This window comes from Luteitalea sp., assembly GCA_009377605.1.
Taxonomy (GTDB): domain Bacteria; phylum Acidobacteriota; class Vicinamibacteria; order Vicinamibacterales; family Vicinamibacteraceae; genus WHTT01.
Genome location: WHTT01000053.1, coordinates 1 through 44,651 on the forward strand (window position 1 = coordinate 1; position 44,651 = coordinate 44,651).

General features: G+C 64.3%; 32 protein-coding genes. 18 read left to right on the forward strand and 14 right to left on the reverse strand.

Annotated elements, in window-relative coordinates; all coding sequences use genetic code 11:
• Positions 1-519: 519 nt before the first annotated feature.
• The gene (locus GEV06_17450; GenBank protein MPZ19684.1) at positions 520-1,521 is read left to right on the forward strand and encodes a family 43 glycosylhydrolase; all 1,002 of its coding nucleotides are present in this window, start codon (positions 520-522) and stop codon (positions 1,519-1,521) included.
• 26 nt (positions 1,522-1,547) lie between these two features.
• Positions 1,548-2,867, forward strand: coding sequence for a PQQ-binding-like beta-propeller repeat protein (locus GEV06_17455; protein ID MPZ19685.1), 1,320 nt, complete (start codon positions 1,548-1,550; stop codon positions 2,865-2,867).
• 81 nt (positions 2,868-2,948) lie between these two features.
• Here GEV06_17455 and GEV06_17460 read toward each other — a convergent pair whose 3' ends face one another.
• Genes GEV06_17460 through GEV06_17480 form a run of 5 tightly spaced genes read right to left on the reverse strand, consistent with a single transcriptional unit; the run spans position 2,949 to position 9,508 of the window.
• Positions 2,949-3,398 (reverse strand): acyl-CoA thioesterase, encoded by a 450-nt coding sequence (locus GEV06_17460; GenBank protein ID MPZ19686.1) that lies wholly within the window; start codon positions 3,396-3,398, stop codon positions 2,949-2,951.
• The gene (locus tag GEV06_17465; GenBank protein MPZ19687.1) at positions 3,367-5,058 is read right to left on the reverse strand and encodes a M28 family peptidase; all 1,692 of its coding nucleotides are present in this window, start codon (positions 5,056-5,058) and stop codon (positions 3,367-3,369) included. Before GEV06_17465 ends, GEV06_17460 begins: the two co-directional genes overlap by 32 nt.
• On the reverse strand, positions 5,058-6,689 hold the full coding sequence (locus GEV06_17470; protein MPZ19688.1) for an FAD-dependent oxidoreductase: 1,632 nt from the start codon (positions 6,687-6,689) through the stop codon (positions 5,058-5,060). The genes GEV06_17465 and GEV06_17470 overlap by 1 nt, the downstream gene beginning before the upstream one ends.
• Entirely contained in the window at positions 6,673-8,319 is a 1,647-nt protein-coding gene (locus GEV06_17475) for an NAD(P)-binding protein (GenBank protein MPZ19689.1), read from the reverse strand. Before GEV06_17475 ends, GEV06_17470 begins: the two co-directional genes overlap by 17 nt.
• A 1-nt stretch (position 8,320) precedes the next feature.
• Positions 8,321-9,508, reverse strand: a complete 1,188-nt coding sequence (locus GEV06_17480) for an aminomethyl transferase family protein (protein ID MPZ19690.1) — start codon at positions 9,506-9,508, stop codon at positions 8,321-8,323.
• Positions 9,509-9,617: 109 nt separating this feature from the next.
• On the opposite strand from GEV06_17480, the gene GEV06_17485 reads away from it, so the two are divergent.
• Complete coding sequence (locus tag GEV06_17485; protein ID MPZ19691.1) at positions 9,618-9,857, forward strand: type II toxin-antitoxin system prevent-host-death family antitoxin; 240 nt, start codon at positions 9,618-9,620, stop codon at positions 9,855-9,857.
• Positions 9,857-10,243: a PIN domain-containing protein gene (locus tag GEV06_17490; protein ID MPZ19692.1), complete on the forward strand. Its 387-nt coding sequence runs from the start codon at positions 9,857-9,859 to the stop codon at positions 10,241-10,243. Before GEV06_17485 ends, GEV06_17490 begins: the two co-directional genes overlap by 1 nt.
• 13 nt (positions 10,244-10,256) lie before the next feature.
• Here GEV06_17490 and GEV06_17495 read toward each other — a convergent pair whose 3' ends face one another.
• Entirely contained in the window at positions 10,257-12,710 is a 2,454-nt protein-coding gene (locus tag GEV06_17495) for an FtsX-like permease family protein (protein MPZ19693.1), read from the reverse strand.
• Positions 12,711-12,816: 106 nt separating this feature from the next.
• Between GEV06_17495 and GEV06_17500 the strand changes: the two genes are divergently transcribed.
• The 10 genes from GEV06_17500 (at position 12,817) to GEV06_17545 (ending at position 27,649) form a co-directional block, all read left to right on the forward strand.
• Positions 12,817-13,059 carry a hypothetical protein gene (locus GEV06_17500; GenBank protein MPZ19694.1) on the forward strand — a complete coding sequence of 81 codons (243 nt, stop codon included), beginning with the start codon at positions 12,817-12,819 and terminating at the stop codon, positions 13,057-13,059.
• A complete protein-coding gene (locus GEV06_17505; protein ID MPZ19695.1) occupies positions 13,056-13,481 on the forward strand; it encodes an HNH endonuclease in 426 nt (141 codons plus the stop codon). Before GEV06_17500 ends, GEV06_17505 begins: the two co-directional genes overlap by 4 nt.
• Before the next feature lie 139 nt (positions 13,482-13,620).
• Positions 13,621-15,033, forward strand: coding sequence for an N-acylglucosamine 2-epimerase (locus tag GEV06_17510; protein ID MPZ19696.1), 1,413 nt, complete (start codon positions 13,621-13,623; stop codon positions 15,031-15,033).
• A 317-nt stretch (positions 15,034-15,350) separates the two neighbouring features.
• On the forward strand, positions 15,351-18,812 hold the full coding sequence (locus GEV06_17515) for a TonB-dependent receptor plug domain-containing protein (protein ID MPZ19697.1): 3,462 nt from the start codon (positions 15,351-15,353) through the stop codon (positions 18,810-18,812).
• A 200-nt stretch (positions 18,813-19,012) separates the two neighbouring features.
• A complete protein-coding gene (locus tag GEV06_17520) occupies positions 19,013-20,800 on the forward strand; it encodes a CRTAC1 family protein (GenBank protein ID MPZ19698.1) in 1,788 nt (595 codons plus the stop codon).
• Positions 20,707-21,930 (forward strand): tetratricopeptide repeat protein, encoded by a 1,224-nt coding sequence (locus tag GEV06_17525; protein ID MPZ19699.1) that lies wholly within the window; start codon positions 20,707-20,709, stop codon positions 21,928-21,930. Before GEV06_17520 ends, GEV06_17525 begins: the two co-directional genes overlap by 94 nt.
• 221 nt (positions 21,931-22,151) lie before the next feature.
• Complete coding sequence (locus GEV06_17530; GenBank protein ID MPZ19700.1) at positions 22,152-23,492, forward strand: glucose sorbosone dehydrogenase; 1,341 nt, start codon at positions 22,152-22,154, stop codon at positions 23,490-23,492.
• A gap of 111 nt (positions 23,493-23,603) precedes the next feature.
• Entirely contained in the window at positions 23,604-24,971 is a 1,368-nt protein-coding gene (locus GEV06_17535) for a mandelate racemase/muconate lactonizing enzyme family protein (protein ID MPZ19701.1), read from the forward strand.
• A 577-nt stretch (positions 24,972-25,548) separates the two neighbouring features.
• Entirely contained in the window at positions 25,549-26,742 is a 1,194-nt protein-coding gene (locus GEV06_17540; protein ID MPZ19702.1) for a hypothetical protein, read from the forward strand.
• 166 nt (positions 26,743-26,908) lie between these two features.
• The gene (locus GEV06_17545; protein ID MPZ19703.1) at positions 26,909-27,649 is read left to right on the forward strand and encodes a hypothetical protein; all 741 of its coding nucleotides are present in this window, start codon (positions 26,909-26,911) and stop codon (positions 27,647-27,649) included.
• On the opposite strand, the gene GEV06_17550 is transcribed toward GEV06_17545, so the two are convergent.
• The 4 genes from GEV06_17550 to GEV06_17565 all read right to left on the reverse strand — a co-directional run bounded on the left by GEV06_17550 (position 27,481) and on the right by GEV06_17565 (position 32,186).
• Positions 27,481-28,155, reverse strand: a complete 675-nt coding sequence (locus GEV06_17550) for a molybdopterin-dependent oxidoreductase (GenBank protein ID MPZ19704.1) — start codon at positions 28,153-28,155, stop codon at positions 27,481-27,483. The genes GEV06_17545 and GEV06_17550 overlap by 169 nt on opposite strands.
• Before the next feature lie 483 nt (positions 28,156-28,638).
• Positions 28,639-29,463: a 3-ketoacyl-ACP reductase gene (locus tag GEV06_17555; GenBank protein MPZ19705.1), complete on the reverse strand. Its 825-nt coding sequence runs from the start codon at positions 29,461-29,463 to the stop codon at positions 28,639-28,641.
• 9 nt (positions 29,464-29,472) lie between these two features.
• Positions 29,473-30,861 (reverse strand): glycosyl hydrolase, encoded by a 1,389-nt coding sequence (locus GEV06_17560; GenBank protein ID MPZ19706.1) that lies wholly within the window; start codon positions 30,859-30,861, stop codon positions 29,473-29,475.
• Positions 30,862-31,055: 194 nt separating this feature from the next.
• A complete protein-coding gene (locus GEV06_17565) occupies positions 31,056-32,186 on the reverse strand; it encodes a hypothetical protein (GenBank protein MPZ19707.1) in 1,131 nt (376 codons plus the stop codon).
• Between the two features lie 151 nt (positions 32,187-32,337).
• On the opposite strand from GEV06_17565, the gene GEV06_17570 reads away from it, so the two are divergent.
• Both GEV06_17570 and GEV06_17575 read left to right on the forward strand, forming a co-directional pair.
• Positions 32,338-35,769 carry a carboxypeptidase regulatory-like domain-containing protein gene (locus GEV06_17570; GenBank protein MPZ19708.1) on the forward strand — a complete coding sequence of 1,144 codons (3,432 nt, stop codon included), beginning with the start codon at positions 32,338-32,340 and terminating at the stop codon, positions 35,767-35,769.
• A gap of 177 nt (positions 35,770-35,946) precedes the next feature.
• Positions 35,947-37,059: a tetratricopeptide repeat protein gene (locus GEV06_17575; GenBank protein MPZ19709.1), complete on the forward strand. Its 1,113-nt coding sequence runs from the start codon at positions 35,947-35,949 to the stop codon at positions 37,057-37,059.
• Between the two features lie 42 nt (positions 37,060-37,101).
• Here GEV06_17575 and GEV06_17580 read toward each other — a convergent pair whose 3' ends face one another.
• A complete protein-coding gene (locus tag GEV06_17580; GenBank protein MPZ19710.1) occupies positions 37,102-38,097 on the reverse strand; it encodes a bile acid:sodium symporter family protein in 996 nt (331 codons plus the stop codon).
• Positions 38,098-38,222: 125 nt separating this feature from the next.
• Here GEV06_17580 and GEV06_17585 point away from each other — a divergent pair, with 125 nt between their 5' ends.
• The gene (locus GEV06_17585; GenBank protein MPZ19711.1) at positions 38,223-40,193 is read left to right on the forward strand and encodes a PQQ-dependent dehydrogenase, methanol/ethanol family; all 1,971 of its coding nucleotides are present in this window, start codon (positions 38,223-38,225) and stop codon (positions 40,191-40,193) included.
• A 114-nt stretch (positions 40,194-40,307) separates the two neighbouring features.
• On the opposite strand, the gene GEV06_17590 is transcribed toward GEV06_17585, so the two are convergent.
• Genes GEV06_17590 through GEV06_17600 form a run of 3 tightly spaced genes read right to left on the reverse strand, consistent with a single transcriptional unit; the run spans position 40,308 to position 43,721 of the window.
• A complete protein-coding gene (locus GEV06_17590) occupies positions 40,308-40,805 on the reverse strand; it encodes a twin-arginine translocation signal domain-containing protein (protein ID MPZ19712.1) in 498 nt (165 codons plus the stop codon).
• Positions 40,780-42,135 (reverse strand): amidohydrolase/deacetylase family metallohydrolase, encoded by a 1,356-nt coding sequence (locus GEV06_17595; protein MPZ19713.1) that lies wholly within the window; start codon positions 42,133-42,135, stop codon positions 40,780-40,782. Before GEV06_17595 ends, GEV06_17590 begins: the two co-directional genes overlap by 26 nt.
• Positions 42,132-43,721: a hypothetical protein gene (locus tag GEV06_17600; GenBank protein MPZ19714.1), complete on the reverse strand. Its 1,590-nt coding sequence runs from the start codon at positions 43,719-43,721 to the stop codon at positions 42,132-42,134. The genes GEV06_17595 and GEV06_17600 overlap by 4 nt, the downstream gene beginning before the upstream one ends.
• A 228-nt stretch (positions 43,722-43,949) precedes the next feature.
• Between GEV06_17600 and GEV06_17605 the strand changes: the two genes are divergently transcribed.
• On the forward strand, positions 43,950-44,600 hold the full coding sequence (locus GEV06_17605) for a methyltransferase domain-containing protein (GenBank protein ID MPZ19715.1): 651 nt from the start codon (positions 43,950-43,952) through the stop codon (positions 44,598-44,600).
• Positions 44,601-44,651 lie beyond the last annotated feature (51 nt).

Genomic DNA, 44,651 nt, shown 5'->3' on the forward strand with positions numbered 1-44,651 from the left:
CGCCGACGCGATCCTCGACAAGGTCAAGCGATTTTGCGAACGAACCTTTGAGACAGGACACTAGCCCATCTGTGCATATTCTCCGGCATCGAGGCAAAGTCGTACGCTTCGCGGTGATTGCGATTCACGGTCACGCTGATTGTGCGTGACTGGTACGGTCCAGCCATTTGGAATCCTCTCTGGCGCCCCAGGCCACCGGCCTGGGCTGCCGTTGCGGCGAGCCCCACGCCGAGAAATTCGCGCCTACTGATCATGCTGCCTCCAGACCGTAGGATGCGCCGATACTATTTCACGGTCTTGAACAAATCGGACGCGAGGCAGGAGACTGCGGATCTGGGAGCCGCTAACGCGGGGCTCGCCTGCGAGAGCACGACCGCGCAGACCAGGCGCCATGCGTAATCGTCGACAAAGGATTGACATCGCGCTCCTGCTCGTCCGTACGCTTGCGGCGCGGTATAACATCTACGCGAGGAGCCGGCCATGCGTCACCTCGGAACGCGCACGATCGCCAGCGCGGCGATGCTCATTGCGGTTGTCGTGGGACTCGACGACCGAGACACGGCAGCGGCGCCGTCCCCAGAGCTCCTGACACTCCAAGGGGATGTCGCCGGCGTGCACGATCCGGCGGTCATCAAGGCGCAAGACAGGTACTACGTCTTCAGCACGGGCGGCCGCGCGAGCCAAGGGGTGATCCCCATCCGGACGTCGGATGACCTGAGGTCCTGGAAGCTCGCTGGTCACGTGCTCGAATCGCTGCCGTCGTGGGCGACCGATGCGATCCCCCGCGCGAGGAACGCGTGGGCACCCGACATCGCGCTCTTCAACAGCAGGTATCATCTCTATTACTCCATCTCGTCGTTCGGCAGTCGCGACTCGGCGATTGGCTTGCTCACGACGCCCACCCTCGACGCGACCAACCCCAGCCACGGATGGAAAGACGAGGGCATGGTCTTGCGCTCATACGAGGCAAGGGACGACTGGAACGCGATTGACCCGAACTTGATCATCGAAGACGAGAGGAGCGCGTGGCTCGCGTGGGGAAGCTTCTGGGACGGGATAAAGATGAGACGGGTCGATCCCGCGACCGGAAAGCTCTCGACCAGCGACACGACGATGCACTCGTTGAGTAGCCGGCCACGCCAGCAGCCAACCAATGGGGCCGTGGAGGCGCCGTTCATCGTGCACCGGGGTGATTACTGGTATCTCTTCGTCTCGTTCGATCGGTGCTGCCGCGGTCCCAAAAGCACGTACCGCGTGGTGGTTGGGCGTTCGCGTCTCGTGACTGGGCCCTACGTCGACAAGACCGGCCGCAGCATGACCGAAGGTGGCGGCTCACTGGTCATCGAGGCGACAACCGACACGTGGCGTGGACCTGGACATCAGGCGGTCTTGCAGGATGACGGGCAGGACTATCTCTTCTTCCACGCGTATTACGGCGCCGGCCGCGGGCGCGGATCGGCGTTGCAGATCTCGACGATGGTGTGGGAGGATGGCTGGCCTCGCGTCGGTGCGCTACGGTGAGGTGCGTGTGGTGAGGAGTCGACGATATGCGGAAAGATCGGACTGGATCGCGCACGCACGTGATTGCGGCCGCCGGCTGCATCCTCACTGCTGCCTTGACTCTTGTCGCGGCCGGACAACGCGAAGCGGCCACGGATGGATGGCTCCAGTGGGGCGGCCCGCAGCGAAACTTTGTCGTACAGTCGCCGTCGCTCGCCAGTAGTTGGCCCGCCGAAGGTCCGCAGCGCGTGTGGAGCCGGCCGCTCGGAGACGGCCATTCGGCCATTCTCGTAGACGAGGGGCGGCTGTACACGATGTATCGTCCGGCGCCTTCGCAGCCCGGCCAGGAGTGGGCAGACGAGGAAATCGTCGTCGCCTTGGAGGAGGCGACGGGTAAGACAATCTGGGAGCACCGCTACCCTTCGCGTCCGTTGGACTTCAAGTTCGGCGCAGGACCGTACGCGACCCCCCTCATCATCGGCCGGCGCCTCTTCACAGTAGGCACCAACAATCAGCTCTACGCCTTTGACAAGGTGACCGGGAAGGTGGAATGGTCGCACGATCTGGTCGAGGACTTTGGTGCGCAGGAGCGCCTCATCAGGCCAGCGATCAAGGCCGGCATCTCGTCGAGTCCCCTCGCTTACGACGACACCATCCTTGTCATGGCGGGAGGCAAGGGGCAGGCGGTCATGGCGTTCGACCAAGCCACGGGAGAGGTCGTCTGGAAGAGCGGCGACTTCAACATCTCGCAGGCATCGCCCATCCTGATCGATGTGGATGGAGAGACGCAGCTCGTCGCCTTCGGCGGGATGGATGTCAACGGTCTCGACCCCGCGACCGGGAGGCTGCTCTGGAGCCACCCGCACGACACCAGCGGCGACATGAACATCAGCACGCCGCTCTGGGGCCCCGGCGACCTGCTGTTCGTGACCTCTGCTTACAACGGTGGCTCCCGGATGCTCCAACTGGGAGGCAACGGGACGAGCACACGCGTCGACGAACGGTGGTTCACCAACCGCCTGCGCGTCCACATCGGCACGGTGATCAGGCTCGACGACTTCATCGTTGGGTCGAGCGGGGACTTCGGCCCGACGCCGCTGACCGCGATCGACGTCAAGACCGGCGAGGTGCTCTGGCAGGATCGCAGCTTCAGCCGTGCGAATCTCCTGAACGCCGGCGGCAGGCTCGTCATCCTCGACGAGGACGGGGTCTTGGGGCTGGCCGAAGCGACGCGAGCGGGTCTCGCAGTGCTCGCGCGGGCGGAGGTGCTGACCAACCGGGCGTGGACGGCGCCGTCGCTCGTCGGTGCATCTCTCTATGCACGCGACCGACAGCAAATCCTGAAGCTCGACCTCCCAACATCGTGATCCGTCCTCGTCCGGCTACCCAGAGCCAGTCGATCGCCGGAAGAGCGTCCAACAGAACGACTGCATCGCGCCTCCTTTTTCTCACGCTGTTCCTCCCGCCGGTTGTGAGACCCGGAGGCGCGCGGTGATCTCCGATGGAATATCGATGGCTTCGATTGCCTCGCCGGGACGCATTCGCACACAGATGACCGTCATCGATCCCTCTGCGATCTTCGTATCGCCTCGAGTGACCTCACACACATACTTGATCGTCTTGCGGGTGACCGCTGCCACACGAATCCAGACCTCGAACTCTTCTTCGAATCGGAGCGGCCGCTGGAAGTCACAGGTCGCCGAGACGCGCGCCCAGCCAATCTCGGAGCCGCGTGGCGCAACACTGAGACCCGCCGTGCGCCAGAGCGCGTGCTCCGCTTCTTCCATGTAACGAAAGTACCAACTGAAGTGCACGATACCGGCAAGATCCGTCTCGTAGAATTGGACACGCCGCCGATGCCGATGCTCACTGAGCACGAGCGCTCCTTGCTTCATCATCGTCTGCGGTCGGCATGGTCGGCGGCGAGGGCCGCGTGCCGGCGTTCGCCAAACGCCAACTCACCTGGTAGACCAGCCGTGCGATCTTCTCCATCTTGCCGTAGTTGATCTTCTCGGGGGCGTCGTACTGGGTGTGATAGTCGGGATGCAACCCAGTGTGGAACCAGATTGCCGGGACACCCTTCTGCAAGAACGGCCACTGGTCGCTGCGACGGAGCAGGTTCGAGGGATTGTTGTCGTAGCGTTTCTTGAGCTCTAGGCCAATGTCCTGATTGACACGCTCCACTTCAGCAGCAAGGTCGGGCACCCGCGTGCTGCCCACCAGGTTCACGGCGTTCTCATTGGACTGGGCGGTCTGCACTTCGAGTCCACGAAAGCGCCCCCCGCCGCCCACCGGCACCTCTTCGTTCCGACCGACCATATCCATGTTCAACACTGCGATGGTTTGTGCCAGCGGGATGAGTGGCTGCTCGGTGTAGGCCCACGCACCAAGGAGCCCGCGTTCCTCCGAATTCCAGGCGGCAAAGAGAATCGACCGGCGCGGCCGCTGACCCCGCTTGGCCGCTTCGACGTACGCTTCGGCGATCTCCAGAAGCGCCACGATGCCAGACCCATTGTCGTCAGCACCATTGAGCACCTCTCCGCCCTCGTCTGCCCCATTGTGATCATAGTGCGCACACACGATGATCGCTTCCTCTTTCAAGGTGGGATCTTCGCCCTCGAGCAAGGCAACGACGTTTTGGTCCGGCACGAGATGGTGATCGATAGATGAGGATAGCTTCACCTCCACACCGGGCAGCGGTACTGGCTCTATGCCGTTCGGCGTTTCGGCACTCTTCGCGAGATCGCCAAGTGTGCGGCCGGTGCCACTGACCAGCGTCGCCGCCAGCGTGGGCGAGATCTGCGCCGCCGGGATGCGTACGCGCTCGCTCCAACGTGCCAGCGTGTAGCGTTCGATGATCGGCGGCGCCGACGGCCAATAGCTGCGCCACTCCGACTCGAAGTTCTCCTCCTCCGGGTGATTGTGAACGTCGGCGACGAAGAGAATACCGGTGGCGCCCTTCGCCTGTGCAGCCAACGCCTTCTCGATCGCCACTGCCTTCTGCGTCGTCACCACACCGTCGAACGGGCTCTTGGGGTCGCGCTCCCTCGGCTCGTGGTCGAGCACCAGCACAATCCGGCCGCGAACCGCATCACCATAATCGTCGTACTGATGGGCCGGCGACGTGATGCCGAATCCCGCGAACACGACCTCTCCCTGCGCCCGGGCATTCGCGCTGAAGCGCTGTGGGTAGTAGTCCTGCCCGGGACGCATGTGGATCTCGGCGGACGATGATCGCCGCAGGTCGAGCGCATTCCCCTCACCCAGCGTGGCTTTCATGAGGTTGTAGCGCTGGTAGTACGACCCGTTCGGGCCAGCCGGCTTCAAGCCGAGCCGCGCGAAGCGCGATTCGATGAACGATGCCGCAAGCGCATTCTCGGGCGTGTCCGTGAGCCGGCCGCGGAAGCCGTCGCTTGCCAGAAAGAATAGGTCTGCGCGCAGATCTTGCTGACGGATCGTCTCTTGGCCCGGCGCCTCCATGCGCTCCTGGGCGATTGGTGTGGCGGTCACGAACAGGCTGAGCGTCATTGCAACACGAAGTCTCATCGATCTCCTCATCAAGACTCCCCAAGCACCTTCCTCGCAGCCAGGCGGCCCGCGCCGCCTGCCACGCCGTTACCTGGATGGCAGGCGGCGCCACACAGGAAAAGCCCCTCGATTGGCGTGCGATACTCCGCCCAGCCCGGCACGGGACGCATGAAGAGAATCTGGTCCAGGGCCAGCTCGCCGTGACTCAGGCTCCCTTCGGTCACGGCATACGTCTCCTCGATGTCGCGCGGCGTGAGCACCTGTCGGTGCACGATGAGATCCTGGAGATCCGGCATGAGCTCCGTGAGCCGGCCGACGACGCTGTTGCCCAACGCGTCGCGGCTTGCCTCGTCCCACAGGCTGCCGCGAACGTCGTAGGGCGTGTACTGCACGTGCACCGACATGACCCGGAGCGCACGGTCCACCTTCGCGCTTCGCGCTTCGGCGGACAAGTCCACGTTCGCGCTAGGTACACCGGTGGCGACCGCAGGGAACGTCACTTCGAGGTACGGGTCGGCGGAGACTTGGCCGTATTTGGCCGCGTCGTATGCACGCTCGACGGTCTCGATACTCGGTGCGATGCTCACGATGTCCGGTAGCGGCGCAGCATTGCCGTTGGCGTTGAAATCGCGCAAGCGCGGAAGGGCCGACAGCACGAGGTTGATCTTGGTCGTGACGCCACGGTATCGAATATTACGGACGGCCTGGACGAATGTCGGATCCAGATGCCAGGGATCCATCAACTGCAAGAATGTGCGGCGCGCATCAGCACTCGAGATCACGAGGGCCGAGTCAATCTCCTGGCCATCGGCTAGCACAACGCCTTGGCAGCGCCCTTGCTCGACCCGAATTCCGGTCACCTCGGCAGCACGGAGCATCTCTCCACCGTGATGGGTGACCGCTGTCGCCAGGGCGGCCACCAGGATTCCAGCGCCTCCTTGGACGCGCGGCCGCGAATGGAACATACCCGCTCGCCCGCCAACATGCCGATGCAGCAGCAGAAACGCAGTGCCCGGTGAGCGCGGTCCCTGGCGCACGCCTTTGACAGCCGCCGCCGCCAGCGTACCTTGCAGCGCCTGGTCTTCGAACCAGTCCTCCACCAGCTCTGCGACCGCCATCGGCACGGTGCGTAGCAGCTCCACCATGCCCCGCTTTCCCAGGCCACGCAAACGACGGCCCACCCCGAGTAACCGGAAAGCATCCGCTGCCGAGCGCACGTCGACCCGAGGCGCCGGCGACGAGTAAAGGGCTTCGAGGAATCCCGCCAGCGGCGCCATTTGCTGGGCGAACAGTGGCCATCGCTGGGCGTCGGCCGGCGAATACCTGCGCAAGGCTGCGGCCGTGCCGGCAACATCGTCCGAGAAAGTGAGCCACCCTCCATCGCGGCGTGCCGCGGCGACGCGCGTGCTCGGCGCCACGTCATCGAAGCCGTGACGCGGGAGGTCGAGCTCACGCACCATCTGTCGAGGAATCCATCCCACATCGTCCACACAGGGGCTCACGCGACATCCAGGTGCGATCTCTTCGGCTGCGGCGACGCCGCCAAGGACCTCCCGTCGCTCGACCACGAGGATGCGCCTGCCGGCACGCGCTAGATACGCGGCGGCGGTTAGCCCATTGATGCCAGCGCCGATCACGATCGCGTCATAAATCTTGTTCATGCGGGTGATGTCGTGCAAAGCCTCTGCGCGTGCTCGCCCGACCTAAAGGTCGGGCGCTCTCCTTCAGAATCTGGCGCGCGGCAAGACGCCCCGGCGCGCCCATGATGCCGCCGCCAGGGTGTGTCGCCGAGCCACACTGGTAGAGCCCGTGGATTGGCGTGGTGTACCGCGCCCAGCCGGGGACGGGGCGCAAGAAGAAGAGCTGATGCAGTGCCAATTCTCCTTGAAAGATGTTCCCCTCCGACAGGCCGATGGTCTGCTCGATGTCCGCTGGTGTGATGATCTGCATGTGGCGAATCACCGCCCGGATATTCGGCGCGTGCTCGGCCAGTGTCTCGATCACCGTCTCACCGAGGCGGTCGCGCTGCTGGTCGGACCAGCCCCCTTCCAGAGCGTACGGCGCGTACTGCACGAAGATCGACATGACGTGCTTCCCTGGTGGCGCCATGCTGGGATCGATCATCGAGGGAATCACGATGTCCATGTATGGCCGCCGCGAGAACTGGCCATACTTCGCGTCGTCGTATGCGCGCTCGAGATAGTCGATGCTCGGGCTGATGGAGATCCCCCCTCTGAGGTGTGGGCCAACACCCGGTAGGCTGGTGAAGCTCGGGAGCGCCTCCAGCGCGAGATTCACCTTGGCCGAGGAGCCGCGAAACTTGTACCGTTGGACCGCCGTGACGAGCTCTCCTGGGAGCTCGCCGGGGTCGAGCAGCTCGAGAAACGTCCGGCGGGGATCCAAGCTGGACACGACAATCTTCGCGCGAAGCTCGGCGCCATCGCCGAGGACGACGCCCTGTACTCGGCCGCCCTTGCTCATCACGTGGTCCACGGGCGCGTCGGTGCGAATCTCTGCGCCGTAACTCCGCGCGGCGGAGGCAATCGCCTCGCTCACGCCCCCTGTACCGCCCTTGGCAAATCCCCACGCACGAAACACGCCATCGATCTCCCCCATGTAATGGTGCAGCAGCACGTACGCGGTGCCCGGCGAGCGCGGGCCGAGGAATGTCCCGATGATGCCGCTCGCTGACTTGGTCGCCTTGAACGCCTCGCACTCGAACCACTCATCCAGAAAATCCGACGCGCTCATTGTCATGAGCTTGCAGAGCGCGTAGAGATCCGCTTCCGAAAGGGAGCGGACGTGGCGTCCCAACGACAACAGGCCGCGGAGCTCCCGCGGTCGGAGCGATGTGGGATCGGGTGGCAGGAGATTCAACAGCGGCTTGACGGCCATCCCCATGCGTCCCATGAGCTGTCCGAAGTCGACGTACGCTTCGGCGTCTCGTGGCGAGTGGCGATACAGCTCGCGCCTCGTCTGGTCGGGATCCGCCCATGTTGCGAGATAGTCTCCCGTTGGCAGCGGCGTGAAGGTACTCTCGAGAGGCAGGATGTGCAGGCCATGTCGGGGCAAATCGAGCTCGCGAATAATCTCCGGGCGGAGCAGGCTGACAACGTACGAGAAGACCGAAAAACGAAAGCCCGGCACGATCTCTTCAGTCACCGCGGCGCCGCCGACCAGGGGGCGACGCTCGAGGACCAACACACGCAGCCCGGCACGCGCGAGATAGGCGGCATTGACCAGCCCATTGTGCCCACCGCCAATGACGATTGCGTCGTAGTGGTTGGTCATCTCACGCCCGCTTCCGTTCCGGCTCGAAGAACGGTAAACGCCGCACGCGCGCACTGGCACGCTTCCGCCGATGCTCGACGGTTACCTCTATCTCGACCATCGTGCCGGGCTCCGCAAAGGCCTGCTCGACGTGCGCAAGCGCGAGCGAACGCTTGAGCAACGGCGACCAACATCCGCTGGTCCCGTAGCCGATCTGGCGACCCTGAGCATAGAGTGGCACGCTCGTGCGCCATGGCAGCGCCGGTAGCTGTGGCGGCAACCCAACGTCCGTATAAAGTTGCTCGAGCCCATCCCACTCGACTTCGATCCCTACAAAGGCCCAGGCCGAGCCGTGGGCCCGTTCGGCGAGCAACGCGGACCGACCGATGAACCGCGGCTTCTTCAAGTTGACCGCCCAGCCGAGATTCAACTCGAATGGGGAAGACTTCTGCGCCTCGATCAGTGCATCCCGCGCCGAGATGTAATCGACACCAAGCAGCAGCAGGCCTGCCTCGATGCGGGCGATATCCATCGCGACGAGTCCCGCCGGCACCAAACCGTACGGCGTACCGACCTCGACCAACACATCCCAGATCCGCTCGCCGTCGTCACGGTGGACCCACAGCTCGTACCCGAGGTCGCCTGTGTAGCCGGTGCGAGAAACGGTCACCGGCACATCGGCAAGTCGAGCGGATGCGGCACGGAAATACCTGAGCTGCTGAAGCTCCTCGCCGGCGAGCTGCGCGAGGATGGCTCGCGACGCGGGACCTTGCAAGGCCAACGCGGCAATCTCATCCGACTCATCGTCAATGCTCACGTCGAGGCCGGGGGCGTTCTGCTGGAGCCAGCGCAGATTTGGCTCCGCCGAGGTGAGCCGAAATCGGTGATCCTCGAGGCGCGAGACCGTACCATCCTCGATGACCTTGCCGTCTGCCTCGCACCAGGGCGTGTAGAGCACCTGACCCAGCGCGCACCGGGAGACGTCGCGCGTGACGATGCGGTCCAGGAAGCGAGCGGCGTCTGGCCCCGCGATACGGTACTTGTGCAACGGAGAGACGTCGATGAGCGCGGCGGCGCTTCGAATGGCGGCGTACTCGCGATCGTGCGTGAGCTCGTACGAGCCAGCCACGACGAAGCCCGCCCAGCGGCGCCAGCTAGCACCTTGCATGAGGGCGGACGTGCGGGCGTGGAACGGTGTGCGCTCGAGCATGCGTGCAACGTGTATCGTATGCGGCCTACCTCCGGGCCGCACTTCTCACGTTCCCTCTCTAATCCCGCGCGCCTTGACGCGACCAAGTATGGTCATCTAGAATGACCATATGGGTAAGCTTCGATCGGCACAGTACTACAACGTCGCCAGGGCCAAGGCACACTTCTCGGAGCTCGTGCGCGAAGCGCTGCTCGGTGAAGAGGTGATCATCGCGAAAGACAACAAGCCGCTGTTGAAGTTGGTGCCGCTCGAGCCACGCGGGCCGCGCACACCCGGTTCTGCCAAGGGCCAGGTCCACATGGCTCCGGATTTCGACGAGACGCCGGCCGACTTCCACGACTACGTCTGATGCGGCTCTTGCTGGATACGCATACGTTCCTGTGGTGGGTCGACGATGACAAGCGGCTCTCTCGCGCAGCGCGTGCGGCAATCAGAGATCGAGAGAACGAGTGCCTCGTCAGCCTCGCGAGCTGTTGGGAGCTTACGATCAAGGTCAGTCTGGGGAAGTTGAGTCTCGAATCGAGCGTCGAACAGTTCGTGCCGACCCACACCGCCATCAACGGCTTCAGGCTCCTGCCCATCGAGTTTTCACACACGGGGCGCGTCGCTCGTCTGCCCTTCCATCATCGCGACCCCTTCGACCGCATGCTGGCCGCCCAGGCGCTCGTCGAACGTCTCGCTATCGTCTCTGCAGACCCCATCTTTCGGCGCTACGGCGTGAAGCGAGTCTGGTAGGAAGCGGAGTCTTCTACTCCCACCGGAGCGCGACGGAGGGATCGATATTGGCTGCGCGCACGGCTGGCACCAGTGTGGCCAGAAGTGCCGCGAGCATCGATACCGCGCCCACTGCCACGAAGGTCACGGGATCTAGCGGCGTCACACCGAAGACGAAATACGTGAGGACTTGGCTGAGGCCGGCGGCGGCGATCAGCCCGATGGCCACACCGATGATTGCGAGCTTGAAGCCCTCACGGAGGAACTGGCCCAGCACACGGAGTGGACCAGCGCCAAGCGCCATGCGTAGTCCCATTTCCTGTGTCCGCTGACTCGCGCTGTGAGCCACCAAGCCGTAGATCCCAATGAGCGCCAGCGTGAGGGCCACGCCAGCGAACACCGCCAGCAAGACCATGAGAAATCGTTGCTCATCCACATCCTTGGCGATCACCTCCTCCATACTTTGAAACTGAATGAATGGAAGCGTTGGCTCGATCGTGCCGACGACCTGCTGTATCGCTGGCGCGACAGCACCGCTGGGGCCGTTCGTGCGCACGACCCAGCTCACCGGCAAGAAGTGATGTACGGTTTCGAAGACGGTGTCCGGTACTTGCGTGGCCGGTACATAGATGGTTGGCGCCGCCGCCGTACCGAGCGCGCTCCGGGAGCTGGTCCAGCCGCTGTGAGACCGACTCTTCACGTCCCGCACGATACCGACGATCTCGCGTGGCGGATCACCAAGATTTCGCTCCAGTTGTAGAGAGCGCCCGACGGCAGCGCCGCCGAAGTACGTGCTGGCAAACGCCTCGTTGACGAGGGCGACTGGCACACCATCGGCGCGATCACGCGCATCGAAGCCACGGCCTGCCCGGATTGGAATCTGAAACAGCTCGAGGTACTCCGATGTGACATAGCGCCAATCCACCGCGCGTCCGTCGCGAATCAGCGCATCCGGTGGGGGCTCCAGGGGAAGGTTGAGCCCCTGCTCCACGGGCACGTTGCTGGCGACCGCCGCGGAAAGAACTCCTGGCACCTCACGAAGCCGCGCCAGCGTACGCTCGAAGAACACGGCGGGCTGCTCGCGTGATTGCGCCGTCGAACCTTGCAAGGACATCTTGCCGACGACGATGTTTGACGGATCGAAACCGAGCTCGGCGCTGCGCAGATTGACGAAGGTGCGGATGAGCAGTCCGGCACCAACGAGCAAGACGACGGCGAGGGCCACTTCGGTCACGGCGAACGCGCGGCGCAGCCACATCATGCGCGGGCCGGCAGTCTGCCGGCCGCCCGCGCCGAGGACGGACCGAACATCGAGCCTGGCAGCACCCACAGCAGGCACGAGGCCGAAGAGAATCCCTGCACCCACTGCAAGGACCAGCGTCACCAGAAGCACGCGCCAGTCGAGGTCGACCGGGCCGATTAGCCACCCTTCCGGCAGGAGTGCGAGCAAGCTCCGCACACCCCAGCGAGCCACCACGAGGCCAAGCACCGCGCCGGCCATGCCGAGCAGAATGGACTCCGTGAGGACCTGTTGCATCAGGCGTGCACTCCAAGCCCCCACCGCAGCCCTCGTGGCCATCTCCCGTCGTCTGCCGATGCCGCGGACCAGCTGGAGGCTTGCGACGTTCGCGCAGGCGATCAGCAGCAGGCATCCGACCGCGGCAAGAAGGATGAGCAGCGCATCGCGGTTGGCCAAGCCGAGCCACTGTTGGTACGGGATCCACATAATGGAGCGGCTGCGCTGTTCGCTGATGCTCCGAAGGTCCTCCTGCATTGCCAGGCGGCGCAGATCGAGCTCACTTGCCGCCTGCGCTGGCGCCATGCCCGGTCGAAGGCGGCCAAACACCGCGAAGTTCCACGCGTTACTCTGCGGTGAGACTTGTAGAGGCGTCCAGAGATCCGCAGGAGGAAACGACTGAAACTCGGGTGGCGTGACGCCGACGACGGTGTGTGGAATCCCACCGAGCAGGAGTTGTTGGCCGATGGCTTTAGAACTGCCATCGAAGAACCGGCGCCAAAGCGAGTGGCTCAAGATAACCGCGTGCGGGCCGTCCGGCTGGTCTTCGGCGGCCGTGAAGCCCCGTCCCATGATCGGGCGGACGCCCAGCACGTCGAAGTAGCCCGAGGAGACAGGTAGGCCCTCGACGTACTCGGCTCGGTCTCCGGCGACGAGATTCCATCCAGTGCCGCCGCCTATCGCCGCGATCGTTTCGAAGGAACGGAGCCGCTCCCGCACATCGTGGAAGACTTCGCCCGTTTGGGCGCCGCCGCCTGCAGATGTCAGCACGAGCATGCGGTCGGGCTCCGGGTATGGCGGAGGCTTGAGCAGCGCCGCATTCACGACGCTGAAGATGGCGGCAGTGGCGCCGATGCCCAGCGCCAGTGTCACGAGCGCAGCCGCCGTAAACGCCGGCGTATGGCCGAGCGCCCGCACCGCGTAGCGCACGTCGTGCGAAATGGTCTCCACGCTGCCACGAAACCTCGTCATGATTCCCTCCCTACTACAATGGCGATCGATCCTAGCGTAACCAGACGGGCACGGCGACCGGCTTCTTCACAAGCGCTCGGCTGCGCACAGGTGATAGAATCACTCTATTGTGAGCGCTGCTAGAGCATACGAAGAAATCGTCGACTTTCTCGCGGCCGGAACCACGCCAGGCACGCTGGTGGCCTTTCGCCCATCAGAGGGCACACGGGCACGGGTGTCGTATTTGATCGATCGGGAGAAGACTGATAGCTTGTCTTCGGAAGAGCGGTCGGAACTAGATCACTACCTTCAACTAGAACACCTCATGAGGTTGGCCAAGGCCCGCGCGCGACACTTGATGACCTCATGACGCGATACGTCAGCGAAGCCCTACGAGGCTTCGTCGCCGCGCGTGCTGGGTACAGGTGCGAGTACTGCTTGATTCGGGAGGAAGATACCTTCTTCGGCTGCGAGGTCGATCACATCGTCGCTGTAAAGCATGGCGGCCTCGCCCAACAGGAGAACTTGGCGAACGCCTGCTTGGTATGTAATCGGAACAAGGGTAGCGACCTCGGCTCAGTCAGCGCGCCAAGCGGACAATTTACGAGATTCTTCAATCCTCGAATCGACCGCTGGCGGGATTACTTCCAGCTGGATCGCCTCGTGATCAAGGCGCTGACTGATATCGGCGACGTGACGGTACGGATTTTCAGGTTCAATGACGACGAGCGACTGCTCGAACGGCAAGCCTTGGTGGCTGCCGGCACTTATCCAGGCCCGCCAGTGACGTAATCCGCCCTGCCCCCGTCGCAAAGCCCCACCCCAGGAACGAGATCGGCTATGATGCCCAACTGCCATAACCGAACGTGAGACGTGTGTGCGCCGTCGTCCCAAGCGATGTGGCGTGGAGAGTCCTGTTCGCAGGAGGGTCATGAGATTGGCCGCGAAGCATCACGGCTACGGCAGTCCATCTTCGCGCGTCGCGCCATGGCGGGCTGGCCGGCAAGATGGTTCCGCTAGAGCGGTCGCCCACGCGGTGGCGACGAGCACTGTGTGCGTACTAGCGGCGACGCTCACATACGTCTCGGTTGCCTCGGCGCAAACCGCTCCGGGCGCCAGGCTGTCAGCTCTGGTGCCGCAGATCGAGCGCAACTTGCGCGAGAACGTCCTGAAGTTCTGGTTTCCGCGAAGCGTCGACCGGGAGCACGGAGGGTACATCGTTCACTACGGGCCCAAGGGTGAGCCGCTGCCCGGCGGCACGAAGATGATCGTCACGCAGGCGCGGCAGCTGTGGCTCGCCTCCCGCCTATTGCGAACGAAGGCGTTCGACGGGGACGCCGGCTTGCGCGAAGCGGCAGACGTGGGCTTCGAGTTCCTCCGCAATCGGATGTGGGACACGGAGCACGGCGGCTTCTATTGGGAAGTCGATCCGACCGGGCGTGAGGTGCTTCGGCCGCACAAGCATCTCTACGGCCAGGCGTTTGGCCTCTACGCGCTGTCGGAGTACGTCCGCGCCACCAAGAGCAGCGAGGCGCAAGCGCTGGCCGATCAGCTGTTCGCGCTGCTCGAGAAGCACGCGTATGACCAGCAATACGGCGGCTATCGCGAGTTCTTCGCGCGTGACTGGTCTGCCCCACCGCCAGGTATCGAACCCTACCTCTCGAGCCCGCCGGAGGCGAAGCTGATGAACACGCACCTCCACCTCCTGGAGGCCTTCACGACCTACGTCCTCGCCGGGGCCGGTCCGCTCGCCAGGACGCGACTCGAAGAGCTCGTGGCCATCGAGACCCAGGCGGTCGTCCGCAAGCGCTGGGTCGCGTGCACCGACAAGTACCAGCGTGACTGGACGCCGATTCTGGATGAGGCGGGCGCCCGCGTGTCGTATGGACACGATATCGAGAACATCTGGCTGGTCGTCGACGCGCTCCACGCGCTAGGGCGTCCGACCGCGCCATATCACGACCTGTTCCGTGAGCTGTTCGAGTATTCGCGCCAGCACGGCTATGACGAGGAGGCAGGCGGCTTCTACGACAGCGGCCCACCGCACGAGCCGGCCGACCGGCGCGCAAAGATCTGGTGGGTCCAAGCCGAAGCCCTGGTGAGCGCGCTACAGATGTACCAGCTGACGGGCGACGCGAGCTACGTGGAGGTCTTCGAGAAGACCTGGCAGTGGGTCGATACCCGCCAGACGGACTGGGATTCTGGCGAGTGGCACGGAACAATCCAGCCCGACGGAGAGCCGCGTCGCGACAACAAGGCACACCCCTGGAAGGGTGGCTACCACAACGGACGCGCTTTGGTGGAAGCCCTGGAGCGGATCGCAGCACTCTCGGCTGGGGACTGAGGCTTCAACGTGGGTAGCACGTCAGGTAGCGAGGGGGGGCGTTAGGACCGCGCGGCCTGAAGGCCGCGCGCGCTATACGTCCGAGAAGTGCAGCGCGGTGCCGGAATCGGGCCAGATCATGCCGCAAAGAGCCGTATTGTACCTTCCCTTTTCTCCTCTTGTGCGGTACATACGAAGCTAGCAGAACACACAAGCACATGCATGCGCCGCGATCTTGCCGAGGCCCGGGCGGCCCGAGCCGGTCGCGCGTGTGGACGCATAGCCATCAACGGGCAGCGGCGTCCAGACCGCACCCTTCCTGACCGGAGTCGTCTGCAATGGGACGCTTTCGACGAATTTTTGCTGCCGGTGCCGCGACCTGGCTCGTTGCGGCGACCGCCTGGGCGCAGAGTGCGCAGATTCAAGGACGACTGGTCGACGCGCAAGGCGGCGCCATACCCGGCGCGCAGGTCTCAGCGATAGACGAGGATAAAGGGCTCGTCACGCGCGAGACGACATCGGACGCCAGCGGGTTCTTCCAGCTCGTGGCCCTCTTGCGCGGCCGTTACACGGTGCGCGCCGAGCTCAGCGGGTTCAAGACCGTCGAGCGCGGTGAGCTCGTGCTGGATCCCAACCAGGTGCTCGAGCTGGGCGACCTCACACTGGAAGTAGGCGCCGTCACCGAGACCGTCGAGGTGCAGGTTCAGATGCCGGTCGTCGAAACCGGGACGAGCCAGAAATCCTACACGATCTCGGATACGCAGGTCCGCGAGCTGAGCTTGAACGGCCGCGACTTCACCTCCTTGCTCAAGACCCTCCCGGGCGTGGCCACCAACGAGACCGGGTTCCTCCTTCGCTTCAACGCCACGACCGGCTTCAACGTCAATGGGCTCCGCGACAGCATGAACAACGTCATGCTCGACGGAACGCCCAACACCGACACCGGCGCAAACGATGGGCAGTACACACAGCTCAGCCTGGACGCCGTCGGTGAGTTCAAGCTCCAAAGCTCCAGCTACAACGCCGAGTTCGGCCGCAATCCAGGCGCGCTCATCACGGCGACCACCAGGAGCGGAGGACAGCAATTCAGAGGCACGCTGTACGGATTCCGCCGCGATGGGAAGTGGGACGCCGTGCCGCACGACTCACTGACCGGTGAGCGGGTGCCGCTCGACTACAACCAGGCGGGCGGGAACTTCGGAGGCTGGGTGCCGATTCCCGGCATCTCGAGCGCGAGCAACAAGAAGCTGTTCTTCTTCTTCAACCACGAGTCGACCCGTGCGGACCGACCCGCCGAATCGATTCTCGAAGTCCTGCACCCGGACCTCCTCAACGGCGACTTCGGGCGGCTCTTGCGCTTCAACGACGATGGCACGCCGGTGACCTTCGAAGGGACGAACCTCAATGTCGGCACGGTGTTCAAGCCGGGCACCATCGTTCGGGACTCTGCAAACGCGATCATTGGGGGCGAGCCGTATCCGAACAACATCATTCCGACGTCGGAGTGGAACGGCAATGCGCAGGGCTTCCTCAACGTTCTGAACCAAATATATGGGCAAGTGGATATATCAAGCGCTGAGGCGGTTCCTGGCACGCCCCAGCTTCTCAGGGTCCCCTTCGACGTGGTGAACGAGTTCAGCAAGGATCAGGAGGTGCTGCGCGTCGACTATCAGGCATCCGCGAGCACGAGCATGTTCTTCCGCATGGTGCTCGACTCGCAGCGGGAGGGACAACCCCGCGGTATCTTCTCGACCCAGACCTTCCCTGTGATCCCCATGTTCCGGGAGAAGCCAGGACAGAGCTACTCGTTCAACCTGTACAACGTCGTCTCACCGAGCGTCACCAACGAGCTGATCATCGGCGTGACGAATCTGGATCAGGTGGTGGATAAATTCGAGGACTTGCCGACGGATCGTTACGATCGCGATCTCTTGGGCTTCACCATGGGCGATCTCTACCCCGTCGGGGCGCACGGTGGACCGGTGAACCCGTACAACAAGTTCCCGAACTTCAACTGCGGCGAGAGCTGCGCATTCAGCCCGTTTCCGTTGACCTGGCGGTCCGAAGCGCCCGAGATCGCCATCACGGACAACGTGACGTGGCAGCGGGGCGAGCACACCTACAAGACCGGCATCTTCTTCAACATGGCGTTCAAAGCGCAGCAGCCGTCGTGGACCATGGGCAACTTGGATTTCAATCCCAACGAGCAGAACATCAACGAGACCAACTATGGCCTCGCGAATCTGCTGCTGGGCAACTACACGACCTATCAACAGTCCGACGGCATCTACTACGGTGATTTCCGGTACATCGGGGCCGAAGGCTACGTGCAGGATACATGGCGCGTGAACCCACGGCTGACGCTGGACTACGGGCTACGCCTCTCGTATCTTGGTCCGACATACTCCACCGGACAATTTCTGCAGAACTATTTCGTGCCAGAGGCCTACGATGCGTCTCAGGCCGTGGATATCTTCACTGGAGCCGGCGTGCTGCGCGGCAGTGTCATCCCCGGCACGGGCAATCCGTTCAACGGTATGGTCGAGGAAGGCTCATCGGGTCTCCCGAAAGGAGGCATCGAGAACACCGTCGATTTTGCACCACGCGCGGGCCTCTCCTGGGATGTGAAGGGCGACGGACAGACGGCGGTCAGGGCCGGCGTCGGCATCTTCTACGAGCGCTTCCGCCAGAACACCCTGAACTTCGACGGCTTGGGCAGCCCGCCGCTCAGTTACACGCCTCGCCTCTTCGGCGGGAACGTCGACGACATCGCCCCGGAGCTCGTGAGCGCCGGCGTGCGCTTCCCGGTGGGCACGGTAGGCGTCGCCCGCGAGGGACATCCGCCCCGCGTGTACTCGTGGTATGCGGGCGTGCAACACCAGTTGCCGTGGAACTTCGCAATCGATGCGTCGTACATCGGCAACCGAGGCACGAACCTCGCCTATCAGCGAAACATCAATCAGCTCCCGCTCGGTTCCACGATCGCGAATCCGCCCCCTGGTGGAGTCAACGACGCAGTACGTCCTTTCTTGGGCTATACAAACGTGACCAGTGTCGAATTCGGCGCGGAGAGCGACTACCACGGGTTGCAGGCACGCCTGACCCGCCGCTTTGGCGACCGCTTCACCGCAAACGTGGGCTACACGCTGTCTCGCGCACAAAGCCACGTCGACGCCGACGGCACGACGATCGATTACTTCTTGGATCTCGAGCGCCAGTGGGGACTGGCGGGATTCGACCGGTTGCAAATGCTGACCCTCGACTATGTATATGAGCTGCCGGACATCGGGACGCTGTGGGTCGACAACGCCATCGGCCGGGTGCTCCTCAACGGCTGGCAGATCTCCGGCGTCAGCCGGTTCTGGAGCGGCACGCCGCTCACGATTACGTCGAACGGCAACCCCGGAACGACCGGCGGAGGCGTGCGCGCGGAGCACCTCGGCGGTGATCTCTATCCTGCCGAGAAAACGCGCGATACCTGGTTCAATCCCCTCGCGTTCGGCCGGCCAGCCGATGGTACGCTCGGCACCACGCCCAAAGGCTTCCTGCGAGGGCCCGGTATCAATCAGTGGGACATCTCGCTCTTCAAGAACACGCGCGTGAACGACCGCGTCACCATTCAGTTTCGGCTCGAGACGTTCAACGCGTTCAATCAAGTCCAGTTCGACGGCATCGAGACGGGGATCGACGTCCCCAACGCTGGTCAAGCCGTGACGGGTGCGACCCGCGAAGACACGGGCCGGGTCACGACGTTTCGCGCGCCACGCCAAATTCAGGCGGGGCTGAAGATTTACTTCTGAGGCGGGCTGAAGCGGTGGGGGCAGGGCGTGACAGGGTGACAGGGTGATGGGGTGACTAGGTGACGGGGCGGTTCGGTAATCGGGGGTGGAAGGCGAACGACGCGGGCTCTTCCCTCGAAGCAAAGCCGCGTACGCTCGAGCCGCCCCATCACCTTGTCACCCCCTCACCCCCTCACCCTGTCACCTCATCACTCCCTCACCTGCTCACCCTGCTGCTAATCGCCGCTGTTGGCGGCGCTGCCCTGGCCCAGACCCCACCCGGCTCCCCCGCTGGCGGCGCGAGCACGGCCGGTGTGTTTGCACCGGTCAAGGACAAGGAATCACGACCGATCACAGCGGGTGGGTTCGTCGAAGATGCGCCCGTCGTCTTCGAAGACCGTACGCGCGGCTCCGGCTTGGAGCAGTTTCGCCATGTCTCCGGCTCTCCCCAAAAACAGTTCATCTTGGAAGCTCCGTCCGGGGGTGTCGCGCTCGTCGACATCGACAACGACGGCTGGCTGGACGTCTATCTCCTGAACGGCAGCACCGTCGAAGCTCTCGACGGCAGCACCGCCGCGCCGCACGCAATGCTGCTTCGTAACAACGGCGATCTCACCTTTACCGACATCACGACCCGCGCTGGCGTGGCGAACGAGCGGTGGGGATTTGGCGTGGCCGCGGGCGATTTCAACAACGACGGCTGGCTCGACCTCTACGTGACGAACTTCGGCGAGAACCGCCTCTATCGCAACAACCGAGACGGAACCTTCACCGATGTGGCGGCAGCGATGGGCGTCGCGGGCGGAGGCTGGTCGACCGGCGCCAGCTTTGGCGACTACGATCGTGACGGCCGGCTCGATCTCTTCGTCGCCGGCTACGTCGATGTGGACGCGAGCCGCCCGCCGACGCCAACCGAGCTTTCGGATGGCCGCACCTCTTGCTCGTATCGCGGCGAGTCCGTCATGTGCGGCCCGCGCGGGCTCGAGGGCGCGCCCGATCGCCTGTACCGCAATACGGGCTCACGCTTCGTCGATGTGACCGACCAAGCTGGCGTCGCCGATGCCGAGCGCTACTATGGATTTGCCGTGGCGTGGGCCGACGTAGACCAAGACGAGGCGCTCGACTTGCTGGTGGTTAACGATTCCACGCCCAACTACCTGTACCGGAACCGTGGAAACGGCACGTTCGAGGAGGTGGGATTTCCCTCCGGCTTCGCGCTCAACGAGGAGGGACGCGAGCAGGCTGGAATGGGACTCGCCATCGGCGACTACGACAACGACGGCGACCTCGACACCTACATCACGAATTTCTCAGACGATTCGAACACGCTTCGGCGCAACGATGGGCGCGGCTCGTTTGTCGATGTCACGGCGCAGAGCGGCCTTCGCCTGCCGACGATGCCGTTTCTCGGCTGGGGCACCGGCTTTCTCGATGTGGACAACGACGGCTGGCTGGACCTGTTCGTGGCGAACGGGCACCTCTATCCACAGGTTGATCGGTTCGACTGGGGCATGACCTGGGCGCAGCGCCCCCTTCTCTTCCGCAACCGCGGCGGAGAGCGCTTCGAGGAGGTGCCCGCTGCCCCCAGTGGCGGGCTCGCCACGCTGGTATCGGCCCGGGGCGCGGCGTTTGGCGATCTCGATCGCGACGGGCGGGTCGATGTCGTCCTGAACAACCATGATGGAGCGCCGACGCTGCTGCACAATGTCTCGACCGCCGGCCATTGGTTGTCGCTCCGGCTGGTGGGCGCTCCCGGCGGCCGGCGCGACGCCATTGGGGCGTCGGTAACCGTCAGGGCGGGCGACATGAGCTGGCGCCGCGATGTCATGAGCGGTGGAAGCTATTGCTCGCAATCGGACCTCGCCGTGCACGTGGGACTGGGCCGCATGACGCGCATCGCGTCGATCACCGTCCGATGGCCAAGCGGAGAAGAGGAAGCGTTCTCCGTGCCGGGGATCGATCGACATGTGACGTTGGTCCAGGGCAGCGGCTCAGCGCAAGCGCCATGACACGATGTTGGAGAGTGCTGTGGCTTTGCGTGGTCTGGGCCGTGCTGCCGGCCCCGGCCTCCGCGCAGGCCCTGGACGACCGAGCGCTGGCCAGCTTCCGCCGTGGCGTGGCAGCGCAAGAGCGCGGGGCATGGGAGGCAGCCCGGCAGGCATACCAGCAGGCCATCGAGGCGGCGCCCGAGCTGGCGGCGGCTCACGCCAATCTTGGGGTGGTGCTCGCCCGACTCGACCAGTACGCTGCGGCCGTCGCCTCCTACGAGCGTGCGCTGGCCATTGCGCCAGACCTCCAGGCCGCTCGCATCAATCTGGGCTTGGCGCACTTCCGGGCCGGCGAGATCGAACGTGCGGTCGACACGTTCGAGCAGGCCTTGGCGCGCGACAGCACCTCCCTGCACGTTCGACAGCTCCTCGGTCTCGCGTTGGTCGATGCGGGACGCGAGGCGGAGGCCATCCCACATCTCGAAGTGGCGCGAGCGGCGGCAGAAGAGGATCCAGCCATCCTGTTCGCCCTCGGACGCGCCTACGCCGCACGAGGGGATCCAAGGGTCGACGAAGTCGCGACCCAGCTCTCGACGAGCCCTGGCGGCCGGCCGCTGTGGCAACATCTGCGGGGACTGTTGCTTCAGCGCCAGGGCCGACACCGCGAAGCCATCACTGCGCTCGAGGCGGCGCGCACCGCGCAGCCCGAGCTGCCGGGCGCCTCGCTCGCGGTGGGGATCAGCCAGCTCGCGGTGGGTGACGAGGCTCTGGCGCGCGAGGCGTTCGAAAGAGCCCAGCGAGACGCGCCACGCGACGGCGCTCCTCTCTTCTATCTCGCATGGATCGAGGAGCGGGCCGGTCGTCTCGTCCAAGCGCGACAGCGCCTCGAAGAGGCATTGCTACTGGATGCCGGCCTCGTCGAGGCCCGGGCGCTACTCGGCAAGGTGCTGCTCCGCCAGCAGGCTCCCTCCGAGGCAGTTCGCCACCTGGACAAGGCTGCGGGCGCGAAGCCGGAAGACGCGTCGATCCGGTACCTGCTCGCGCAGGCTCATCAGCGTGCTGGCGACGGCGAGGCGGCCGCCCGTCACTTCGACGAAGCGCGTCGCCTGAAGGCTCGTGAGGTCGCGCGCGAGCGGGCGGTGACGCGATAATCATGAGGCCTACCATGATCCTCGTCCGGGTGATAGCGATTGTCTTGCTCTGCGGCGTCCTAGCATGGGCCCGTAGTAGCGAGGGGCCTTCCGCCTTCGCGCTTCGCGCTTCCGCCTTCGCGCCTCGCGCTTCGGCGGACAAGTCGGCGGACGAGTTGGGCCCCTCGTCCCTGGGCCCCTCGCCCTCGCAAGGGGCCACCGCCCAACGGAACGTCAAGACGATGTACGCGGAGCTGTGCTCCAGCTGCCACGGACCGACCCTCGCCGGGGGCCAGGCGCCCAGCCTGCTAGACGACACGTGGAACTTCGGCGGAGACGATGAGAGCATCGCGCAGAGCATTCGGGATGGGCGGCCGTCGACTGCGATGCCGCCATTCAAGGCGGCATTGAGCGAGCAGGAGATCCGCGCGCTGGTCATCTATATCCGCGAAGAGCGGGAACGGGCAGAACGTGATCCGACGACGGCGGGTGCCCGGCGCGGCGCGCCTGCGCCGCTTCCGAAAGGGACACTCCAGAGCGAGAGGCACGCGTTCAAGATCGAGCTCGTAGCCGATGGCCTCGACAACCCCTGGGGCATCGCATGGCTCCCCGACGGACGGATGCTGGTGACCGAGCGGCCGGGGCGGCTGCGAATCATCGAGCGGGATCGGCTCTTGGTCGAGCCCATCGCCGGGGTGCCGCCGGTCTGGGAGGAGCAGGACGGCGGCCTGATGGATGTGGAAGCTCACCCGCAGTTTGCGGCCAACGGCTGGATCTATTTGTCGTTCAGTGAGGAAGGCCGCACGCCAGGCACCTCTGCCACGAGAATCATTCGCGCGCGCTTACGCGAGAATCGGCTCGTCGACCAGAAGACCCTGTTCCAGCCGTCGCCCGAGCTCTATTGGGAAGACAACACGCACTTCGGCTCCCGTTTCCTCTTCGACCAACGTGGTCACCTCTTCTATTCGATTGGTGACCGCGGGCACGACGGCGACGCGCAGGAGCTCTCGAGCCCTTACGGTAAGCTACATCGCGTCGATGACGAGGGTCGGCCGGCAGACGGCAATCCTTTCGCCGATCGCCCTGGGGCGCTCGCAAGCATCTGGAGCTACGGGCATCGCAACCAGCAAGGCTTGGCGTTTCACCCGATCACCGGCGACCTTTGGGCGGCGGAGCACGGGCCGCGCGGTGGCGACGAGCTGAACCGCGTCGAGCGGGGACGGAACTACGGATGGCCCACGATCACGTATGGGATGAACTACGACGGCACACCCATCACGGATCGTACGACCCAGGACGGCATGGAGCAGCCAGTGGTCCAGTGGACACCATCGATTGCGGTGTGCGCCATCGCCTTTTACACTGGCGATCGCTTTCCCCGCTGGAGGCATGACATGTTTGCCACGGCACTCGCGCATCAGGAGCTACGTCGCATCAGGATCGAGGGAGGAACCGTGGTGCACCAGGAGGTTCTGTTCAAGGGGCTCGGCCGCGTGCGCGATGTCGCGACCGGTCCCGACGGGTATTTGTACGTCGCCCTCAACATGCCGGGGCGCATCGTCCGGCTGGTGCCGTCGCAATAGGAGTGGGCCGAGGGGCCTGACGTGCGCTACAACGAGACCGTCGCGCGTGGTTTCCGCCTTCGCGCTTGCGCTTCGGCGGACAAGTAGGCCGCGCGCTGACAGGAGGAACCGATGAAAACATCCGTCTCACGCTTGTTCGATCGCAGGAGCTTCGTCAAGTCATTCGGCGTCGGCGCCGCCGGCCTCGGTGCCGCCAGTCTCGTCACGGACGAGAGCCTCGAGGCCATTACCCAGAACGTACAGACGGCATCCAAGCCCTCCGACCTCAAGATTACGGATCTGCGTACGGCGGTCGTGGTCAAGGCACCGATGACGTGCCCGCTCATCCGAATCGACACCAACCAGGGGATCTCCGGCTACGGCGAGGTCCGCGATGGCGCGCACGAGAAGTACGCCCTGTTCCTCAAGAGCCGCATTCTCGGCGAGAACCCCTGCAACGTCGACAAGATCTTCCGCAAGATCAAGCAGTTCGGTCATCACGCGCGACAGGCCGGCGGCGTCTGCGGTGTGGAGATGGCGCTGTGGGATCTCGCGGGCAAGGCTTACGGCGTGCCTGCCTTTCAAATGCTCGGCGGCAGGTTCCGAGACCGCGTTCGCCTCTATGCCGACACGAGGCAAGGGGCAGACGCAACCGAGCAGGGCAAGCTGCTCAAGGAGCGTATGGACCGCGGCATCACGTTCCTGAAGCAGGACTTCGGCATCGGCCTGCTGAGGGACATTCCAGGAACGCTCTCGATGCCGCTCGGCTACGAGTACCGTGGGAGCCAAAACGTGATGCACCCGTTCACCGGCATCGAGATTACGGACAAGGGCATCGAATGGCTCTCGGACTACGTGGGAGAGATTCGCACCGTCGTTGGCTCCGAGATCCCGCTATCGACCGATCATTACGGGCATATCGGCGTCAACAGCTGCATCAAGCTGGCGCGAGCCATGGAAAAGCACAATCTTGCCTGGATGGAGGACATGGTGCCGTGGCAGCTTGGCGAGCTGATGAAGCAGATCAAGGACAGCACAACGGTTCCCATCCTGACGGGCGAGGATATCTACCTGAAGGAAGAGTTCATCAAACTGATCGACATGGGCGCCGTCGACATGATCCATCCTGATCTCGCCAGCTCCGGCGGTCTCCTCGAAACCAAGAAGATCGGCGACTACGCCATGGAGCACGGCGTGGCGATGGCGATGCACTTCGCGGGCTCGCCCGTGTCGTTCATGGCAAACGTGCATTGCGCCGCGGCGACCGAGAACTTCATCGCGCTCGAGCACCACTCCATGGACATCCCGTGGTGGGAGGATCTCGTCACGAGCCCGAAGCCGCTCGTCGAGAAGGGCTTCGCAATCGTGCCGGAGCTTCCTGGCTTGGGCGTCGAGCTGAACGAGGAGGTCGTCAAGCAGCATTTGCGTCCAGACAGCGGCTATTTCGACCCGACGCCCGAGTGGGACGAGATGCGGACGAACGATCGGTTGTGGAGCTAGCTTGCGCAAGATTCGTGCTGTGCCCTCTCCGCGCCGGAGGTGCGCTGAGTGAGCCGTCGCCCCTCGACTCGCTTCGCTCGCTCGGCCGCCCTGAGCGGAGTCGAAGGGCGTGGGGCCGGGGCCCAGTAGCGTGCCTCGGCCCGCAAGAACTCGTTCCGGACCGCCAGTGAGATGAAGACACCCGATCTGCCGCCCCGTGTCCGTGATCATCATGCGCTCGACTTCAGCGGGTGCCCTGACGACATCTGCCGGGCTGGTGTTGTTCACTCGGGATGTTCCTCGCGCGTAACCCCTTCGTCCCCGCGTAGACGTGGCCGCGATGTCTCCATCGTCGTGCGGGTGTAATTCGGGAGCGATATTCTTCACCAAAAGGGGTGTGAGGCCGAGAAAGTGCTTGACAAGATCTTTGGGTTTGCTGCGTTTTTGTGCAGCAGCGCGTGAGAATGGCCCGCTGTGAGCGCCACGTTGACCAAGAGGCCGCGTTCGGACGTGAGGTCGACTGCGAACGGGGATTTGGCCGATCGCATGCGCCAGGGGCGCGTGCTGCGGCTCGAAATTCGGCTCTGTACAATGGAGCATGACGACTGCATGTGCCTCGTTCGATCATCTTTCCGATCAGGATCTCCTCCGCGAGGTGGCCTGCCTCGCCGCCTGTGAACGAGAGGCCACGGCGTGCCTCATCGCCTCCCTCGCCGAGCTCGATGCCCGACGCCTCTACCTGGCCGAAGGCTGTGCCTCGCTCTTTACGTACTGCGTCGCCGTCCTGCGTCTTTCGGAGCACGCCGCGTACGACCGGATCGAAGTTGCGCGCGCCGCGCGCCGTTTTCCCGTCATCCTGGAGCAGCTCTGGGCGGGCGCGGTCACCCTGACCACGATTCGACTGCTCGCGCCGCACTTGACCGATGCGAACCACGCGGCGCTGTTGGCTGAGGCCCGGCATCGGAGTCGGCGCGACGTCGAACAGATCGTGGCCCGGTTGCAACCGCAGCCCGATGTGCCGAGTGTCGTGCGAAAACTGCCGACGCCGGCACCGCCCGACGCGGCGTCCGCCACGCAGGGGCGTGCCAGCAGGGAACACATGACCGACGAGGGTGAGGCGCAGCGGGGAACCGCGACGTCTGCGGAGACGTCGGTCCCGCCGGCGCCCGCGCCGACGCGCCCCGCGGTGGTCGCGCCGCTGGCGCCCGCGCGCTACAAGGTGTCGTTCACCATCAGCGCCGAGACGTACGCGAAGCTGCAGGAGGCACAAGCGCTCCTCCGGCACGTCATCCCAGACGGCGATCCCGGGGTCATCTTCGACCGTGCCTTGGCCCTCCTCGTCGCCGAGTGCGCCCGGACGAAGCACGCGGCCACGGACCGGCCGAAGCAAGGTCGCGGGACAGCGCCAGGATCGCGGTACATCCCGGCGGCGGTGAAGCGGACCGTCTGGGTCCGCGATGGCGGCCAGTGCGCCTTCGTCAGCGCCAGCGGTAGGCGGTGCCTGGAGCGCGGGTTCCTCGAATTCCATCACCGCAGGCCGTATGCGAAGGGGGGTGAGGCGTCGGTCGATAACTTGGAGCTCCGCTGCAGACACCACAATGCCTATGAGGCCGTGCGCGACTTCGGCCCCCGGCATGTGACGCGCGTCCGAGAAATGGCCCCTGTCTTCGGCGCGTCGCTGCACGTAACTCGTTTCGAAACGAGTCTGGCACAGAGTTCGCGCCAACCCGTCAGTGCGTCCCAAATCGGTCTGTATCAAATGAGTCCTTCAACCACGCGCGCGTCGCCGTGACGGTTTGAGCTCCCAGGGTACGTTGGCGATCTTCCACGTGCCGCTCCACCTGGCCAAAATGGAGGCAGTCAATCTTGACACATTGACCTTCTACCTATATGAAGATATATGTAGAAGCGTTAAGTACTGTCGGAGCTCCCGAATTCCCGTGTGAGGAAAAGGTCCGATGAGATGGTGGAGACGATTCCTGAGGCGAAATCGGCTCGAGCGCGAGCTCGACGCGGAGCTACGGTTTCATGTGGAGCACCAGGTTGCTGATCTGACACGGCGCGGTCTTCCTGAGGCTGAGGCGCGCCGCAAGGCTCGCCTCGCATTTGGAGGCACGGAGCAGATCAAAGGTGCGTGCCGCGACGTCAGGGCGACGGCCTGGGTAGAGAGCGTGCTCTGGGACACTCGCTACGCCTTGCGTAGCTTGCGCTTCACGCCCGTCGTTTCGACAGCCGTCGTGCTGTCACTGGCATTGGGAATCGGCGCCAACACCGCAGTGTATACCGTCATCCGAGCCGCGTTGCTCAGGGCACTGCCCGTCCCGAGCCCAAACCAGCTCGCGCGCCTCGTGTCTTTCGACGGACAAGGCGACCATTCGGACGCGAGTTTCTCCTACCGATTCTTTGGTGAGCTTCGGGCGACGCTCGACCCGCGCGCCGAGGTGTTTACTGGGGGAAACCACCAGCAGAGTCGTCTTATGGTTGGCAGCGGCGATCCGGAACACTGCATCGTCGAGGCCGTCTCCGCAAACTACTTTGGCGCGATGCGTGTCCCTGCCGCGCTCGGTCGCGTGCTGGTCGACACTGACGACAATGTGGCCGGCGGGCGTGCCGTGGCGGTGCTCAGCCACGCGTTCTGGGAGCGACGATTCGGGTTCGACCGATCGATAACAATCACAGCGCCGTCGCCCCGGCGGTGACGGTCGAGATAGCGGAGCACCGGCGGCATTGTTTCTGCGAGGTTGCTGCCGACGAGTAGAATCGCATCGGCGCCGGCAATGTCCTCCAGCGGAAACGGCAGGCCGCGATCGATACCGAATGCCTTGAGACCCGCAGCCGCTGCGGACGACATGCAGAAGCGACCGTTGTAGTCGATGTGTGGCGTGCCAAGCGCGACGCGCGCGAACTTGCCGAGCAGATACGCCTTCTCGTTCGTCAGCGAACCGCCACCGAACAGGCCGACCGCGTCACGGCCATGGCATGCCTGAATCTTCTGGATGCCGCGCGCCACACGATCGAGCGCCGCGTCCCAGCTCGCGGGAACGAGCAGGCCATCGACGCCACGAACGAGTGGTGTGAGCAGACGGTCGGGGTGATCGAGCGTTGTGCCGGCGGTCCAGCCTTTCACGCAAAGCGCACCGCCATTCACGGGGAACTCGTCGTTACCCGCGACAACAATGCGGGATGCTGCCCGCGTGAGGCGCATACCGCACTGCAAGGCGCAGTAAGGACAGTGTGTAGCGACGTCGGCGCGCTCCAGCACCGGTCCGGTGGGCTCTCCGGTGTTTCCTATCACGTTGTTGTCTACATCGGTCGTTAACCGCTACCGACCGGAGCAGCAAGCACCGTGCCGTGCGCGCGCCTATTTGTGGAATGGCCCGAGAGTGCCCATTCTTCGGGCATTCACGCATGATCGAGGGAGCTACCGGCAAGGCCCATGGGGATCGAGGGCGGCACAACGCTGTGGTTGATGCCGGAAATAGGCGACAGAATTGTCTTGATCGTGCGCCCTGACCGGGGATCTCGAAGGGTGGCGGCTCCCCTCAGCGTCCGTACTCTGAGTGGGATCGACTTTTCTGTCGGATCATCGTCGACGTCGATGTTTTTGTCCTAGGTAGGGCCGCCTCGCCGAGGCGGCCGTTTCGGGTTCTCGAGGGTTCGAGACTGCGGCGGAGGTCCGCAGGATCGGTCACAAACGGGGGATCGAGAGGCCGCCGTCCACATGAATCACAGCGCCGCTGGCGTACGGTACATCGCCGCGCAACAACGCCGCGACGGTACGACCGACATCCTCCGGGCTCCCCCATCGCCGTTCAGGGACGAGCCCATCGGCGATCCGGCGATCGTAGGTGTCGCGCACGGCTGCGGTCATGTCCGTTGCGATGATGCCGGGTCGGACCTCGTAGACCGGGACGCCATGCTCCGCCAGCCGTGACGCGAAGAGCTTCACTGCCATGGCAAGACCAGCCTTGCTCACGCAGTACTCGCCGCGGTTCGGCGAGGCCATCTCGGCCGACACCGACGTCACGAACACAATCGCACACACAGCAGAGGGCACCTTCTGCTTGTGCGTCACCATCAACGGGGCGAGCTGCTGCGTGAGGAAGTAGGGACCGTACAGATTGGTGCGCAGCACCTCTTCGAAGCTCTCCTCGGTGGCTTCGAGCAAATCAGCGCGGACGCGCGGCGCGCGGCCGGCGTTGTTGACGAGGGCGTGAACGACGCCGTAGCGCTTGCGGACCCGCTCGATCAACCGAGCGCGATCTTCGGCACGCGAGAGGTCGGCCGCGTAGTAACGGACATGCGCCCCGTACTGCTCGAGCTCCTTGATAACTGCACGCACGGACGCGGCCGGTCGCATGCCACAGAGCACCAAGTCCCACCCGTCACGCGCCAGCGCCCGCGCGATGCCGAGACCGATCCCTCGCGTGCCGCCGGTCACGATCGCGACACGCTCGCTGCGCTTTCCCGGTGATTGCTCGCGACTCCGTTTCCCTTTACGCACGCCGTGCATCACCCAGCCTCAGTGCGGAACCGGTCCAAAGAACGTCAGATACGTATCGCCACGCGCGAGGCGGAGCACACAGAGCGCCGCCTCCCGCAAGTGATAGTCGCCCCATTGACTCGACTCGCCGCGAGGCGTCTTTGCCCCAGGCGGGACGTAGTCCCAGCCGTTCGGCCGGTGATACACCGAGTGTAGGAGCAGGCCCTGATGTGCCGGCTGTGTGCTGAGGTACGGCCCCGTCTCGTCGACGAGCGTGGCGAGCGTCCGCAGGCCCGCGCGTCGATACGGCTCGCCATCGTTTCCGCGCTCGCCGAGATAGGCCCCGAGCCTCAACAGGCCCTGAGCAGCAATCGCGGCGGCCGAGCTGTCGACCGGCTCGCAATCGTTGAAAGGGTCCGCCGGGCGTGCCCTCCACTCACCGAGCGCCGCGAGCCCCGGTGCGCCAGTGTCCCAGTACGGAACGCCGTCGGCGGCGGCAGCGCCGTCGATGTAGTAATCGCTCGTGGCGCGCGCCGCTTCGAGCATCCAGTCCTCCACCGCGCCCCGACCGCCGAAGGGCTCGAGCGCCTCGTCTGGCAGGACCGCCAGGAACTCGAGCTGCTCCGCAAAGCCGAGGATGGCCCACGCCAGGCCACGGGTCCATGTGGTGAACGGCGAATAGCCCTGTTGGCTATTGGGACCTCTGTACGATCCGTTCGCCACGTTGAAAAGCGCTTCGTGGGCGACGCGGCCGCGCACATCGTAGCTGTCGCGTGCACGTCCATAGTAAATGCTGAACTCGGCAGTCGCCCGCGCATGCTGCAGGAGCCGCTCGAGGAGGCTGACCGGGGCGTCCTGTTCCTCCATCAGGCGATGACCGAGCAGATGGGCCAGCGCCAATGCGCGCAGGGATCGAATGGTGTCCACGAACAGCGAATGTGCCCCGTTGAAGGAGTGAATGAACCCACCCTGAGGCAGCTTCGTCCAGCGTCGCGCCTGCACGGCGCCGCTCACGGCGAGCGCCAACTCGTAGAAGCGCCGCTCCCAGGCGCTCGCCTCGAACCGCTGCTCGCGAGCGAGGCGCCACACGTTGCCGTATGTGCTGACGTTGTTGAAGCCATGGTCGTGCACGCCGACATGCGTGAGGTGCGGCGCCATTCGCTGGACCGTGCGCGAGCGCCCCAGGTCGAGGAACTCGCGCTCGCCGGTGGCGTCGAACTGGAGGATAGCCGAGCCGAATTGAAACCCCTCGGTCCACTCCGTCCAGCCGCGGGCCGTGTAGCGGCCCTCGACCGTGAAGACCGGTGCACCGTCGTCCGGGTTCCAGCCCCGCTCGAGTGCCCGGATCTTTTCGGCGGACAGCTGGAACATCCGCTCGATTCCCGGCACCAACCCACGCGGCGTTGGCGCGCTCTCCAGATCGATCATCGTGTGGACTTCGCCGCTCAATACCCGAGATTGAAGAACACCCAGAGGCCCAGCTCGCTCGGGGCGGTCAGATCCAACCGCCCGTCGCCGTTTAGATCGACCACGCTGTACTGTCTGCCGAGCGCGATGTTCTCACCTGGCGCCGCGATCGTATGACGGATGAAGGTCAATGTCGATCTCTCCCACTTGTAGTACTAGACGGCAGGCGGATCCCCCGCCCCCGGGTCGTCTCCCTCGTGCGCCCAGATGCACTTACCGGCGATGACCTCCTCCTCCTCGTCACCGTCGAGGTCCGCCAGGGCGAGCGCGTGCGCCTGCGACCATGATTCATCGATGACGTGCCGCTTCCACACGGTGGTGCCGTCGGGCTTCGGCGCCAGCTGCTCCCACCAATACAGGCCGACATCGTGACCGCGGCCGAAGATGATGTCGAGACGCCCATCGTCGTTCAGGTCAGTCACGACGAACGGGCAACTGGGATGCGGCAGCGCCGTCTCTGGATGGAGCGTCCAAGGGCCCACGAACGGATCGCCTTCGGGCCGTTCGTACCAACCGATCTCCGTGAGCACGTCTTCACGCCCGTCGCCGTTGACGTCGCCAAAGGCAAACCCATGTTTGCCGCCTTCAGCGCCCAGCACGAAGGGCTGCAACATGGGCATCTCGTCTCGACCTGTCGTGAACCGCCAGACCTCGAGCGGCGCCTCTCTCCGATAGTTGGCCGAGTAGAGCTCGGCGACGCCGTCTCCATCGAAGTCGTGCAGCGCGAACATCTCCATGGTGCCGCGGGTCCTCGCCAACCGACGCGCCTCCCACGGCAGATGCATCTCCCACGGCGCGCCGCGCTCGGCGGCGCTGTTGCCCGGATTCTTGAACCAATAGATGCCCTCTTCGTCCCAGGCTGCGCCGATGATGTCCGGCCAACCGTCTCGGTCGACGTCGTACACATGCTCGCTGTTCGTGCGCACGTAGTCTTTGGAGGTGTGGTTCGCCCGAAAGACCCGTGGAACGAAATCGGGGCCCGCGAACCAGTGGGCGCCCGAGACGATGTCTACGTGCCCGTCGCGATTCAGGTCACCCACCGTCGCACTCTCGTAGGGGCCCACCATGAGCTGCTTTCTGGAGAATCGCAACGAACGGCTTGTCTCCTGGCCCGAGGTCACCGCCAGCAACGCGTCGCCGAGCGAGCCCAACGACAGGAGGGTCAGCGCCACCAGGCTGACCGCGGACAGGAGCCGCGGCCCGAGGATCGTCGGCTTGCTTTCGCCTTGTCTACGCGGCGAGCGCCACCGCCCGTTCGGTCGGCGCCGTTTCTCGATTGAGGCCATTCCCACAGCCCTTTTCGCCTGCAAGCGGTAGGCAAAGAACCGTAACGTACCTTACCTCGACCGTCCCAGCTAGTATAAAATCACTATATCTTCGATTGTTTCACTTACTGCGCTGCAGGGTGACGTGCACGTTTTTGCGGGGAGGAACGTGATGGCCGCAAGATGTTCTTGGTCTCGGCGGAGCTGGTGCGTCCCGCTCCTGCTGTCCGTCTCACTGCTGGGGGCCTCCGAAGGGACGGCCTTGGCCCAGCGCTTCACGGCCGATCTGAGTGGCACGGTGGTCGATGACAGCGGCGCCGTGCTGCCGGGCGCCACCGTGACGCTCACCAACGAAGGCTCGCGTGTCCCACGGACTACCGTGACCAACGAGGCCGGCTTCTTCACGTTCTCGGCCGCGCCGGCCGCCACCTACACGCTCACGATCGAGCTCTCGGGCTTCACCACCGCAGAGATTACCGGGATTGCGCTCCAGGCTGGCGACCGCCGGTCGGTCCGCACGGTGACGTTGGGCGTGAGCGGGCTGAGCGAGACCATCACGGTGAGCGCCGAGACTTCGTTGACGCCCCTGACCACCGGCGAGAAGAGCGCCACCCTGACGGCGCGGCAGATCGAGGAGCTCCCCATCATTGGGACGAGCTCCGCCGAGGTGCTGCGGATCCTGCCCGGTATGACGCCGGTGACCAACGCGACGACCAATCGTCCCGGCTTCACGGGAGAGGTCTACGGCATCAACGGGAACGGCGAGTATCAAGGCGGCGGCAGCAATAATCAAAGCGCGATCGGAAACTTCAGCGGCAACGGCACCCGGACGCAGGCGCTGGACATTACGATCGACGGTGCGCCGGGGGCGGATCCGGGCTGCAACTGTGCCACCTCGGTGAACCCGAACTCGGAGTTCGTCCAAGAGTTCAAGGTGCTGCAGTCCAACTTCGGCGCCGAGCATGCGAAGGGGCCCGTGGCGATGTCGGTGGTCAGCAAGCAAGGCGGTCAGAGCTTCCACGGCGCGGCCTTTGCGAACATTCGCGACTACCACCTCAACTCGAATGAATGGTTCGCCAATAGCATCGATGCCGAGAAGATCAAGAACCAGTTCTTCTATCCCGGCTTCACGGTGGGCGGACCGCTCGTCGTGCCGAAGCTCAACGAGAACCGCGACAAGCTCTTCTTCTTCTTTGGCTATCAGTACTTCAAGCAGCGGCTCGACACCGGCTTCATCAAGTCGTGGGTCCCGACCGACGCCATGCGTCAGGGCGATTTCAGCCAGGCGGCCAATCTCGGGCTATCGGGCAGCTTCGTCAACAGCGTGCCAAGCGGCGTCGACGGAGGGGTCATCCCGAGTAGCGAGATCGATCCCGGCGGTCGGGTGCTCTTGGACCTCTTTCCCCAGGCCAATGCCGACGCGAACGCCACCGGCGGGTTCAACTACGTCGACAACTTGCTCGTCGATCAAAACGGCTATCAGGCGCTTGGCCGTGTGGACGCCAATATCAGTGACAGCACCAAGCTGTTCGTGCGCTACAACATGCAGCGCGAGACACAGCCCTTCGTGATCGGTTTGTGGTGGCGCAACGGCGAGCGGCAGGTGCCGTATCCGTCGCCGATCGAGGCCAACAATCGATCCGATTCGATGACCGCCAGCTTGACGAAGGTGTTTGGCCCGTCGCTGACCAACGAGACAATCTTCGCGGTCACGTACATCGACTTCCCCAACGAGTTCACGAATCCGGAGAGCATCTCGCGCCAGGCGCTCGGCTACCCCTACAGCGGGGTGTTCGGCGAGAGTGACCAGATTCCGTCCATCGACGCCGGCTCTGGCGGTCCGATGGTCTTCAATCCTGGCGGCTTCGATCCGGTGCTTTTCGCGACGAAGTGGCAGGTGGCAGCGCTCAACAACGTGACGAAGGTGTTCGGCACGCACGCCGTGAAGGTCGGCTTCTTCTTCGAGCATGTCACCAACAACCAGCCAGGCAACGGCAACAGCAATGGCAACATCGTCCTCAATAACACGCTGAGCCACAGCACGGGTAACACGTTTGCCGACCTTCTGCTCGGTCGAATCGGGTCCTACAACGAACAGACCCAAAACGTCTTGCACAACATCGGTTACAACCGCGTCGAAGGGTACGCCCAGGACAGCTGGCGGCTGTTCCCCAACCTCACGGTCGACTACGGCGCCCGCATCTCGTTCATCGGTCCATGGTACGACCGTGAAGGACAGGGCCTCCTCGTGTGGGACCAGAACCGCTACGACCCCAATGCGCCGGCGGGCGCGTTCCCCGGTCTGGTCTGGAACGCGATAGACGGCTCGATCCCGACTAGCGGTGTGGATTCCTCGCTGTTCGTCCAGCCGCGTGTGGGCGTTGCCTGGGACGTCCGTGGAACAGGCGCCACCGTGGTCCGTGGCGGCTTCGGCGTCTTCAAGTGGCACGATGCGCAGCAGCCGTTCCCCGAAGCCATCGACCTCGCGAACGGCGTGCGGGCATTCAGCTTCAACGACGAGCCGCGCACGCTCCGAAGCCTCGAAGGGCTCGGTGGAGGCTCCATCGTATTCGGTGGGAGCGCGCTCGACATCAACGACGACAAGCAGCCAACCACGTACTCCTGGAGCACCACCGTCAATCAGAAACTGCCCTGGTCGATGAACCTCGAGCTGAGCTACGTCGGCAACGAGAGTCGGGACCTGATGAACTTCGATCTCGCCAACCTCAATGCTGTGCCGCTCGGCGCGATGCTCAACGACCCGGAAGGTAATGCGGACGACTATCGACCGCGCCCTCAGTACGGTGACCTCAACGTCTACCGCCACAGCATGTATCAGAACTACCATGGCCTCCAGGCGCTCTTGACGCGGCAGACGGGCCGATTCGGCGTGACGGGCGGCTATACGTTCTCGAAGAGCCTGGGCATTCGATCGGGTGATCCCGGCGGCTCGCGAACCGGGTCCGAGTACATCCTGGATTCGCGGCAGTTCAACTACGGCGTCCTTGGCACCGACCGGAGGCACGTCGCCTCAATCGCCTACAACTGGCAGCTCGGCGAGCTGCAGGGCAACCGCATGCTCAACGCGCTGCTCGGTGACTGGCAGGTGGCTGGCATCTCTCAGTTCATCAGCGGTGCGCCCATTCTTGGCAACTTCGACATTCAAGGGACGCTGGCCGACGGCACACCGATCAATGCGACGCAAATCACAGGCTCGCCGCAGGTCCGCGCGCAGCCGGTGGTCCTCTGTGATCCGAGAGACGATGTGCCGGATGGATTCCTGTTCAACCCGAGCTGCTTCGGACCGCCCTCTCCGGGCAACAATGGCGCCTACATCTTTCCGGACATCAGGACCCAGGCTTATCTCAACCACGACCTCTCGCTCATGAAGAACATCCCCATTGGCCGGGGCGACCATCGTCTTCAGGTACGGGTTGCGGCGTACAATGTCTTCAATCACCCGATTCGCGCCGCTGATCAAGCCACGAATCTCACGCTCAACTACGATCAAGGGGAACAGGTGAACGCCGATTTCGGCCGTCTACCAGAAGACAACAAGTTCGGGCGCCGAATCGTCCAGATTGCGCTGCGGTACACCTTCTAACCTCGTCGCAGGGATGAGGACCACGAAGGGCGCGAAGGTTACACCACGAAGAACACGAAGGCCACGAAGAATTCAACCACGAAGGACACGAAAGCCACGAAGAAGACAATTGATCTTCTTCGTGCTCTTCGTGTTCTTCGTGGTGTACCCCTTCGTGCCCTTCGTGGTTTGATCTTGGTGCCCTTCGTGGTTGGGTACTTCGGCGGCGCGGCAGCCACAGCACAGCAGACCAGCAACCCGCTCACGCTCTTCCAGCGCGCGGTCGCCTTGCAGCAGCAGGGTCAGCTCGAAGCGGCCGCCAGCGCGTATCGAGCGTTCTTGACGAAGCAACCGGACAACCTCGCGGGCCGCTCGAACCTGGCGGTCGTCCTGGTTCAGCTCGGACACTACGAAGACGCGATTGCCCAGTACCGGCGTGCTCTCGCCATCGACGAGGGAAACGCCGCCGTACGGCTCAACCTTGCAATCGCGCACCACAAAGCGGCGCAGTTCCAGGAGGCTGCGGCAGAGCTCGAGCGGGTTCGAGCCATTCAGCCTGACAACCTGCAGGCGACACTACTCCAGGCGGACTGTCATCTGCGCCTTGGTGAATACAACGCGGTCGTCAAGATTCTCGAGCCCTTGGAGCCGCGACACCGAGACGACCTTGCGATTGCGTACGTGCTCGGGATGGCATACCTGCGAAGTGGCCATCCGGACCACGGCCAGCTGCTCATCGATCGAATCATGCGGCGCGGCGAGTCAGCCCAAGCGCATCTGCTGATGGGTGTCGCAATGCGTGAGGTTCACGATCTCGCCGGCGCGACCAAGGAGCTCGCCAAAGCCGTGGCGCTCGATCCAAGCCTTCCTGACGTTCACACGTACTACGGCCTGTCGCTGCTGGCGACTGGGAACCGGGATCTCGCGCGGAAGGAGCTCGAAGCGGCGCTTCGGGCCGATCCCAATGACTACGAGGCCAATTTGAACCTCGGCTCTCTGGCCAAGGAGGACCAACAGCTCGACGAGGCCACGCAGCTGCTGGAGCGCGCCCTCCGTGCGCGCCCAGGCGATCCTGCGACGCGGTATCAAGTTGCCACCTTGCACATGGCCGTCGGCGAGGTGGTCGAAGCGCAGCGCATGCTGGAGCAGCTCGTCGAGGAGCAGCCCAAGTGGCTCGAGCCACACGTCTCCCTAGCGACGGTCTACTATCGCTTGAAGCGCAAGAAAGACGGTGACCGCGAGCGCGCCATCGTCGAGCAGTTGAACCGCGAGATCCAGGCCAAGCAACCTGGCGCCAAGAAGCCCGAGTAGTCCGTCAGTGTCCCCTCGTGGAAAAGGTACCCGGTTCCTCTGCTACCTCGCCGACCGCTGACGCCAGAACGAGGCGAGTATCGACCCGGTGACGTTCATCCACGGCCCGAAGATGGCTGCCGCCAAGCCGGCGTCGGTACTGTGGAGCACGCTAATTGCGAGGCCAGAGGCCATACCCGCATTCTGCATTCCCACTTCAATCGACGCCGTCCGCGAATTCGCCTCGTCCAGTCCAAAGAGCCGTCCCCCCCAGTAGCCGAAGAGGAAGCCGATGGCGTTGTGCAGCACCACGACGGTGAAGAGCGCAACCGCGACCGCGAGCAGCGCGTCTCGCGAGCTCGCGGTAATGATTGCGAGGATGATGCAGATCGCCACCATCGAAACGATGGGGAGAATGCGGTGTATCCATTGCCGTCCTCGCAGCAGGCTGTTGACCACCAGGCCGGCGACGATGGGGAGAATGATCATGTAGAGAATCGACATCATCATCTCGTAGAAGTCGATCGGCACGAACCGCCCCGCCAACGTTTGCATCGCCAGCGGCGTCATAATGGGCGACAGCAGGGTCGAGACCGCGGTCATCGTCACTGACAGCGCGACGTTGCCACCAGCCAGATAGGTCATCACGTTCGACGCCACCCCGCCGGGCGCGGCGCCGACCAGGATGATGCCGGCACCCACCTCTCCCTCGAAGCCGAAGAGGCTCGCCAGCGTCAGCGCTGTCAGCGGCATGATGACAAACTGCAAGACGATGCCGATGAGGGCTGCACGCGGCATCACCAGCACGCGTCCGAAGTCGGCCACGCTGAGCGTCGTCCCCATCCCGAACATGATGATCTGGATGAGCGGGACGATGAGATTGGTCAAGGTATAGCCGCCCCACGAGATGAACGCCGAGGGATAGAGGAGCGCCGCTGCAACGACCGTGCAGACCCAGCAGGTGAAGGCAAGACCAGAGAAGCGACGGGTTGTTCCCACCCACAGAGCGAGGCCGGCGAGACTAGCGATGACGATCAATCCAACGAGTGTCGAAACCATCCTGAAGACCTGTGCGACATGGACCAAGTAGGGGGGCACGTGAGCGCCTGGATCCTATCCGATCACGGGCGCTCGAGGCGGGTGGAACCAAGTGGCATCCCAGATCGTGGTATGTTTTCGCCACGATGCGAACCTTCGCCGCAGTTGGTCTTTGTCTCCTGCTGTACCCGGCCAGGGCGCCGGCGCAAGACGTGGACGCAGGCGGACGGCAGTACGAGAGCCTCTGTGCGAGATGTCACGGCGGCGACGGAAATGGCGGCGAGCTCGGGCCCGCGATTGTCACCCGTATCGCGACCCTGACAGACGACGAGCTCGCAACGCTGATCCGTGAGGGACTTCCCCGCGCCGGTATGCCCAGCTTCGATCTGGCCGACGACGAGCTGCCTGGGCTGCTGGCGGCGCTTCGCGCCCTGCGGCCGCCAGCAGGCGTCAACGAGCCGGTCCGCGTGAGCGTCGATACTACCAATGGCCGCACACTAGGGGGCATCGCGCTCAACCAGACATCGCTGGATCTGCAGCTGCTATCCGACGACAAGCGTCTTCACCTGTTGCGAAAGAGCGGCAACAGCTACCGGCGTGTCACGTCACAAGTGGATTGGCCTACATACAACGGGCAGCTCGAGGGCAACCGCTACAGCGCCGTCGACCAGATCAACAAGAGCAACGTCGCGCGGCTCGCTCCTGCCTGGGTATTCAACGTACCGGGTACGTCTCGACTCGAGGTGACTCCGGTGGTTGTAGACGGCGTCATGTACGTCACGAGCGCGAACGAGTGCTATGCGCTGGATCCAGGCAACGGGCGGCGAATCTGGCATTTCAAGTACCCGCGGACGAAGGGCCTGGCAGGCGATGCTGCCGGCGGCGTCAACCGGGGCGTGGCGATCGCTGGTGATCGTCTCTTCATGGTCACTGACCATGCGCACATCATTGCCCTCAACCGCTTCACCGGCGCGATGCTGTGGGACACCGAGATGGCCGACTGGCGCCAGAACTACGGCGCGACGTCAGCTCCACTTGCTGTCGGCAACCTGGTCGTCTCCGGGACATCTGGCGGCGATGAAGGGATCCGCGGCTTCGTGGCCGCCTTCGATCAAGCAACCGGTGAAGAGGTCTGGCGGGCCTGGACCGTCCCCAAGCCGGGCGAGCCCGGCTCAGAGACCTGGAGAGGCAAGGACATCGCACATCCGTGCGCTGCCGCCTGGCTGACCGGCACGTACGATCCCAAGCTCGACACGCTCTACTGGCCCACCGGTAATCCCTGTCCAGACTACGACGGCCGGGAGCGCTTGGGCGACAACCTCTATTCGGACTCCATCCTGGCGCTCGACGCGTCGACCGGAGCACTCGAGTGGTACTTCCAATTCACGCCGCATGATGTGTGGGATTGGGACGCGCAGCAGCCGCCCGTGCTCGTGGACATGGAGTGGGAGGGACAGCCTCGCCAGCTCCTCTTGCACGCCAACCGCAACGGCTTCTTCTACGTGCTCGATCGCACGAGCGGCGAGCTGCTCCTGACCAAGCCGTTCGTCGAGAAGCTGACCTGGGCCAAGGAAATCGACGCGAATGGCCGGCCGGTACTGAACCCGAATCAAGAGCCGACGCCCGAGGGAACGAAGGTCTGCCCCTCCGTGGAGGGGGCGACCAACTGGTTCTCCACGTCGTTCAATCCCGCTACGGGTCTGTACTACGTGCAGACGCTCGAGAAATGCACAATCTACACGCGGTCTCCTTCACGCTCCGAATGGAAGGCCGGTGAGTCGTACTACGGCGGTTCCACGAAGAACGTGCCCGGCGAACCGGGGGAGAAGGTGCTGCGGGCGATCGACGTCCGGAGCGGTCGCGTCGCCTGGGAGAAACGGCAAACGGGGCCGGCAGACTCTTGGGGAGGCACCCTGACGACGGCCGGTGAGCTCGTGTTCTTCGGCGAGGACAGCGGTGCGTTGGCGGCACTGGATGCACGCAGCGGTGAGCCGCTCTGGCAGTTCCAGACCAACGCGCTGTGGAAGGCGTCGCCGATGACCTACGTCTTCGACGACCGGCAACATGTCGCTGTGGCCGCCGGCTCGACCATCATTTCGTTTGCGCTGGTGCGATAGCGCAGGCCCGTAGCGCAGGCCCGTAGCGCAGGCCCGTAGCGCAGGCCTTTAGGCCTGCCGACTGTACGGCCGCCAACGGGCAGGCCTAAAGGCCTGCGCTACGGCGTCACTCCTTCAGATGTAGGCGATACAGTCGATCTCGACGAGCGAGTCGCCCGGGATGCCGCCGGCCGCGGCAATCGTCGTGCGCACGCCTGGCTCCGGTCCGAAGCGGCCGCGGAACACATCGTTCATGGCTTTATAGTCGGCCAGGTCGTTCAGATACACGTTGACCTTGAGGACCTTCTCCATCGACGAGCCGGCGGCCTCCAGTTTTTTTTGGATCTCATCCAGGACGTGCTTCGTGTGGGCGGTGATATCACCCTCGAAGTGCGCGCCAATGCCGGAGATGAAGAGCAGGCTGCCGTAAGAGACGACAGGGCTGAAGAGTGGCGTGTCGTCTGGGGGCTTTCCGTCGTTCCAGTGAACCTTCTTGACCGGCTTGTCCGCATCCTGCGCCTGAAGCGCAACGGGCGCTGCGGCCGCCGCGGCAATAGCCACGGCCGGCGCCTTCCTCATAAAACCTCTTCGATTCGACTTGGCCACCTTACCTCCTGGCGGGGTTGAGAGCATCCCAGCGGGCATCGCCGGTCTGCTGATACTCGGCCGGCAGGCTGTCCCAGTCCTCGCGAGCGAGACCGTTGAGATCGTAAACCACCTTGCCGTCCTTCAGCGTGAGCTCGTTGACGAGCCGTTGCTTCCCACGCAGCCGGGCGCCGTACATGTCGACGAACCCGAAGTCGCCGCGCTCGAGCCGAAGCACGGCAACATCCGCGATCGCGCCCACCGACAGATGGCCGAGCTCCTCCTGCTTGAGGGCCTGCGCGGCATTCCACGTCGAGCGCGCCACCACATCATCCACCGACATTCCCATCGCAAGGAACTTGCCCATCACGTTGAGCTGATCTTTCATGCCGGCGTTCATGCTGCTGATGTGGAGGTCGGTCGAGATGGTGTCCGGAAGGAACTGCTCCTTCATCGCTGGTATGGCGATGCGCCAGAGGAAGCTGCCGCCGCCATGACCCACATCGAAGAGCACGCCGCGCTTGCGGCCTTGCCGCATGCCCGGGTTGACCTTGCCCGAGGGATCCTGCTCGCCGCGGAGGCCCGAGTACATGTGCGTGTAGATATCGCCCGGCCGCAGCTTCTCGGTCACGAGCTCGCTCAGCGGCCGCTCCGGCTTGTTTTCCCCGAAATCCACCATGACGGGCACGTTCGCGAGGGTGCCCGCTTCGACGGCGCGCTCGACCGGCGCCCATTCGGGACCGGCGTAGTGCGCCGTCTTGATGCCGACGATGAGCCCTGGATGCGTGCGCGCCATCTCGGCGGTCGGCGCCGCCTCCATGTCGTCGAGGTTCTGCTCGAACTTTTCGCCCCGCATGCCGTGCCCCACGATATTGAGGAAAGCGAGGATGCGGGTCTTGGAACGATCGATGATCCGTTGCTTGAAGTCCTCGAAGTTGCGCCAGCCTGCGCCGCCCGTGTCCGCAACAGTGGTCACGCCCACTCGGAAGGTGAACCCATCCGGATAGACGCTGTTGTCGCCGGCATACGAGCGGGGCTCGCCGGTGCCGGTGTAGACGTGGGTGTGAATGTCGATGAGCCCGGGCGACACGTAGAGCCCAGAGACGTCCACTGTCTTGAGTGCCTCCGCTGGACTTATCGCCTCGGCGACGGCGGCGACTCTGCCGTCGCTCATGGCAACGTCGCGGACCGCGCTGATCTGGTTCCGAGAATCGATGACGTGTCCGCCCTGTAGCAGCAGGTCGTACTTCGTCTCCGCCTGAGTCGCGGCTCCCTGCCGACCAGCGGCTGTGCGTACGGGAGTTGAAATCTGGCTCACCACAGCAAGGACAACGAGTAGCAGCGGGGCGGCGCCCCAGATCTTTGCGGACAACCTCACCCCCTTCTCTCATTGACTCGCCGCGTGGCGGTCCACTTGGCGTCCAGGTATTCGCCCATGTCGAGCGTCCCTCCCATTTCGTTCTCGGTCACACTGCCGGAGAACGTGAAGTTGAGCGAGTCGCCGTGCCGCTCGGTGTATCGACTTCGCAGCTCGATGGTATCGCCGTCGATCGTGCCCGAGAGGTCGCGGGAGACGAAGTCTCCTTGGTGGGCTCCGTTGATCTCCTTGCCGCGCTGGGTCAAATGGAGCACGTGATTCGACCGGCTGGCCGCGAACTCGATCTGCACGTCCCACGAGCCGCTCAGGTCGGCGACGGGCGTCGCAACGGGTGTGACCGCTTCCCTCTTCGGGTTCGACAACAGGTCGTGCACTCGATCGGCCACGACCTGCTCTTCGCCGTCCGCCATCATGTACGGCGTGACCATGACCCCGGTGAGTGAGGGATTGTCATCGCCGCGAGCCACATGCAGGGCGATCCGGGGCTCGCCATCGAGCAGCGCACGCGACGCCGCTTCACCCGACATGCCGAGCCGCTCTCGCTCCCAGAGCACCTTCACGGAGGGCGTGCGATTCGACAATCCCTCCGGCTGCACAATGGTCGTCGTCACACCGTCGATGTCCGACATGCGGCTGGCGATGTGCTCGAGCCAAGACGTCCAACGCTTCCACTCGGCGTCGTGGTCGCGCGTGACCCACATCTCCACGGCCATCAGCATGCCGATCGCCTCTTCCTTCCCAACTTTCAGGCCCCGGGCAAAGCCGTGATGGGGCGCGCTGTGGACCCAGGCTGCGCGCACCAAGTCCTTGCGGCCGAGCACCAAGCCTCCCGTCTGCGGCCCGCGCAGGCACTTGCCGCCACTGTAGGCAACCAGCGTCGCACCATTCTCCAAGTGCACGTTCGGCACGGTGAGGATCTCGGCGGCGGCGTCCACGAGGATCGGCACGCCCCGTGGCTGGGCGAGTGCGGCGATCGCCTTGGTGTGCAGCGGGCTCTCGTCGGCGGCCGGGCCGGCCAGCACGTAAATCATGGCCGTTCGTGGCCCAAGAGCGGCCTCGAGCTCTGCGGGCGTCTCGACCTCGATGATCCGCACACCTACGGCGCGTACTGCTGCGTCGTAGACGTTGCGCGAGTGCGTCGGGACGATCACCTCGTCTTTCGGAAAGCGGCTCACGTCAGGAATGCGGACATGGAGGTCCGGATTGCCGCCGGCGACGCACGCGGCGGTTGCGTGGGTCAACCCCGCCGAGCACCCAGAGCTGACCATGCCCCACTCGGCCTCCGTGAGCGCCGCCAACCGCGCGCCCACAGCTTCCGCCAGCTCGTCCAGGTGCACGTAGTGCTTGGCGGCTTCGGCGATCGCGTCGCGCACTTCGGGCAGCATCACCGAGCCGCTGATGATCGTATATGTGCCGCGAGCGTTGACCATCGGCCGCACGCCGATCGATTGGTAAATGTCCTTACCAACGCGAAGCCCCGTCGAGCGCGTGGTGTCGGCGGCAACTGCCGTCCCCGCCGCGCTCTCGCCGCGTAGCAACGCGCTCAAGGCGACGAGGCTCCCGACATTACCTCCTCGGCGGAACAGCTCGCGGCGGCTAACGCCCTCGTCTCTCATTGGATCCTCCACACGTCAAGGAATTCAGGATACCGGAATCAGGAATCACGGGGCAGGCCTGACTGCGCGGATGGTAACACGAGACAAGGGATTCAGGAATCGGCCCGAGGGGCGGGTAAAGAGATCAGGGCCTTCCGAGGTATCAGACTCGAAACTGTAGACTCAGGGCTCAAAACTCAAGGCTCAGGACTCCCAACCATGCCCCAACGGCCAGTCATCACGTGTCTTCTGCTCTTTGGGTTGACTGCAACGACTGCTGTCACGAGAGGGGCTGCCCGGACTGCGCTGGTTCCGGATCGCGAGGATGCAGCCGATGCGGCGCGGCTGATCGAAGTGCTCGACGTCGGGCAGGGCTCGACCGTCGCGGAGATTGGTGCCGGTGAGGGAGCGCTGACGCTGGCAATGGCGGAGCACGTCGGTCGCTCGGGCCGCGTCTATAGCTCGGAGCTCGGCCCGGAGCGCGTCGCCGACCTTCGCCAAGCGGTGGCCAAAGCCGATCTCGAGAACGTCACCGTTCTCGAAGGCCACGCAAACCAAACCAACCTTCCCGACAAATGCTGTGACGCACTCTTCATGCGCCGCGTCTATCACCACTTTGAGGATCCAGGCGCCATGAACGCGAGCCTCTGGCGGTCGCTCAAGCCTGGCGGGCGGCTCGCGATCATCGACTTCCCGCCCGACACCGGGGAGAGCGCCGAGCCAAGCGGCCGCAGCGATGGAGACCAGCATGGCGTGACGGCTCAAACGGTGGAGCGCGAGCTGAAGGAGGCTGCGTTCGAAGTGCTCTCCACCGATAAGGTGTCAGACAGAGACTTCATGGTCGTCGTGCAAAAGCCAACCATGCGCTAGTGTCCTGTCCGCGTGATTCGTTGCATACGTCCCGGAGCGCGGCGCCCGGCT

Excerpts from the sequence above, each read along its gene's own strand:
- GEV06_17450 (MPZ19684.1), top strand. The coding sequence starts at position 520 with ATGCTCATTGCGGTTGTCGTGGGACTCGACGACCGAGACACGGCAGCG.
- GEV06_17455 (MPZ19685.1), top strand. The coding sequence starts at position 1,548 with ATGCGGAAAGATCGGACTGGATCGCGCACGCACGTGATTGCGGCCGCC.
- GEV06_17460 (MPZ19686.1), bottom strand. The coding sequence starts at position 3,398 with ATGATGAAGCAAGGAGCGCTCGTGCTCAGTGAGCATCGGCATCGGCGG.
- GEV06_17465 (MPZ19687.1), bottom strand. The coding sequence starts at position 5,058 with ATGAGGAGATCGATGAGACTTCGTGTTGCAATGACGCTCAGCCTGTTC.
- GEV06_17470 (MPZ19688.1), bottom strand. The coding sequence starts at position 6,689 with ATGAACAAGATTTATGACGCGATCGTGATCGGCGCTGGCATCAATGGG.
- GEV06_17475 (MPZ19689.1), bottom strand. The coding sequence starts at position 8,319 with ATGACCAACCACTACGACGCAATCGTCATTGGCGGTGGGCACAATGGG.
- GEV06_17480 (MPZ19690.1), bottom strand. The coding sequence starts at position 9,508 with ATGCTCGAGCGCACACCGTTCCACGCCCGCACGTCCGCCCTCATGCAA.
- GEV06_17485 (MPZ19691.1), top strand. The coding sequence starts at position 9,618 with ATGGGTAAGCTTCGATCGGCACAGTACTACAACGTCGCCAGGGCCAAG.
- GEV06_17490 (MPZ19692.1), top strand. The coding sequence starts at position 9,857 with ATGCGGCTCTTGCTGGATACGCATACGTTCCTGTGGTGGGTCGACGAT.
- GEV06_17495 (MPZ19693.1), bottom strand. The coding sequence starts at position 12,710 with ATGACGAGGTTTCGTGGCAGCGTGGAGACCATTTCGCACGACGTGCGC.
- GEV06_17505 (MPZ19695.1), top strand. The coding sequence starts at position 13,056 with ATGACGCGATACGTCAGCGAAGCCCTACGAGGCTTCGTCGCCGCGCGT.
- GEV06_17510 (MPZ19696.1), top strand. The coding sequence starts at position 13,621 with ATGAGATTGGCCGCGAAGCATCACGGCTACGGCAGTCCATCTTCGCGC.
- GEV06_17515 (MPZ19697.1), top strand. The coding sequence starts at position 15,351 with ATGGGACGCTTTCGACGAATTTTTGCTGCCGGTGCCGCGACCTGGCTC.
- GEV06_17525 (MPZ19699.1), top strand. The coding sequence starts at position 20,707 with ATGGCCAAGCGGAGAAGAGGAAGCGTTCTCCGTGCCGGGGATCGATCG.
- GEV06_17530 (MPZ19700.1), top strand. The coding sequence starts at position 22,152 with ATGTACGCGGAGCTGTGCTCCAGCTGCCACGGACCGACCCTCGCCGGG.
- GEV06_17535 (MPZ19701.1), top strand. The coding sequence starts at position 23,604 with ATGAAAACATCCGTCTCACGCTTGTTCGATCGCAGGAGCTTCGTCAAG.
- GEV06_17540 (MPZ19702.1), top strand. The coding sequence starts at position 25,549 with ATGACGACTGCATGTGCCTCGTTCGATCATCTTTCCGATCAGGATCTC.
- GEV06_17545 (MPZ19703.1), top strand. The coding sequence starts at position 26,909 with ATGAGATGGTGGAGACGATTCCTGAGGCGAAATCGGCTCGAGCGCGAG.
- GEV06_17550 (MPZ19704.1), bottom strand. The coding sequence starts at position 28,155 with ATGCGCCTCACGCGGGCAGCATCCCGCATTGTTGTCGCGGGTAACGAC.
- GEV06_17555 (MPZ19705.1), bottom strand. The coding sequence starts at position 29,463 with ATGCACGGCGTGCGTAAAGGGAAACGGAGTCGCGAGCAATCACCGGGA.
- GEV06_17560 (MPZ19706.1), bottom strand. The coding sequence starts at position 30,861 with ATGATCGATCTGGAGAGCGCGCCAACGCCGCGTGGGTTGGTGCCGGGA.
- GEV06_17565 (MPZ19707.1), bottom strand. The coding sequence starts at position 32,186 with ATGGCCTCAATCGAGAAACGGCGCCGACCGAACGGGCGGTGGCGCTCG.
- GEV06_17570 (MPZ19708.1), top strand. The coding sequence starts at position 32,338 with ATGGCCGCAAGATGTTCTTGGTCTCGGCGGAGCTGGTGCGTCCCGCTC.
- GEV06_17580 (MPZ19710.1), bottom strand. The coding sequence starts at position 38,097 with ATGGTTTCGACACTCGTTGGATTGATCGTCATCGCTAGTCTCGCCGGC.
- GEV06_17585 (MPZ19711.1), top strand. The coding sequence starts at position 38,223 with ATGCGAACCTTCGCCGCAGTTGGTCTTTGTCTCCTGCTGTACCCGGCC.
- GEV06_17590 (MPZ19712.1), bottom strand. The coding sequence starts at position 40,805 with ATGCTCTCAACCCCGCCAGGAGGTAAGGTGGCCAAGTCGAATCGAAGA.
- GEV06_17605 (MPZ19715.1), top strand. The coding sequence starts at position 43,950 with ATGCCCCAACGGCCAGTCATCACGTGTCTTCTGCTCTTTGGGTTGACT.